General features: G+C 63.9%; 43 protein-coding genes and 1 tRNA gene (1 of these 44 running past the window's edge). 32 read left to right on the plus strand and 12 right to left on the minus strand.

The genetic code is table 11. From position 1 onward, the window contains the following. The 3 genes from H7007_RS05265 to H7007_RS05275 form a co-directional block, all read left to right on the plus strand. The coding region (locus H7007_RS05265; RefSeq protein WP_287153651.1) for a TrpB-like pyridoxal phosphate-dependent enzyme at window positions 1–893 on the plus strand (893 nt) is incomplete at its 5' end. A gap of 532 nt (window positions 894–1,425) precedes the next feature. After that, on the plus strand, window positions 1,426–1,938 hold the full coding sequence (locus tag H7007_RS05270; protein WP_287153653.1) for a hypothetical protein: 513 nt from the start codon (window positions 1,426–1,428) through the stop codon (window positions 1,936–1,938). Further along, window positions 1,935–2,390: a nuclear transport factor 2 family protein gene (locus tag H7007_RS05275; RefSeq protein ID WP_287153654.1), complete on the plus strand. Its 456-nt coding sequence runs from the start codon at window positions 1,935–1,937 to the stop codon at window positions 2,388–2,390. The genes H7007_RS05270 and H7007_RS05275 overlap by 4 nt, the downstream gene beginning before the upstream one ends. A gap of 302 nt (window positions 2,391–2,692) precedes the next feature. On the opposite strand, the gene H7007_RS05280 is transcribed toward H7007_RS05275, so the two are convergent. Together H7007_RS05280 and H7007_RS05285 are read right to left on the minus strand one after the other, a co-directional pair. Beyond that, on the minus strand, window positions 2,693–3,295 hold the full coding sequence (locus H7007_RS05280; protein WP_287153656.1) for a TetR/AcrR family transcriptional regulator: 603 nt from the start codon (window positions 3,293–3,295) through the stop codon (window positions 2,693–2,695). A gap of 387 nt (window positions 3,296–3,682) precedes the next feature. Further along, a complete protein-coding gene (locus H7007_RS05285) occupies window positions 3,683–6,598 on the minus strand; it encodes a helicase C-terminal domain-containing protein (protein WP_287153732.1) in 2,916 nt (971 codons plus the stop codon). A 281-nt stretch (window positions 6,599–6,879) separates the two neighbouring features. Between H7007_RS05285 and H7007_RS05290 the strand changes: the two genes are divergently transcribed. The 3 genes from H7007_RS05290 (at window position 6,880) to H7007_RS05300 (ending at window position 11,562) form a co-directional block, all read left to right on the plus strand. Then, a complete protein-coding gene (locus tag H7007_RS05290) occupies window positions 6,880–8,016 on the plus strand; it encodes a mandelate racemase/muconate lactonizing enzyme family protein (RefSeq protein WP_287153658.1) in 1,137 nt (378 codons plus the stop codon). A 63-nt stretch (window positions 8,017–8,079) separates the two neighbouring features. Then, window positions 8,080–9,024 (plus strand): TetR family transcriptional regulator, encoded by a 945-nt coding sequence (locus tag H7007_RS05295; RefSeq protein ID WP_287153660.1) that lies wholly within the window; start codon window positions 8,080–8,082, stop codon window positions 9,022–9,024. Between the two features lie 576 nt (window positions 9,025–9,600). Next, on the plus strand, window positions 9,601–11,562 hold the full coding sequence (locus tag H7007_RS05300; RefSeq protein ID WP_287153662.1) for an AMP-binding protein: 1,962 nt from the start codon (window positions 9,601–9,603) through the stop codon (window positions 11,560–11,562). Between the two features lie 455 nt (window positions 11,563–12,017). Here the strand turns inward: H7007_RS05300 and H7007_RS05305 are convergent, their stop codons facing one another. The 3 genes from H7007_RS05305 to H7007_RS05315 all read right to left on the minus strand — a co-directional run bounded on the left by H7007_RS05305 (window position 12,018) and on the right by H7007_RS05315 (window position 16,103). Continuing rightward, complete coding sequence (locus tag H7007_RS05305) at window positions 12,018–12,926, minus strand: PH domain-containing protein (protein WP_287153664.1); 909 nt, start codon at window positions 12,924–12,926, stop codon at window positions 12,018–12,020. A 174-nt stretch (window positions 12,927–13,100) separates the two neighbouring features. After that, a complete protein-coding gene (locus tag H7007_RS05310) occupies window positions 13,101–14,711 on the minus strand; it encodes a carboxylesterase/lipase family protein (protein ID WP_287153666.1) in 1,611 nt (536 codons plus the stop codon). Window positions 14,712–15,173: 462 nt separating this feature from the next. Further along, entirely contained in the window at window positions 15,174–16,103 is a 930-nt protein-coding gene (locus H7007_RS05315) for a hypothetical protein (protein ID WP_287153668.1), read from the minus strand. Between the two features lie 321 nt (window positions 16,104–16,424). Between H7007_RS05315 and H7007_RS05320 the strand changes: the two genes are divergently transcribed. The 5 genes from H7007_RS05320 (at window position 16,425) to H7007_RS05340 (ending at window position 22,705) form a co-directional block, all read left to right on the plus strand. Next, window positions 16,425–17,930 (plus strand): phytoene desaturase family protein, encoded by a 1,506-nt coding sequence (locus tag H7007_RS05320; RefSeq protein WP_287153670.1) that lies wholly within the window; start codon window positions 16,425–16,427, stop codon window positions 17,928–17,930. A gap of 348 nt (window positions 17,931–18,278) precedes the next feature. Continuing rightward, entirely contained in the window at window positions 18,279–18,425 is a 147-nt protein-coding gene (locus H7007_RS05325; protein ID WP_287153672.1) for a hypothetical protein, read from the plus strand. A gap of 14 nt (window positions 18,426–18,439) precedes the next feature. Next, the gene (locus H7007_RS05330) at window positions 18,440–19,936 is read left to right on the plus strand and encodes a phytoene desaturase family protein (protein WP_287153674.1); all 1,497 of its coding nucleotides are present in this window, start codon (window positions 18,440–18,442) and stop codon (window positions 19,934–19,936) included. Between the two features lie 388 nt (window positions 19,937–20,324). Beyond that, window positions 20,325–22,130: an ATP-binding protein gene (locus tag H7007_RS05335; protein ID WP_287153676.1), complete on the plus strand. Its 1,806-nt coding sequence runs from the start codon at window positions 20,325–20,327 to the stop codon at window positions 22,128–22,130. Between the two features lie 101 nt (window positions 22,131–22,231). Beyond that, complete coding sequence (locus H7007_RS05340; protein ID WP_287153678.1) at window positions 22,232–22,705, plus strand: flavodoxin family protein; 474 nt, start codon at window positions 22,232–22,234, stop codon at window positions 22,703–22,705. A gap of 205 nt (window positions 22,706–22,910) precedes the next feature. Here the strand turns inward: H7007_RS05340 and H7007_RS05345 are convergent, their stop codons facing one another. Further along, window positions 22,911–23,633, minus strand: a complete 723-nt coding sequence (locus H7007_RS05345) for a DUF72 domain-containing protein (protein WP_287153680.1) — start codon at window positions 23,631–23,633, stop codon at window positions 22,911–22,913. Between the two features lie 336 nt (window positions 23,634–23,969). Here H7007_RS05345 and H7007_RS05350 point away from each other — a divergent pair, with 336 nt between their 5' ends. The 3 genes from H7007_RS05350 to H7007_RS05360 all read left to right on the plus strand — a co-directional run bounded on the left by H7007_RS05350 (window position 23,970) and on the right by H7007_RS05360 (window position 29,345). Continuing rightward, entirely contained in the window at window positions 23,970–26,327 is a 2,358-nt protein-coding gene (locus tag H7007_RS05350; RefSeq protein ID WP_287153682.1) for an ATP-binding protein, read from the plus strand. A 237-nt stretch (window positions 26,328–26,564) separates the two neighbouring features. Further along, window positions 26,565–27,971 (plus strand): TldD/PmbA family protein, encoded by a 1,407-nt coding sequence (locus H7007_RS05355; RefSeq protein WP_287153683.1) that lies wholly within the window; start codon window positions 26,565–26,567, stop codon window positions 27,969–27,971. Continuing rightward, window positions 27,972–29,345, plus strand: a complete 1,374-nt coding sequence (locus H7007_RS05360; protein ID WP_287153685.1) for a TldD/PmbA family protein — start codon at window positions 27,972–27,974, stop codon at window positions 29,343–29,345. Between the two features lie 21 nt (window positions 29,346–29,366). On the opposite strand, the gene H7007_RS05365 is transcribed toward H7007_RS05360, so the two are convergent. After that, window positions 29,367–30,665 carry a hypothetical protein gene (locus tag H7007_RS05365; RefSeq protein WP_287153687.1) on the minus strand — a complete coding sequence of 433 codons (1,299 nt, stop codon included), beginning with the start codon at window positions 30,663–30,665 and terminating at the stop codon, window positions 29,367–29,369. Window positions 30,666–30,667: 2 nt separating this feature from the next. After that, window positions 30,668–31,276 carry a phosphatase PAP2 family protein gene (locus tag H7007_RS05370; protein ID WP_287153689.1) on the minus strand — a complete coding sequence of 203 codons (609 nt, stop codon included), beginning with the start codon at window positions 31,274–31,276 and terminating at the stop codon, window positions 30,668–30,670. A 492-nt stretch (window positions 31,277–31,768) separates the two neighbouring features. Between H7007_RS05370 and H7007_RS05375 the strand changes: the two genes are divergently transcribed. Beyond that, window positions 31,769–32,713: an LCP family protein gene (locus H7007_RS05375; protein ID WP_287153691.1), complete on the plus strand. Its 945-nt coding sequence runs from the start codon at window positions 31,769–31,771 to the stop codon at window positions 32,711–32,713. 140 nt (window positions 32,714–32,853) lie between these two features. Then, window positions 32,854–33,510: a PHP domain-containing protein gene (locus tag H7007_RS05380; protein WP_287153692.1), complete on the plus strand. Its 657-nt coding sequence runs from the start codon at window positions 32,854–32,856 to the stop codon at window positions 33,508–33,510. 10 nt (window positions 33,511–33,520) lie between these two features. Here the strand turns inward: H7007_RS05380 and H7007_RS05385 are convergent, their stop codons facing one another. Further along, window positions 33,521–34,387 (minus strand): B-box zinc finger protein, encoded by an 867-nt coding sequence (locus H7007_RS05385; protein WP_287153693.1) that lies wholly within the window; start codon window positions 34,385–34,387, stop codon window positions 33,521–33,523. A gap of 237 nt (window positions 34,388–34,624) precedes the next feature. Here H7007_RS05385 and H7007_RS05390 point away from each other — a divergent pair, with 237 nt between their 5' ends. The 11 genes from H7007_RS05390 (at window position 34,625) to H7007_RS05440 (ending at window position 48,667) form a co-directional block, all read left to right on the plus strand. Continuing rightward, window positions 34,625–35,089 carry a hypothetical protein gene (locus H7007_RS05390; RefSeq protein ID WP_287153695.1) on the plus strand — a complete coding sequence of 155 codons (465 nt, stop codon included), beginning with the start codon at window positions 34,625–34,627 and terminating at the stop codon, window positions 35,087–35,089. Then, window positions 35,089–35,811 carry an FHA domain-containing protein gene (locus tag H7007_RS05395; protein ID WP_287153697.1) on the plus strand — a complete coding sequence of 241 codons (723 nt, stop codon included), beginning with the start codon at window positions 35,089–35,091 and terminating at the stop codon, window positions 35,809–35,811. The genes H7007_RS05390 and H7007_RS05395 overlap by 1 nt, the downstream gene beginning before the upstream one ends. A 117-nt stretch (window positions 35,812–35,928) precedes the next feature. After that, window positions 35,929–36,375: an FHA domain-containing protein gene (locus H7007_RS05400; protein WP_287153699.1), complete on the plus strand. Its 447-nt coding sequence runs from the start codon at window positions 35,929–35,931 to the stop codon at window positions 36,373–36,375. 83 nt (window positions 36,376–36,458) lie between these two features. Beyond that, the gene (locus H7007_RS05405) at window positions 36,459–37,256 is read left to right on the plus strand and encodes a Stp1/IreP family PP2C-type Ser/Thr phosphatase (RefSeq protein WP_287153700.1); all 798 of its coding nucleotides are present in this window, start codon (window positions 36,459–36,461) and stop codon (window positions 37,254–37,256) included. Between the two features lie 89 nt (window positions 37,257–37,345). Continuing rightward, window positions 37,346–38,623: an FtsW/RodA/SpoVE family cell cycle protein gene (locus tag H7007_RS05410; RefSeq protein ID WP_287153702.1), complete on the plus strand. Its 1,278-nt coding sequence runs from the start codon at window positions 37,346–37,348 to the stop codon at window positions 38,621–38,623. Then, window positions 38,607–40,040 (plus strand): peptidoglycan D,D-transpeptidase FtsI family protein, encoded by a 1,434-nt coding sequence (locus H7007_RS05415; protein WP_287153703.1) that lies wholly within the window; start codon window positions 38,607–38,609, stop codon window positions 40,038–40,040. The genes H7007_RS05410 and H7007_RS05415 overlap by 17 nt, the downstream gene beginning before the upstream one ends. Before the next feature lie 181 nt (window positions 40,041–40,221). Continuing rightward, window positions 40,222–41,577 carry a PASTA domain-containing protein gene (locus H7007_RS05420; RefSeq protein ID WP_287153704.1) on the plus strand — a complete coding sequence of 452 codons (1,356 nt, stop codon included), beginning with the start codon at window positions 40,222–40,224 and terminating at the stop codon, window positions 41,575–41,577. 334 nt (window positions 41,578–41,911) lie between these two features. Beyond that, window positions 41,912–43,702: a Stk1 family PASTA domain-containing Ser/Thr kinase gene (gene pknB, locus H7007_RS05425; RefSeq protein ID WP_287153705.1), complete on the plus strand. Its 1,791-nt coding sequence runs from the start codon at window positions 41,912–41,914 to the stop codon at window positions 43,700–43,702. 151 nt (window positions 43,703–43,853) lie between these two features. Next, the gene (locus H7007_RS05430; RefSeq protein WP_287153707.1) at window positions 43,854–45,065 is read left to right on the plus strand and encodes a geranylgeranyl reductase family protein; all 1,212 of its coding nucleotides are present in this window, start codon (window positions 43,854–43,856) and stop codon (window positions 45,063–45,065) included. 807 nt (window positions 45,066–45,872) lie between these two features. Further along, window positions 45,873–47,342 carry a B12-binding domain-containing radical SAM protein gene (locus tag H7007_RS05435; protein WP_287153709.1) on the plus strand — a complete coding sequence of 490 codons (1,470 nt, stop codon included), beginning with the start codon at window positions 45,873–45,875 and terminating at the stop codon, window positions 47,340–47,342. A 257-nt stretch (window positions 47,343–47,599) separates the two neighbouring features. Then, window positions 47,600–48,667, plus strand: coding sequence for a hypothetical protein (locus H7007_RS05440; RefSeq protein WP_287153711.1), 1,068 nt, complete (start codon window positions 47,600–47,602; stop codon window positions 48,665–48,667). 16 nt (window positions 48,668–48,683) lie between these two features. Here the strand turns inward: H7007_RS05440 and H7007_RS05445 are convergent, their stop codons facing one another. After that, the gene (locus H7007_RS05445) at window positions 48,684–48,968 is read right to left on the minus strand and encodes a MazG nucleotide pyrophosphohydrolase domain-containing protein (protein WP_287153713.1); all 285 of its coding nucleotides are present in this window, start codon (window positions 48,966–48,968) and stop codon (window positions 48,684–48,686) included. 620 nt (window positions 48,969–49,588) lie between these two features. Between H7007_RS05445 and H7007_RS05450 the strand changes: the two genes are divergently transcribed. From H7007_RS05450 to H7007_RS05465, 4 genes are all read left to right on the plus strand, one after another. After that, a tRNA-Leu gene (locus H7007_RS05450) sits at window positions 49,589–49,675 on the plus strand. A 185-nt stretch (window positions 49,676–49,860) separates the two neighbouring features. Then, the gene (locus H7007_RS05455) at window positions 49,861–50,895 is read left to right on the plus strand and encodes a hypothetical protein (RefSeq protein ID WP_287153715.1); all 1,035 of its coding nucleotides are present in this window, start codon (window positions 49,861–49,863) and stop codon (window positions 50,893–50,895) included. Next, window positions 50,892–52,526: a sensor histidine kinase gene (locus tag H7007_RS05460; RefSeq protein ID WP_287153716.1), complete on the plus strand. Its 1,635-nt coding sequence runs from the start codon at window positions 50,892–50,894 to the stop codon at window positions 52,524–52,526. The genes H7007_RS05455 and H7007_RS05460 overlap by 4 nt, the downstream gene beginning before the upstream one ends. Continuing rightward, complete coding sequence (locus tag H7007_RS05465; protein WP_287153718.1) at window positions 52,519–53,229, plus strand: response regulator transcription factor; 711 nt, start codon at window positions 52,519–52,521, stop codon at window positions 53,227–53,229. The genes H7007_RS05460 and H7007_RS05465 overlap by 8 nt, the downstream gene beginning before the upstream one ends. A gap of 175 nt (window positions 53,230–53,404) precedes the next feature. Here H7007_RS05465 and H7007_RS05470 read toward each other — a convergent pair whose 3' ends face one another. Further along, the gene (locus tag H7007_RS05470; protein WP_287153720.1) at window positions 53,405–54,544 is read right to left on the minus strand and encodes a hypothetical protein; all 1,140 of its coding nucleotides are present in this window, start codon (window positions 54,542–54,544) and stop codon (window positions 53,405–53,407) included. 944 nt (window positions 54,545–55,488) lie between these two features. Here H7007_RS05470 and H7007_RS05475 point away from each other — a divergent pair. Continuing rightward, window positions 55,489–56,715, plus strand: a complete 1,227-nt coding sequence (locus tag H7007_RS05475; protein WP_287153722.1) for an Rv3626c family coenzyme F420 biosynthesis-associated protein — start codon at window positions 55,489–55,491, stop codon at window positions 56,713–56,715. A gap of 137 nt (window positions 56,716–56,852) precedes the next feature. On the opposite strand, the gene H7007_RS05480 is transcribed toward H7007_RS05475, so the two are convergent. Further along, window positions 56,853–57,671 carry the 3' portion of a M28 family metallopeptidase gene (locus tag H7007_RS05480; RefSeq protein ID WP_287153724.1) on the minus strand. 51 nt of this gene lie beyond the right edge of the window, so 819 of the gene's 870 nt are visible here — the last part of the coding sequence; its start codon lies off the right edge, out of view; its stop codon occupies window positions 56,853–56,855.

Consider the following 57,671-nt stretch of genomic DNA (forward strand, 5'->3'; position numbering starts at 1 on the left):
CCGGGCAGTGGGGGAGCGCCCTGGCCATGGGCTGCAGCTTCTTCGGCCTGGAGCTGCAGGTCTTCATGGTCCGCTCCAGCTACCAGCAGAAGCCCTACCGGCGGGTGCTCATGGAGACCTGGGGGGCCAAGGTGCAGCCCAGCCCCAGCGAGATGACGGAGACGGGCAGGAAAGTGCTGGAAAAGTCGCCCGACACCCCGGGAAGCCTGGGAATCGCCATTTCCGAGGCCATCGAGCTGGCCGTGCAGGGCGGCGACGTGAAGTACAGCCTGGGAAGCGTGCTCAACCACGTGCTGCTCCACCAGACGGTCATCGGCCTGGAGGCCAAGAAGGCCTTCGAGCTGGTGGGCGATTACCCGGACATGGTCATCGGCTGCGTGGGCGGCGGCTCCAACTTCGGGGGGACGGCCCTCCCCTTCGTGGTGGACCGCCTGCAGGGGAAGGACATCCGGCTCATTGCCGTGGAGCCAACCTCCTGCCCCACCCTCACCGGCGGCCGCTTCGAGTACGACTTCGGGGACACGGCGGAGATGACGCCCCTTCTGCTCATGTATACCCTGGGCCATGAGTTCGTCCCCCCGCCGTCCCATGCCGGAGGGCTGAGGTACCACGGTGACGCCCCGATCATCAGCCTGCTGGTGAAGGAAGGGGTCATGGAAGCCCGGGCCTACCACCAGGTGGAGGTCTTCGAGGCTGCGGTCACCTTCGCCCGCACCGAGGGGATCATCCCCGCCCCCGAGACGTCTCACGCCATCAAAGCGGTCATCGACGAGGCGGTAAGGTGCCGGGAGAGCGGCGAGTCCAAGTGCATCTTCTTCAACTTCTCCGGGCACGGACTGCTGGACCTGGCGGCTTACGACGAGTACCTGAGCGGGCGCCTGAGCGACGTGTGAGGCGGCGGCGCTCCACTTTGTGGAGGGACGGGCGCAGCGAAGCCGGCGAAGGGCGTTTCAGAGGTTGCCGGGGGAGCCCGGGAGGATCGGCGTCGCAGGAGGGGGGAGGCCAGTGCGGACCATCCCCCCTCCCTCTTCTTCGGGGCCGTAACGCGGTTGGGGCAAAACCGGTCCCGTTCATATTGAGGGGCTCCGATATCAGCTAATGCACAAGGGCGTCATCGTTTAGGTTTAAGGCCGTCCGCTCCCCCGCGGTTTTCCCGGTGAAGGCCCCCCGGAACCTGTTCCCGTTGCGGCATGACCATGCACGCCGCCACGAGACGCGGAAAAGAAACCCTCATCCCGAGCGATCCCGGGAATCGACGACCGTGCGCTCATCATCCCTCGAGGACACGAACGGGAGCTGCCGCAAGGGTGCGGAGGATGATCCATTCCTTCTGGTGGCCTACGGGATTGCGAGAAGGGCACAGGATGATTTTGCACCGCTGTCCCTGCGAGGGTTTATAATCAGCCTATGGTCAAGGTTCTTCGAATGACGCTCTGTTTATCGTTCGCTTTGCTGGCGGCAATCCTGCTGACCCCCGGCTGCGGGGGCGGGGGAGGCGTGGAGAAGGAAGAGGCCGAGCTGGCAGAATTTACCGTCCGGGAGATACTCGTGCCCCGTGAGGGGGAACGCAATTTCGTCGCCGTGTGGATGCGGAGATCGAGCGGCACGGGGGACATCTCCGTGGAGGCCTTGGCCCAGCGCATATGGAAATGGGAGGGAGGGGTGCTCTCCGAGATAGACCTGGAGGAATACCGCCGGCTGGTGGGCACTCACGAAGGAGAGCGCAACACCTGGACCTACGGGGAGCATTCGGTGACGGTCATGGAGTACGACCCGGAGAAGGGGGAGGCGGTGGTGGAGGTCGGTTCCCTCTACGGGCCCATGACCGGGGCGGGCATCAGGTATTTCCTGCGCCGCGAGGGAGGCAGGTGGAAAAAGGTCTCCGAGCAGACGGTGTGGATGAGCCGGGCGGGGATGGGGAGAGGATGCGCGGCTTGAAGGCTCCGGCGTGGACAGCCGTTCTGGCGGTAGTCCTTACCCTGGCGGCGGTGACGGCGGCCGGCTGCGGAAAGCCCGCCTCCCCGGCCCGGAGCGAGGAGGAGAGGGTGGCCGAGGAGGCGCTGCGGGCGGCCATGCGGGGAGATGGCGAGGCCTTCCTGCGCCTGGTGGCGCCATCTTTCCTGGAGGTGGCCAGGGCGGAGATGCCGGAAGCCGACGACGAGACCCTTGGAGCGGTCCTTCTCGCCGGTTTCACTGAGGACGTCCCCTACGGGGGAGTCGAGGAGCCGGTGTTCCAGGTCGATGTGGAGGGGGACCGCGCTGTGGTGCACGTGTGGGGCGTCTTCCTGGACCGGGAGGGGAACAGGATGGACCTCGGTGAGGGAGAGGCCCTGCGCGTGCCGCTGCGGCGGGAGGAAGGGAGCTGGTACGTCGACCTCCTGGACCTTTGAGGACCGCCCCGCCTTGCCTTCACCCACCGGGAAAAACCCAGGACCTGACGAAGACCGTCTCTTTACTCCGGGACAGAGGGCTGGCGCCGTCGGGGCGGACAAAGGGTTTTCTCCCCCAGCGGCAAAAGGGAGGCTGGTGGAAGGCCGGAGCATGATCGACACTCCTCGCCGGCGTAGAATTTTTATCCAGGGAAAAGGGTGGCTGACGGAGAGCGTGAAGGAGGGCGGTGAAGGCACCGGGCTCCCGGGCGGGGGCGGAATGCGGCCCTATGCCTTCGGGCGAGGCGGCCGGTTCAGGGGATTTAGAAGTTCAGGGCCCGGAAGATGAGGAGGGCGAGGTTCTCCACCACTTCCTCCGGAGAGCCGGATATGAACCCCGCCTGCCTGCCGTAGACGGTGAACCCGATGAGGGTCACCAGGAGCTGGGAGGCGATCCTCGCGTCGAGGTCCTTGCATTTCCCCGCGGCCTGCATTTCCAGTAATTTCCTTTCCAGTATCTCGGAGAAGCGGCGGTGGAAGTCGTTGAAGAGCCCACCGAAACGGGCGTTCTCTATAGCCGCCTCCATGTACACGTTGTGCAGGTCGCCGTGGCGGTCGAATATGTCGTGGATGCCGCGGAGGAGGATGCGCACCGCCTGGTAGTCGTCGAAGGCCATGCGCTCCAGGAGCACCCAGGCGGACTCGCTCAACCGCTCCAGCTCCAGGACGAGGTCGGACAGGAGGGCCATGAGCACGTCGTCCTTGCCTTTGAAGTAGTCGTAGAACGTTCCGTGCCCGCACCCCGCCCGCTCGATGATGTCCACCACCTTGGTGTCGTGATAACCCTTTTCGCGGAAGACGCGGTGAGCCGCGTCAAGGAGGTTCTGCCTGGTGACCTGCGATTTCCTGGTCTTTGCGGGTTTCATCTCCCCTCCCGATCCACTTGAGCGCCGCCGCTCCGCTCGCCCGCCGCATGCCTGGAAAGCCTGGAAAATCAGGGATTCGACTCGGTGTCGGTATGAGTATATCACGTCTTGCGAGTCCCTTAACCCCGGTCCGGCTTTCCGGGCCCGCCTTCCCCGCCGTCGGTGACCATTGCCGAAGGCAAATCCATTTCCAATGCCGGAAGACGGCCGTGCTCCGGCTCACTCCGCCGTTGCCGGGCTCGCGTCCGCGGTGCGGATTGCTCTGAGCGCCTTACGGCCTGGTCTCCCAGGTCCGGCGAGGCGCGAGAAGGCGGGTCGTTCCGCCTTTCCGGAGCCAGTCGTACACGGGAGGCGTACCCGGGTCGCTGGCCCGCTCTTCCCTGGGCGTCAATCGGGTGGCGGTGGTTCCATGCCGAAGAAGCGCCTCACCGCTTCCCCTGCTTCCTCTTTTCCCACCACTTCCACCCTCATCCCGGTGGGGAGGGCGGCGCGGAAGGCGTAGGAGTAGGAGCGTTTGAGAAAACGGGGGTCCAGGACCACCACCACCCCCCGGTCCGTGGAACGGCGCATGAGCCTTCCGATGCCCTGGCGGAAGAGGGTCAACGCCAGGGGAAGATAGTAGGAGCGCCATCCGTTCTCGCCCCGGCGTTCGAGGTCCTCCACCCTACCGGCCACCACGGGGTCACCCGGATGGCGGAAGGGCAACTTGGCCATGATCACCGCGGAGAGCGACTCGCCGGGGACGTCCACCCCCTCCCAGAAGGCCTCGGTGGCCAGGAGGACGGAGTCGCGGTCCTCCCGGAACCTCTCCAGCACCAGGGCGTTGGGCAGGTCCCGGCTCTGGGAGAGACAGGCGATCCCCTCGCTTTCCAGGAGCGGACCGAGCCGGCTGCGCAGGTAGGCGATCTGCTGGTGGGAAGTGAGCAGGACCAGGGTACGGCCCCCCACCGCCCGGATCACCTCGCCGCACACCCGGCATATCTCATCCAGGTAAGGGCTGGAGGCCGCGGGGCCCGCAGCGGGCTCGGGTAGGTCGCGGACCGCCAGGAGGAGGGAGCGGCGGGCGTAATCGAAGGGGGAATCCACGGCCAGGAGGCGAACTTCCCGCCCCTCCCCCTCCATCTTGTCCAGGCCGGTCCGGCGAAGGAAGAAAGAGAACCCCTTACGCTCTCCCGTGGTGCGCAGAGAGGCCGAGGTGAAGACCGCGGCATCCAACCGTCGGAAGAGCAGGCCGGCAAGGCTTTCCGCCACGCTTACCGGGGCGCATTTGAGGCGCGGCCCCGAGTCGCTGGCCGCGGCATGGGCGGTCCTTGGAACCTCCGCCCAGCGCAGGTGGCGGGAGAAGTCGTCCGAGCGGGGGGAAAGGAAGAATATGGTCAATGTTTCCAGGCCCTTCCCCGCCCTTTCGGCCAACATCTCGGCACGGCGCAGGGAGAGCACGAGCTCCTGTTCCTCCAAGACGGAGGTGGCGGAGATCCTGTCCCGCAGCCTCAGTGTCGAGGAGGCGAAAGAGCTCAGGAGTCCCGCGAGCTCCTCCGCGTCCCGCCGCGCTGCGTCCCACTGCGGGAGCGAGAGTTCGCCGGCGGTGAGCCTCCTGGCCTCATCGTCCTCCGGCCATCGCGAAGCCCCCGGTGTCCGCTCCAGCGCCTGGGGCACGGAGAGCAGGAAGAGCGACTCCGCCGCATGGCGGGTTCTCTCGGCGAGAGCCAGGTATTCACGCAGTTCCCGGAGACCGGCCTCGTCCTCCAGGCGCTGTTCCCAGAGCGGGGCGAGGCCTCTGGGGCCGGTCCCGTCCTCCAGCAGGCGCAGGCACTCCTCGAGGGAGAAGGAGAGGGTGAAGGCCTGCGTGGCCACCTCCTCCAAGTGGTGGGCCTCGTCGACCACCAGGTGGCGGTAGGGAGGGAGGACGAGGTCCGAGGTCTCTCCTCCGGAAGTGCATATCTGGGAGAGGAGAAGCGCGTGGTTGACCACCACCACCAGGCTGGTGGCGGCCAGGGCGCGAGCACGCTCCACAAAGCACCGAGACTGGAAGGGACAGCGGGAGCGGAGGCAGTCCTCGGGCTGTGAAGCCAGCCGTTCAGCGGCCCCCGCCAGGGCCAGCCGGAGGTCGATGGAAATCTCCTCCAGATCGCCGCTGGGGGAACGTGACATCCAAGAGGAAAGGAATGCGTACCCCTCGGCAGGGGTGAGGCCGTACAGGGGCAGCACGGGCTCGCCCCGGGACAGTTGGCCGCACCACTCCGACCACTTTCGCAGGCAGAGGTAGTTCCCCCTCCCTTTGAGGAGGGCGTATTCGAACGTGCCCAGCGCTCGGCTGAGAGTGGGAAGGTCGCGGTGGTAGAGCTGTTCCTGGAGGTTGCGCGTATAGGTGGAGATGATGAGGGGGGAACCGCTGGACCGGGCGTGAAGGACTCCCGGCACCAGGTAGGCAAGGGACTTTCCCACCCCCGTACCCGCCTCCACCACCAGGAAGGCGGAATCCTCGAGGGCCTCCGCCACCGCCCGGGCCATGGCCTCCTGCTGGGGGCGCGACTCGTATGCCGGATGCAGCGAGGACAGCGGTCCCCCGGCGGAGAGGAAATCGACCGCGCGCTCCGCGCCGCTCCCGCAAGCGTCCGTGTCTTCGCCGTTCTCGGGCTCCGGCAGGTCGACTTCCTGAATGGGAAAAGATTCCATACGCGGCAGGGTTTCCGTCAGGTCGGGGTAGGCATCGGGAACCCCTCTCCCCCCGGGAAGGTGGGAGTGCCAGGGATTGCCTGCCTCCGAGAAAGCGCCTTTCACGGCGGCCCGGAGGCGGGAGGGCGCCTCCCGCCAGGCATCCATGAGGTACTGAAGGAGGCGGCACAAAAGGCGGACTTCCTCCGCCGCCTTCCAGGTGAGGTCCTCGCCGAGGAGGGAGGAGGCCAGGGTCTTCAGGGAGTGGTCTCGGAGGTAGGGGAGGGCCAGCCAGGCTAGTTGCCGGAGCTCCAGCACCTTTTCCGGGGTGGGCGGCCCCCCTCCTTCGGAGAGCAGGGCGAGTTCCGCGCCGTCCGCGGCGTAAATCAGGATGGGCCTTTCTCCGGCGAAGCGGAGGAGCGCGGCGGCGGCCTCGCGTGGGGCATGACCTCTCCGGTATTCCCCTTCCTCCCTGCCGGAGCGGCGGCAGAGCCATTCGGGCGGCCTACATCCCGGGTCCACCAGGCAGGAGAAGGCATCGGCCTCCCTTCCATGCACCAGCAACAAGGCGGCCGCCTCGAAGGGGAGGAATTCGCCCGGCCCCCTCTCCACGGCGATTACCCGCAAGGCACAGAACTCTCCCGGCACGCCCTTCAAAACCCGTCGCCTCCGACGTCGTACGTTCCGCTGTCGCTCTTTCCGCATCGACCCCGCGGAGGAGGGTCGCCCATTCCGCCCGGCCCTCAATCCTTATCATAGAATCGGGCACGGGTACGGTGTGAAGTGTAACCGAAGGCGGCGACACCCGGGCGGCTGCGGGATGTCGGGCGCCGTTCCGGGAATCCGGCGTTTTGGTCTATTATTAGTAAAATGGAACGGTTTTCCATGCGTCACGGAAGGGGAGAATTCTGCTCCAGGGAGGGGTGATCATGAAGATAGTCGATGCCGAGGCCTACATCTGCCATTTTCCTCTACGCGAACCCTTTCACCCCAGCTGGATACCTGGCCTGCCCTCCCACGCCAACAGCGCGGTCATCCTCCGCCTGATGACCGACGAGGGCATAGACGGGGTTTGCAGCGGGGTGGCCTTCGCCGGCGAATGGAAGGGTTTTCCTGAGCTGATAAAGGTCTTCCTGGTGGGCAGGGACCCCTTCAGCGTGGAAGACTTCGTGCAGGTTCTCCGTTCGGCCAAGGTCATCGGCTTCCGCGCCTGGTTCGTGGAGATCGCCCTGTGGGATATCATAGGCAAGGCCACCGGTCAACCCGTCTACCGCCTGCTGGGCGGAGCGCGCGACCGGGTGAAGGCCTACGCTTCCACCGGCGAGCTGCGCGACCCGGAGACCCGGGCCCGAGACGCGGTGAGGCTGGTGGAGGAGGGGTTCAGGGCCATCAAGCTGCGCATACGATACGACGACATCCGCAGGGACCTGGCGGTTGTGGAGGCCGTGCGCGTGGCGGTGGGTGACGAGGTGGAGATAATGGTGGATGCCAACCAGGCCTGGCTCATCCACGGCTTCGGGCCCTATCCCAAATGGGATCTGAAGCGGGCCATGACCGTGGCCAGGGAGCTGGAGAAGCTGGGGGTGGCCTGGTTGGAGGAACCTCTGCGCATGCGGGATTACGAGGGACTTGCCACCCTGCGCCGTTTCACCACCGTCCCCATAAGCGGCGGCGAGCTCAACGACGACCTGGACGATTTCCGGGAGCTCATCAACCGGGGCTGCTACGACATCATCCAGCCGGACGTGACCTTCGCCGGAGGGATACTGGCCGGGCGCAAGCTGGCGGCCATGGCCGAGGCCGCCCACATCATCTACAATCCGCATACCTGGACCAACGGCCTGGGGCTGGCCGCCAACCTGCAGCTCATGGGGGCCATTCCCAACTGTACCCACTGCGAGTATCCCTACGACCCACCGGGGTGGACCCCGGAGGGACGGGACGCCATGCTCACCGAGCCCATCCGGATAGACGGGGAAGGCTATGTGAGCATCCCTTCCCGGCCCGGCCTGGGAGTGGAGGTGGACTGGGAGAAGGTGCGCGCCCACGGGGAGAGGGTGCTCTGAGGGGCGAAGGAGAAGGACGAACAATAGGGATGAAGTAGAGGTCTTACAGGGAGTCGATGGTAGATGGCGGGAAAAGGCAGGCATGGGCTCATGAAGATGAAGGAGCTGTCCCGGGCCTCGGGGCTCCCGGTGAGCACCATCAAGTTCTACCTGGCCAAGGGCCTGCTCCCGGTGCCCCGGAAGGAGAAGCCCAACGTGTCCTATTACGACCGGGCCTTCCTGGAGCGCCTGATGGTCATAAAGAGCATGCGCTCGGAGGGGTTGTCCATAAGGAGCATAAAGAGCATCCTGGACCGCTATCCTTTCCGGGATGTGGAAGACTGGAACCGCTTCCGGGAGAGGGTGCGCAAGAAGAGTGCCCGGGAACTTGCGGAGGTAGAGCGGCTGGCAGCCATGAGCGACGAGGAGAGGAGGAAGGAGGAGATCCTCGATGCCGCCTTCCGCGTCTTCTCCTCCCGGGGATACCGCACCGCCACCATGGACGACATAGCCGCCGAGGCGCGGGTGAGCAAGGGCACATGTTACCAGTATTTCCCAAGTAAGGAGGAGATATTCATCGCCACCATGGAGCGCAGCCTCCGGTCGCTGCTCTCCGAAGCGGGGCAAGCCGCGGGCGAGGCGCGAGATGCCCTAACCCGCCTCGGGCTGGAGGGCCTTTCCTTCATCTCCCGCTATCGCGACGTCCAGTTCATGTTCCTGAGCGTGGTCTCCGAGGCCCTGGCCGGGAACCGCCGCCTGAAGGAGAAGGCAGCGGAGGCCTACCGGAGGGTAGCGGAGTTCCTGGCCGAGGACATCCGCCGGGGCATCGAGGAGGGTTCCTTTCGACCCGTGGACCCCCTTAGCGTCTCCTACGCCCTCATCGGTATCGCCGAGGTGGCCGGGAACCTCCACCTCCTGGAGAAGGGGTTCGACGTGCCGGCCTTCTTCGTCAAGCTCATGGACTTCATCCGGCACGGCCTCTCCTCCACCCCGCAAGGGAGCAGAGGTGAAGGTGAAATCGCAAAATGAAATGATGTGAAGCCCCGCAATTGGCATCGTTCCCTCCTGACTTGCCCGCTGCCGTCTTTAGGTTTCCGTACACTTGAACTCTTGCTCCTCTCTCGGGATGAGTGCGGCTCCTGCCGCCACGACTTTAGACAAGGTCGACCTCCACGGCTGTGTTCGGATAAGCGTCGATCTTGACCGTAGTGCTGCCCATGAGGATCGCATCACCGTACACCAGTCCGGCCTTCGAACATTACTGGGGTATCCTCTTTGACGGTTCGTGAAGGAGTTCCATTGGAACCCTGCTCTGGTCGTAGGGACATGCGGTTGTTGGGTATCATCTCGTCCGGATCGAAGCCTAAGGATATGTTATGGGCGAGTTCAAGCGCATCTCCTCCGTCGGACGTCTTTCGGTTTAATTAGCATTACCGGACCGGAACAGGGCAAGATATTGTTGATGATGGGTTATAGCTTATAATTACTTCCGTTACCGGGCACAAAACATGCCAAGGCAAAATAAATCGGGGCACAATTTCAATTCCTGGCACTTGAAAGACTTATTCACATAAACCTTTTTAAAAATAGGGGAGGGAGGTTTAAATGAGTGTCAAAGTATTGGGGCATCGTGAAATTGAGCATGACCACTTCTCCAATTACCGGCAACATTATCGCGGACCCAGGAGAACAAACCACACATGGAAAGCCAGGTTGGAGGCCTTCGCCAGGCTCTTCGGGCAGAGGCCTGCCGTGATTCAAGGGGACCGCATTCTCACTTGGGACCGACTCAACCGTAATTGCAATCGTCTTGCCCATGGAATGGAAACGTTGGGAATCAAAAAGGAGGATCGGGTAGCCATTCTGGGCTTCAATTCCATTGAATGGATAGAGGTCTATTTCGCGGCCTCCAAAATAGGAGCGGTACCTACAAACGTCAACCCCAGGTTTGTGCTTGAGGAAGTTCATTACGTCCTTGAGGACTCGGATGCGGTCATCGCCTTCGTAGAGGAGCCTTATGCTGAGGTTGTCGCTGAGATTTGGCCCAGATTGCCCGGGCTCAAGAACGTTGTGGTTTACGGTGTCGGCAAGCAGCCGAGCATCGTGCCGAAAAGGATGCTTGCTTGCGAAGACGTGTTGTCGAACGATGAAACCAATCCTGAAACGAAGGTTTATAATGACGATTTCTGTTTTCTGATGTACACAGGAGGCACTACCGGTTATCCCAAAGGCACGGTTTGGGACGGCGAACAAAGAGTGCGTGGCCTTGATTATATGTTGATCAACAACCTTATTCCCATCATTGACCGGCTTGCCGAATATCCGGACGAGACCGTTCACGGAATCTCCACGCTCTTTTTCTCCAACCCCAAACTGGTAAAGATAATGGATGAACTTCTTGCGAGTAATTTGGCCCGCGAAGTTTTACGCACGTCAATCGCAAAGGACCTCCTGTTCTTGCTGTTCAAGATGATTGTGGGAAACCCATACATATTGAAGGTTGTCGAAATCATGCAAAGCGAGGGGATAAGATTCTTATGCGCTGCCCCTCTATTCCACGGGGCAGGATATGAAGGTGCCTTCACTTATTTGGGCGGCATCGCTTCCACTACCGTTTTCCTCCCAACCCCTCATCCCTTTGATGCGCGAGAGTTCTGGGAAACGATTGAGAGGTATAAAGTGCATACCGCGGTGATTGTCGGGGATGCTTTCGCGCTTCCCATGGTTGAGGAGCTGCGTAGGGCCAAGGCAGAAGGTCGTTATTACGATCTCAAGAGCCTATGGGCTATCGTCTCCTCTGGCGCACGGTGGTCTCCGCACCTTAAACGTGAGTTGCTCGATTACAAGCCCGGGCTTCTGCTGGTCGACGCCATGGGTGCCAGCGAATCTTCCGGTGCCTTCGCTTCCGTCACCTCGGGGGTCGATGAAACAATCCAGTCGGCCGGGGCTCGGGTATTGGTCGGAAAAGGCGACTTCTATTCCAGACAACTTTTTCCAGCCAAAGTGATAGATCCCGAAACCGGGAAGGAGGTAAAGCCGGGCTCTGGAGAAATCGGCGAGTTCGTATTCGGAGGCCATATGGCTCTTGGCTACTGGAAGTGCCCGAAAAAGACGGCCAATGATTTCAGGATAATCGACGGTAAACGCTGGTTCTTTGTCGGGGACGAGGGAACGGTGTCCGAAGACGGCAGGTTCAACCTTATCGGCAGAGGAGGGAATTACGTCATCAACACCGGCGGAGAAAAAGTCTACTCCGAGGAAGTGGAGGAAATTATCAAATCCCATCCCAAGATACGGGATGTTGCCGTGATAGGCGTTCCAGACCCACGGTGGGGTCAGGCGGTCGCTGCTCTGGTTGAACTGGAGCCGGGCAATATCGCTACAGAGGAAGAGATCGTCGAATGGTGTCGCAATCGGATGGCGGGTTACAAGCGGCCCCGCCGCGTGTATTTCGTCGACAAGATACCGCGGTCTGCGATAGGAAAAATAGAGCGCGCCCGGGTATATAATCTGATTGCCGAAAAGAATCCAACTTCTTTTTCCGCTCCCGAAGGCCGAATTCCTTGAAATCCCGAGGGCGAACAGGTAAACATAGCAGATGGCACCACCGCTCGTAGCCTATGGAAATGCCGATAAGAACTGCCGTTGTCAACGCTTTTGGGAATCTTGTCAGCCCGTTTCTATTCAGCCGGGAAAGGTAACCCCGGGCGTGAGGCGGCAGTAGTATTATTACCTGTCTCCGAAGCTGTGCATCAATATTTTGTATCCATTCGAGGAAAAGACCAGGCCGATCGAATAGCCTTTCTTCCAAGGGAAACAACAGAAAGGAGGGAGGAAGGCTCAGGCAAGAAAGAGCCGTGATGCTTGCGGGAACATGGTCACACCCCTAAAGGAAGACGCACATGAATCTATGCCCGGTGTCTTTTGGGGACAATCGGCGCATCCTCTTTTGGGGAGAACAGCCAGAAACGCGTGAGAAACGGAGCGAATCGAGATGGTGATGCCTTTAAGGTAGAGCAAAGCTACTGGTCTTCGAGCTTCTCCAGGAGTTCCTTCTTGGCCCGCTGGAATTCCTCCTCGGTGAGGGCGCCGCTGCGCCGTAGCTCGTCCAGCTTGCGCAGGCCCTCCACCAGCTTCAGGTCCATGGCGGCGGAGGCTTCCCTGACAGCTCCCTCTGTGGTAGGCGGAGGGCCCACGACGGTTGGGGGGGAGGCGGTGGGCGCTCCGGCCGCCCTGCGTTGCAGGAAGGCGTTCCTCCGCTCAAGTATCAGGGCTCGCACTTCACGCGGATTTCCTATATTGGTGAAAGGCTGCTGACCGAACTCCCCCGCCGACTCGATGACCAGGTCCCCGTAGTTGAAGATCCTCTCCCACACGTTCTGGCTTCCGCTGATGTCGTTCACCTGGTCCAGGGGTATGACCTTGAACTGCTTGTTGAGCACCCCGGAGCTGAGGATCAACTTGCGGTCGGTGAGGATGAAGTGGGTGAAATACCAGCGCAGGAGGGGGAGGAGCAGCCAACCCACCATGACCACCGCGAAGACCGCCCAGGCCACCAGGGTCCACAGCTCGGCGAAGCCTCGGCTGTTGCGGAACCACATGAGAGCCGACCATCCGCCGAGAGTGAGCAGGGCGCCCGTCGCGGGCAGGAAGTATTTCTTATCCGGCTGGCCACGTTGCCTCAGGAGGGGTCGCAGGGCGAAGAAGAAGACCGACAGCAGAGCCATCAGCCCGATGAGTGCGATGTAGCCCCAGTTGGTCTCCCCGGGGACGGAAGAGGGTCCCGGCTTGAACCTGGTGAGCAGGAGAACCAGGGCGACCACGGCGGCGATCCCGGCCAGGAAATTCCTCCATATCTCCCACAGGGAGTGTCGGCGGTCGAAGACCACCTCCTCCCCGCTCTCCAGCATCTCCGACGCCGTCTCACCCATCTTCTATCTCCTTCTCTCCCGGCCGCCGCGCGCGTCTCTTGCCCTCCGGCCCGCTTCGAGGCGCCGGCCTTGAGCGCCGCTCCCGGCGGCACCGCCGGGTGACGTTCCGCGTTCGCCCTGTAGGCTCCCCTGCGGTGCGCTTCGGGTCCTCCCGGTATCCGGGGCAAGCCTGCCTTAGAGGCCGTTGATCTCCAGCACCAGGCGGTAGGCCTCCGGATAGTAGCCGGTGCGGGAAACCACCTTCTCTCCCAGCTCCTGGTAGGCGGCACTTTGCGGCTCGAAGCGAGGCCATTCCGGCTCCGAACCGCCGTTGGGATCGCCGCCGGCGGCGAAACGGGTCCAGTAGTTCATCATGATCTCCGAGAGAGACTGGTCCTCCGGGCGCAGGAAGCGCACCAGGGTGCCGAAGACGAAGGGGAGCTCGTAACCGTGGTAGGCTCCCATGTGCTCGGTCCCCGGGACGGTTGACCTCATGGTGAAGATGTATACGTAGACGGGCATACCCGCCTCGGCCATCTTCTCGGCGGCGAAGCGCGAGGGAGCGGCGAAGCCCATAGCGGTGAACAGGCGGCTGTAGGCGGCCCTGGGGTCCTCTCCGGGCTGTAACGGGAAGAGGGAGAGGACCTCGTCGGCGTAGGTCCCGTAAGCCAGCCGGACGAGGTTCTCATACTGCTGGGCGGTGATGGATTGTCCAGCCAGGAATAGCATACCCTCGTCGGCGTTGTTCCCGATGAGCAGGGGTACCTTGTGCTGCCTCCCCTCGGCGAAGACGTCCTGCGGCTTATCGGGGAGGACGTATCCGTCCACCACCGGCCCGATGGAAGCGCGCCCCATGAGACCGGTTCCCACTTTCTGGAAGGCATCGATCAGCTCCTGCGGGGTCTTGGAACGCAGGGCGGCCAGCTCGTCCCCTTCGCGGTCGCAACCCAGCTCGTGAGAGATCCTCTTTCCCAGCTTCTCGCCCTCCTCCAGGGTCTCCGATCTCCCCGCCGAGGGCATCCCCATGGAGAGGAAGGCGCCGCTCTCGGCGATGGCGCGGTGGAAGAGCCCTTCCGCCAGGGGGCTTGCCAGAAGCGCGCAGACGCTGGCTCCCCCGGCGGATTCCCCGAAGATGGTCACGTTGCCCGGATCGCCTCCGAAGGCGGATATGTTCCTCTGCACCCATCGGAGAGCCTGGATCTGGTCGAGAAGCCCGTAGTTTCCGGAGACGCCGTGGGGAGATTCCTCGGACAGCAGTGGATGGGCCATGAAGCCCAGGGGGCCCAAACGGTAGTTTATGGTAACCACCACGACGCCCTTGCGGGCCAGGTATTTCCCCTCGTAGAGCACCTGGGAGCCGGAGCCGACGGTGAAGCCACCTCCGTGTATCCACACCATCACCGGGAGCCTGTCATCGGGGTTTTTGGCCGGGGTCCACACGTTGAGGTAGAGGCAATCCTCGTCTTGGTCGGTGATGCGGAAGATGTCCCTCTGCACCTGGTATGGCCATTCCGGCTGGGGGCAGGACGGTCCGTACTCCGTGCAGGGGCGCACTTCTTCCCAGGGCTCCACTGGCTGGGGTTCCTTCCAGCGGAGCTCCCCCACCGGCGGCGCGGCATAGGGGATCCCTTTATAGACCCAGACACCGTCCTCCTGCACGCCGCTTATGGGGCCGCTGTCCAGCCGTGGTACCTCCAGCGTCGAGGCGGGGGTTTCGGCTTCCTTCCCGGCGCACCCGAGAGGCGCCATCAGCAGCACGAGGAGGATCACGAAAATCGACATGAAAGCAGCGGTTCGACGCGTCATGGATGCCCTCCTTCGATCCGAAGCCGCGGCACGGGCTTTTCCCTCGCTATGCTGTAATTATCCATGAGAAGGGCCGCTTCATCAACGCGACCGCAGGTCGGATAGGGACGAACAACCATCCATCGGGAGCGCATCGTCGGCGTATTTCGAGAAGCGTTCACCTCATCGCCTCTGCCCTCCACTGCACGGCCGGAGCCGGACGGCGCCCCGAGTGGGGTTCCGGCTTGCCGGGAATGGCGAGGGGGAGGCGCCCGCCGGATTTTCACGACAGGAGCCCGTTTCCCGAATGGAGACCGGGAGGTCGGATCTTCCTTGCCTACCACTCCCCTTTCTGCCTCTTTACGGTTAATCCCGCGGAAAAGGGAGGTTATCCACGGGCCTTTGAAGCGCCTTCAATCATGCCGTCCGCCCCGCGAGGATGTGCGGAAGGCGTCCGGCTCCAGACCGAAGTGTCCACCCCGCTCAGATGGGGGGCTGTATGTCGAACTGGCTGCCGTAACTGTCGTAGATCATGAAGCTGCTGTAGAAAAAGCCCATTTCCTTGAAGGGCGAGTCCTCCGGCAGGTCCACGAATACGTCCGAGAAATGGCCTCCGTAGGCGAACTGCACCTCGGTGATGCGCTTGGCATCCTTGTCCACAACCACGAACAAGCCCATGGCGGGAAGGAGTTTCTCCACGACCTTCAGGTTGTGGATGGCTTTGCTCAGGTGGTCTCCCGACAGGCTCTTCTGGGCCTGTTCCTTCAAGCCCTTGAGGTACTTCTCGCCCAGCGTGACCTGGTAACCCACCGCGTTGTCCTTTTCCTCCACCGCTTCCGCGGATTCGGCATAGACCAGCCAGTTCATCACGTCCTCGGGCATCAGGCCGCGCAGGTTGAGGTTCGGTAGCGACCCCACCGGATCGTAGGGCTCGGCGTGCCAGCCGGAGGGATCCTCCCAGTAGTAGGTCCCGCTGATGAGGTAGAATACGTTTCCCATCTCCCCGGGCAAAAGTGCCGGAGGAACTCCCTCGTCGACGGCCATCTGATCCACCTTGAGGATCGCCTTGGAGCCGCTCTTCCCCGCTTTGGAGAGATGAAAGGCCTCATACGGAACGGCGGCAGGGGCGGCGATGTAGGGCTGCCCCGTCTTTCCGAGCGATGCCGACGGGATCTGGAACTGGAGGTCCAATTCCGCCGAGATGCGGTAGGATATCTCCCCCTGCATGGCATTTACCACTTCCTGGAAGAGCGCGTCGCCCACGAGGGCTTCGGCCCCCTGACTTTCCTCACCGGAGGCGCTCTCCCCTTCCCGGCCTGCCTTGCCGCAACCGCCGATGGCCAGGACGGCAATCAGGGATATGCCGGCTAAAAGCACGAAGAACGAGGTGAAACGCGCATGCCCTCTCATCATGGCCGACCTCCTGCGATCTGGGCGGTATCCGAAAAGGCTCATCATCAACCCGTCTGGATTTCAAAATTTTTATCGGCTTGCCGGGCATGCCGGTTGAGGTTTCTATCACCCTGGAATGGAAACCCCGGGAGCCAACTTTAACTCGCCGGCCCAATCCGCCTCTGTAAGGTGAGATTTTTGCGCCGAACACCGCCGGATTTTAACTATGTTTACTTCATTTATAATGGTAAGTATAATAATACTATATATTCAATAAAACTTACCGATAAGTGGATATCGGTGCCGGGAAGCGATTCTCCGGTCGAGCGGGGAGGAGGGGCGATGGCCGATTACGACGCCGTGGTCATCGGGGCCGGGCTGGGAGGGATCTCCACCGCGGCCCTCCTGGCCAAGAACGGCATGAAGACGCTTATCTTGGAGCAATCCGACATCGTCGGGGGGTGCTGCTCCACCTTCGAGTCCCGGGGCTACAAATTCGACGTGGGTGCCTCCATCGTGGAGATCCTCCATCCCATGGAAAAGTTCTTCCACCTCATGGGGAAAAGGAGGGAAGATTATATAGACCTCCTACCCTGTGACCCTATTTATTCCTTCATCACCGAGGACGGAAGACGTTTCTCCTATCCCACGGATATCGAGGAGACCACCCGGGTCATCGAGTCCATCGCCCCCGAGGACGTGGAGGGGTGGAAGAGGTTCAGCAGCCTGGGCCTGGAGATGATCGACGAGATGATGGACGCCATGATGACCTCTCCTCTGAACACGATTGGAGAGGCGCTTGCCATGGTGGTGAAGACGCCCAGGGTCCTTCGCTACCTGCCTCTCCTCGCCCGACGCCACCAGTCGGTGGTCCGCTCCTATTACCGCAACCCGGTCATCCTGGGATCGGTGGCCTTCCAGTCCTATTTCGCCGGGGCTCCGCCGGAGCTGGGATCGGGCATATTCGGCTTCATAGCCCTCTCCGAGCACTTGGGGATCTATTATCCTCGCGGGGGGATGATCTCCATACCCGAGGGGATGCTGCGGGCGGGGCAGGAACACGGGCTGGAGGTGCGCACCGGTTGCAAGGTGGAGAGGATAATCCTGGAAGGGAGGAACGCCCGCGGCGTGGTCCTGGAGGACGGGACGGAGATCACCTCCGACGTGGTCGTCTCCAACGTCAACGCCAAGGTGGCTTACCTCAAGATGGTGGGTCCGGAGAACCTGCCCTCTTGGGCGCTGAAAGCCATAGACAGCTACCGTCTCTCCATGCCATGCCCCATGATCTACGTGGGCCTGGACGAGAAGCCTGACCTGGAGGCTCACCACACGGTGGTCTCCGGCTCGATCGAGGACATGAACCGGGTATGGAACCTCTATTACACCAAAGGGATCATACCGCGCACGGCCATGAGCCTCATCTGCTGGCCAACGGAGGCCGACCCATCCCTGGCTCCGGACGGGCACCACATCCTGAACTTCCTGTGCAACGCCCCCGCTCCCTACGCCCCTTTGGGGGACAACTGGGATCGGCTCAAAGACTGGTACAAGGAGGAGGCCGTTCGCGAGCTGGAGCGCTTCGTCATGCCGGGAGTGAGGGACCACATCGACTACCTTGAGGTCTCCACGCCCCTTGACTTCGAAAGGCGCCTGCTCTCCCCCCAGGGGTCCATTTACGGCCTCTTCTCCGACCTCACCTCACTGGCCCTCTTCCGTCCCCATGCCCGGAGCCGAGTGATAAAGGGGCTTTACCTGACGGGGAGCTCCACGCACCTGGGAGGGGGCGTGCCCACCACCATCGCCTCGGGGATCATCACCTCCGGCTACATACTGAAGGATCGCGGGTGATGGGGGAGCGGCCGCTTTCCTCGGGCTGCGTTTGTGGTGCCGAGGTCCGGACCTCGACGTGAAGGCGGGAGGTTTGAGCCGCAAGGCGTTCACGGGAAAGGGGCCGTGCGGAAGCGGAAGGGCAGGAACGAACGGCATAATAAGGGCATGAGAAGGGGTGATGGATTCTGGTGCTCCGAGCGGAGGTGAGCAGGGAGGCCGTGAGGCTGCGGGCGAATGGCCCTTGTGCGGACCTTTGCGGGGCAGAGGACAAAAGCCGGTACGGATAAAAGTGCGTCTCCCCGGGCCGCTGGCGTAGGAATGCGGGCCGGAGGGACGGTAGGCGGGTAAAGGTGAGGAGGAATGAATATGGAAAAGAGGCTTGAGAGGCTGCTGAAAGTGGGCATCCTGGCCGGGCTTGTGGCTCTTTACTTCTCCCTGGACGAGAGCACGCGCCGCTACCTGGCACACATCGGCAAGCAGGTGCCCTATCTCCCTTACCGCTACTTCATCTGAACGGGGGTGGATAAATGGATTACGACGCCGTGGTCATAGGGGCCGGGCTGGGAGGGCTTTCCTGCGCCGCCAACCTGGCCCGCAACGGGTTCCGCACCCTGGTGCTGGAGAATACCGGTCAGGTGGGCGGCTGCTGTTCATCCTACGATTACCAGGGGTACCGTTTCGACATCGGGGCCTCCATCGTGGAACTGTCCTGGGTCATAGACGCCCTTTTTCGGAAGTTGGGCAAGAGGACAGAGGATTACATAGACTTCATCCCCATAGACCCCATTTACGGGTTCGTAACCGCCGACGGCAGAAGGTTCTCCTACCCCGTCTCCGTGGAGGAGACCGGGCAGGTCATCGCCCGCTTCTCCGAAGAGGACGCGCGTTCCTGGGAACGCTTCGCCGCCGTGGGTTCCGAGGCCATCAACTTCGCCTTCGGGAAGGTGATGACCGAGTCCATGGGTTCCCTCAGGGACATGCTCAGGGTGGCCTTGGCCAACCCCAAGCTGGCCAAGTACCTCAAGTACATGGTGCTCAACTTCGAGAGCGTGCTGTGCAGCTTTTTCAAGAGCGACACGGTGCGCGCCTCCATGAGCCTGCAATCCTACTTCATAGGTCTGCCTCCCGCCCTCTGCCCCGGTTATGTGGCCTTTCTGGCCTATTCCGAACACGAGGGCATCTACTACCCGCGGGGAGGCATGATCGCCATTCCCCAGGGAATCGCAGGCGCCTACAAGGAGTTCGGCGGGGAGATAAAATTCAACTCGCGCGTGGTTAAGGTGCTCACGGAGGGAAAGCGGGTGCTTGGGGTGGAGCTGTCCGACGGGACGCGCATCGAGTCCCGCATCGTGGTCTCCAACATCAACGCCAAGACCCTCTACCTGGAGCTCATCGGCGAGGAGAAGCTGCCCGCCTGGGCCAAGCGGGCGGTCAAGAGCTACCGGGTCTCGATTCCCGCTCCCATGGTGATGCTGGGCCTGGACGCGAAGCCGGACCTGGACGCGCACCACACTTTCTGTTACGCCACCCTGCAGGAGATGAACCGCATATGGTTCCAGGACTACATGAGCGGTCGCGTGCCCGACGGGGGTTTCATGCTCATCTCCTGGCCCACCCACGCCGATCCCTCGCTGGCGCCGGAGGGGCACCACTGCCTGAACCTGGTGTCCTTCGCCCCCTACCGCCTGGCCGAGGGGGACTGGGATACCTACAGGGAAAGGTACCTGGAGATGATGCTCGGGCTCCTGGAGCGCAACTTCGGCCTGCAGCTGCGTGACCACATCCAGGTGGCCAGGGTGAACACACCCAAGGACTTCGAGAGGATGCTCCTCCACCCCGAGGGCGCGGTTTACGGGCTGCAGAACGACATCACCTGCACCGCCGCTTTCCGGCCCGGGGTGCGATCCAGGGTGTTCAGGGGCCTTTACCTCACCGGGGCTTCCACTCATCTGGGGGGAGGAATCGCCCCTACTGTGGGTTCCGGGATGGTTGCCGCCGACCTCATACAGCGCGACTTCGGCTGAAGCGCGGGAGTATGCGGTTGCGGGCCCCGGCGGGAACCGCTTGGGCTTCTCCACCGTATGGCGGAGAAGCTCCCTCTTCGGATGCGCATCGCGACGGAGATGCGCCCCTTCTCCGCCCGGTGGGGAAATGGATGCGGAGGCCATGCGACACAGGTGTTGACGTCTTTCTTGCCTTAGGGGAAGAAAGCACCTCGGATCCCCCAAGAGTCATGGCCGTAGCCCCTGTTGAGCGGTGCGCAGCGGAGAAACCGGGAAGATCAAGGCCGCTCTGCGGGGTTGCCTGCCTCCTATCGTTCTAACGGTGTGTCGTTTAGAATAATATGGAAGTAACGGACCAGGGAGACGGGGCGAGAGCACCCGCCGGAACCTGAGACGGGGGCGTGGGCCGATGCAAGTGCAGATAAACCCGACCAACGTGACGGAGACCGTCGCCGTCTTGAGTTCCGCTCTGCTGGGCCTGATAGTCCTCGCCGCTTACTGGAGGGATCTGCGCGGCCGCCTGTTCGGGATACTCTGTCTCTCTCTCGCCGTCTGGAAGGGCTTCGACTTCGCCCATCCTTTGCTCACCCGGGAATCCTGGGTGGACGCGACCAGCTGGGCTCTGGGCTCGCTGTGCGTTGCCCTCGCCGTGCATTTCTTCACCACCTACTCCCTGGGGGAAAGACGTCTCACCAGCATACTCTACGCCGCCGCTTTCCCCGCCTCCGCCGTGTTCATGGTCGCCGCCGCCCTGGGAATCCTCAGTCCTTCCAATAAGTGGAAATTGGCTTTCGGGGCCTACCTCCTGATGGCCACCGCGCTCATCGTCGTCCTCATGGCACGTGAGTACCTCCTTCAGAGGGACCGCCAGCACCTCCTGGCCCTTCTGGGGGCGATCTCCATAACCTTGGGGGCTTGCCTACAGGTTATAGACATCATATGGGATTTGTGGGCCCTGCGCTTTCAGACCTACGGGGTGCTGGCCTTCGAGGCCTGCTTCGGCTACGACATCCTGGTGGCCGGCCTTCTGCGGGCCAAGGAGGAGCACATGCGCGCCCTGGAGGAGCTCGGGCTGCGGGAGAAAAGGCTTCAGGAGGCCGAGACCAAGTTCAGGAAGATGCTGGACAACAGCTACGACGTGATTTTCACCGTGGACCGGGAAGGAAACATCCTGGCCATAAACACGGACGCGGAAGAGGTCCTTGGTTTCCCGGTGGAACGCGTGCTCGGCAAGGGCTACCTTGACTTCCTGGACCCGCAGGAGATGGAGCGCGCTTTCTCCGCTCTGTCGCGAGGCCTCCGGGGAGAGAAGATAAGGTTCTATGAGGTGACCCTGCGGAGGCCGGACGGCAAATCGGTCATCCTCTCCATCACCGGGACCCGGCTCCACACGGAGAAGGAGGCCGCCCTGGTCATCGCCCGCGATGTCACCCAGTCCAGGGAGATGGAGCTCGAGTTGTTGCGCAGGAACGCACTCCTGGAGGAGGCCAACCGGAGGTTGAGCGAGCTGGACAGGCTGAAGACGGAGCTGGTGGGTATCGTGGGGCACGAGCTGCGCTCCCCGCTCACGGTCATCAACAGCTACGCCTCGGCCCTCAAGGACCACTGGGAGCGCATGGACGAGGACCGCAAGCTCTCCTGCATCGACCACGTTCTCCGGGAGTGCCGCAGGCTCAACCGCATGGTGGAGAACGTGCTGGACATGAGCCGTATAGAATCGGAGCAGATCTTTCTCAACCCGCAGCCGGGGGACCTGGTGTCCGTGCTCCAGGAGGTGGCGGGGTCCATGTCCCTGACGGCGGGAGCAAGAAACGTCCACCTGGTGACCTCGGTACGACGGCTGGAGATGGAGGCGGACTGGGACAAGGTACGCCAGGTACTCATCAACCTCCTGGACAATGCCTTCCGCTTCAGCCCGCCCGGCGAGTCCGTGGTGGTCACCGGCGACGTGCAGGACGGGGAAGCGGTGGTGAGGGTCAAGGACCGGGGTCCCGGCATCCCGCCCGAGGACCGGGAAAGGCTCTTCGACAAGTTCACCAGGAGCAAGGCGGAGGGGATGGAGGGAGGACTGGGCCTGGGCCTCTACATCGTGCGCACCTACGTGGAGGCCCATGGGGGGCGGGTCTGGGTGGAGGACGAGGAGGGTATGGGCGCGGTGGTGGCCTTCTCCCTTCCCCTCCACAGGGAAAGCAACCCGGATGCCGACCGGACCTGACCGTAGGACGCCTTCGACCACGACGGTTTGAACGGCGGACGCCGTGGGTATTATTTTCCACGTACCTGGGAGGGGCAGTCCGTGTAGGCAAGGAGGGTCTCATGTTCGGGAAAAGAAAAAAAGCCTTGGTCGTCTATCACACCAAGACCGGACACACCGCAGAGGCCGCGGAGGCGGTGGCCAGGGGCCTGGAGGCCGGCAAGGTCAGCGTGACCGTCAAGCCGGTAAAGGACCTGCAGCCCCAGGAATTGGAAGAATATACCATATTGGCCGTGGGCAGCCCCACGCGGGGAGCCAGGCCGGCTCGGGTGGTGAAGAGGTTCATAAAGGGGCTTGACCGGAAGGCCCTCAAAGGCAAGAAGGCCACGGTCTTCAGCGCATATGCCGGTTTCCGGGGCAAGGCCACGCTCCGCCGCCTGCGCCGGCTTCTCCGCCGTCGCGGGGCCAAAGTGGTGCTGAGGGGCGTGGCGGTGAAGGCGGGAGCCCCCCTCAGCCTCTGGAAGGGTCCGCAGGCTTCTCCGGAGGATGTCGCCCGCCTGGAAGAGCTGGGGCGCAGCCTGGCCCGCAAGGCCTGAGGTGGCGGGCGGAACCGCCGATATCCGGGATGGAAGCACCGCCGGGAGAAGGGGGACGACGGCGGGTTGGGGCCGGCCCTTTTCTCCGATCCCATGCCGCGCTACCTGGCCCGGTGGTCATATAACCGGTTGCCGGGCGGCTCGCTTGCGCCGCGCCTCGGGCAGCTTTCCGCTATGTGACGGTGAGACGGCGGGGCATGGGCTTTCAGCCGACCAGCTCGAGGAAGGTACGGGCGTCCTCCAGAGCGTAGCCGTAGGCGTCGTTGTTGAAGTAAGCGTAGACGTCCCTTCCCTCCTCGAGCAAGCGGCGGGCATACTCGGCCCATTCCGCGAGCTCCTCGACTGAATATTTGGAACCGTAGAGGACCTTGCCGCCGTGGAAGCGGAGGAAGGCGAAATCTGCCGTCTCCACCCTGGCTTCCGGGAACACCGGAGAGCTCGCGGCGCACAGGGCGCACCCCGCATCCTCGAGGACGCGGTAGACCTGAGGCACGAACCAGCTGGGATCCCGGAACTCGAAGACGTAGCGGTGGCCGGAGGGGAGCGCGCGCACGAATTCGCGCAGGCGTCCGGGATCCGCCTTCCAGCGGGGAGGGAGCTGGAAGAGGATGGGGCCCGTCTTTTCCCGGAGCCCGCTCATATTATGGAAGAAGTTGGCAAGCGCCTCTTTGGGGTCGCGCAGCCTCTTCACGTGGGTGATGAAGCGGTTGGCCTTGACGGCGAAGAGGAAACCCTCGGGTACCTTGTCCCTCCAGGCGGCGAAGGTCTCCGGCGCGGGGAGCCGGTAGAAGGAGTTGTTTATCTCCACGGTGTCGAAGTGCCGGGAGTAGAAATCCAGCCACTCGCGGGTCGGGAGCCGGGGAGGATAAAAGATGCCCTGCCAGTGCTGATAATGCCATCCCGACGTCCCCACGCGGAGCTCGGCCACCTTTCCCTCCGGCTGAGGTCGAGTCCCGGATGTTCCTCTTCGAACCCGGGGAAGCCTCTCGCCTACCGAACCCCGGTTGCCGTGGCGCCATGCGTTTGCCGCCCGACGGCGCGGCTTCCTCCTCATTAGATTATCCCACCGCGAGGCAGGCGTGGAAGGAGGGCGTTTCACTGATCTTCGGGATTTTCCCAAGCCAGGGGATATAATCGTAGGCCGAGCCAGGGGATATAATCGTAGGGGTATGCAAGGAACGCCGCGGGGACGCGCAAAGGTCTTGGCCGTGTATTCCCCGGCGGAGTGCCGCGGCGGGATACGGGGGTTCGTGAGAGGGACGGGATGCGCCTTCTGAGGAGTGTTTTCGCCAGTCTGAGGGGGAGGATATTCCTGGCCGTCATGCTCTCCGGCCTGGTGGCCGGGCTGTCCGTTGGGACGGCCTCCTACGTCGTCGCCCGCTCCATGATCAAGGAGCGGGTGGAGAAGGACGTCGCTGGAGTGGGCAATGACGTGCTAAGGATAATCGAGGGGGTGTGGGTCCCCACCCTGAAGATGCAGATGAAGGTGCTGGCCGAGGTTGCCGCCGCCCTCTACGCCATGGGTCCCGCTCCCGGGGTGTTGGGATCCGCACTGGGCGGAAAGCAGATAAAGGTCCCCGGGTTCAAGCGCCTCAACCTCTTCCATCCCGGCGGCCTCTTCCTGGGAAGCACCGACCCCGCTTACCGGGGCCGGGTAGAGGAGAGTATCCAGGGCCTGGGCGCGGACGAGGTCAGGATGATCCCCTTCCACAGGGAGGGTGAGGGCACACAGACCGAGCTCCTGATGTCCGTGGCCGCCCCTGTGGTTGTGGACGGGAAGGTGGTGGCCGTCCTGGTGGGGGACCTGACCCCCGAGGGAATAGGCGGAGAACTGGGTTCCCTGACGGTGGGTATCTCCGGCGAGGCATACCTGGTGGACGCCGAGGGGCGTTTGATAACCCGGCCGCCGCGGTCTCTTTCCGAGATGGGCCTGGAGATCCTTGGCGAGCCCCTGCATACCGAGGGGGTGCGCCGGGTCGTCGAAGGGCAGAGCGGCGTGGCAGAATACCGCAATTACGCCGGGCGCAAGGTGCTTGGGGGATATTTCCGGCTCCCGGAGACGGGCTGGGGCATCATGGTGGAGGAGGACTCCGCCAACGCCTTCGCCGACCTCACCCGCCTCCGGAATCTCATCATCTACGTCGTGGCGGGGCTGGCCCTGGCCTCCATGCTGGCCGCCGCCCTCCTGGCGCATATGATAGCCGACCCCCTGCGCCGCCTGCAGGATGCCGCAGAGAAACTCGGCCTGGGAGACCTTGGCTTTCGCGTGGAGGTCCGGGGGGGCCAGGAACTGGAGGGTCTGGCGACCAGCTTCAACCGCATGGCCGATGCCCTGCACAGCTCGCACCTGATGCTGGAGGATAAGGTGCGCAAGAGGACCGCCGAACTGCGCACCCTCTACGAGATGGTGTTCTCCCTGTGGGGATACCGGGACCCTGACGAGATCCTGCAGAGGGCCATGCAGGCGGTCATGGATTTCAGCTCCCACGAGATGGGATGGTGCTACCTGGCCGCGGGGGAGAGCTTCAACCTCCTCTACAGCCGCACGCCGGCGGGTGAGGTCGGGCTCCTCCCGGAGCGGTTCACCGCCGGGGAGGGCCCGCTGGGGGAGGCCATCGCCGCCGGGGAGGCCGTCTTCCTGGAACCCGGTGAAGAGCACGACCACGCCGAGCTGGCGCGGCTCTTTCCCGGGGGTTCCGTCATCCTCCTGCCCCTCCGCTCGGCCAAGAGGACGCTGGGCCTCCTCTGCACCGCTTCCGCGGAGGCCGGCCAACTGGGGGAGGAATCCCGCCGTACCCTCTCCGCCCTGGCCGGAGAGGTAGGGATCGCCCTGGAGAACGCCATGCTCCACAGGGAGCTTCAGAGGCATGTGGAGGAGCTTGAGCAAGCCAACCGGGAGCTGCGTTCCCTGGACGAGATGAAGTCCAATTTCATCTCCATGGTGACCCACGAGCTCAAGCAGCCGCTCTCCCTCATCAGCGGCTATGCCCAGACCATACGCGATTACTACGAGAGCCTCACCTACGAGGAGGAGCTGCAGTGTCTCCAGGTCATCCTGGAGAGGACCGAGTTCCTGTCCCGGCTGGTGGACGAGCTCTTGGACCTCTCCCTGCTGGAGATGGGGAGGGTGCGGCTGAACAAGGAGGTGTGCGACCTCGAGGGAGTGGCCCGAAAGGTGGCCTCCCAGTACGCGGAGAGGAGCCCGGACCAGCCGATAGTGGTGGACTTCTCTCCCGAGTTCCCCCTGGTCATGGCCGACGCCCGACGCATGGAACAGGTCCTCACCAACCTGGTCTCCAACGCCGTGAAGTTCTCGCAGGGAAAAGGCGAGATCCGCCTGGAGGGAAGGGTGAGGGGGGACCGGGTGCTGGTGAGGGTGATGGACCGCGGGATCGGCATCGAGCCCTCGAAGCTGAAGCGGGTGTTCGACCGATTCTACCAAGCGGACGGCTCCATGAAGCGGCCTTATTCCGGGGTGGGGTTGGGCCTCTTCATCTGCCGCGAGCTGGTGGAGGCTCACGGAGGAAGGATATGGGCGGAGAACCGCCACGGCGGAGGGACAATCGTGAGCTTCGAGATACCGCGGGGGATGGAAGGGCGGGAGGTCGGCGCGGAAAAATGAACCGGAAGGGCTTTCACGAGGACCGTCCGGCGGCTCAAAGGGATGCCGTGAGGGTATGGACGGCTGACCGCCACCGGGCCGGTTCGGCAGGTCTCGTTGGTTCCCTGAGTCTTATGGAAGGATATTCCATAAGGTTAAGGTGTTTTCCGCCGGTATGATTTGCGGCTGCGTTTTTCGGGTCCCGGCCACCGCATGCCGGCGGGCCGTCATTCCGGACCAGGAGATACGGAGGTGCACATGACGCTGCTCGACCAGGACCTGGCCGCCCGGGTGATAGGGCTCGCCCTCTCGCGTGGCGGTGATTTCGCGGAGCTCTTCGCGGAGCGCAGGAGCGGTTACAACCTGCGCCTGGAGGAGGGGAAGGTGGAGGAGAACATCTCCGGCCGGGAGGCGGGAGCCGGGATTCGCGTGATATGCGGGGAATCGGTGGCCTACGCCTATACCAACGACCTCTCTCCCGCTTCCCTGGAAGAGACCGCCCGCGCGGCCGCCGCGGCGGCCAGGGCGGGAAAGGCAGCTGTGGTGGACATGGAGAAACCGCTGCGGCACCTTCCGCGTCTCGAAGAACACCCGGTACGCCTGGGTCTGGGCGAGTTTCCCCGCGAGCGGAAGGTCGAGCTCTTGCACCGTGCCGACCAGGCGGCGAGGGAGACCGGCTCGCGCATCGTCCAGGTGGTGGTGGTGCTCGGAGACGCCCGCCAGGAGGTGTTCATCGCCAACTCCCTGGGCGAGGCGGTGACCGACCTCCGCGTGCGGGTGCGCATGGTGGTACAGGCTGTGGCGGCGCATGAGGGGGAGATCCAGACCGGCCACGAGAGCCCGGGCATTCTGGGAGGCTACGAGTTATTCCAGGAATTTCCTCCTGAGGCGATCGGCCGCGCCGCCGCCCTGCAGGCCCTGACCATGCTGGAGGCCAGGCCTGCCCCCTCCGGCCCCATGGCCGTGGTCATCGCCAACGGCACGGGAGGGGTCCTATTCCACGAGGCCTGCGGGCACAGCCTGGAGGCGGACGCGGTGTACAAGAGGGCTTCGGTATTCGCGGGACGGATGGGCCAGAAGGTGGCCTCGCCCCTGGTCAACGCCTACGACGACGCCACGCTGGCCAACCGGTGGGGATCCTTCGTTTACGACGACGAGGGGGTGAAAGCGGCCCGTACCCCGCTCATCGTGGAGGGGGTGCTGGTGGGCTATATAAACGACCGCAAACGCGCCATGCGGGACGGCGCCGAACCGACCGGCAACGGGCGCCGCCAGTCCTACCGCCACGTCCCCATTCCCCGCATGAGCAATACGTACATAGAGGCGGGCGGAGGCCGCGTCGAGGACATCATAGCCGACACCGAGCTGGGTCTTTATGCCCGCAAGCTGGGTGGAGGGGAAGTCAACCCGGTCACCGGAGACTTCATCTTCGCCGTAACCGAGGGCTACATGATCCGCAAGGGAAAAGTGGCCGAGCCGGTGAAGGGGGCTACCCTGATCGGGAACGGCCCCCGCGTGCTCCTGGACATCGACGCCGTGGGCGATGACATCGATTTCGATACCGGGATGTGCGGGAAGGAAGGACAGCTCGTCCCCGTGTGCACGGGGCAGCCCACCCTGCGTGTTCGGGAGCTGGTGGTGGGGGGAACCACGGAGGTGATCTGATTGGAGGCGCGCGCCGAGCTCCGTTCCCTGCTGGAGGAATGGGTGGAGAGAGCCCGAACCCTGGCCGGAGAGGGGGCCGAGCTCGAACTCTACGCCCAGGAGCACCGGGGGCTTACGGTCAAGGTGTACGGGGGGGAGGTGGAATCCCTGCGCTACGCGCATTCCCGGGGCTTGGGGGTGAGGGTGCTCAAGGGTGGGAGGCTGGGTTACGCCTACTGCACCGGGTTCGACTGGGAGGAATGCAGGAGGGCGGTGGAGGAGGCCGCGGCCATCGCCCTCTTCAGCGCACCGGACGAGCACAACCGCCTTCCATGGCCCGGAGGGGCCTACCCCGAGGATCTGGGGATCTATCACCCCGAGGTGGAGGGGACCTCTTCGGACGAGAAAGTGGAGATCGCGCTTCGCTTGGAAGAGTTTACCATATCACGTGATTCCCGCATAAAGCGCGTGGAGACGGCGGTCTACGCCGACGCCGTCTCCGAGGTGGCGGTGGCCAACAGCCTGGGGGTCTCCGGGTCATACCGTTCCACGGAATGCCAGTGTTACGTGTTCCCCATCGCCGAGGAGGGAGAGGAGTCGCAGACCGGCTTCTCCTTCGACGTGGCGGTCAAGCCCTCCGACCTGGACCTGGAGCGCGTGGCCGGGGAAGCGGCGGACAGGGCCACCTGTCTTTTAGGTTCCCGGAGCATGCCCTCGCGGCGGACCACGGTGGTGCTGGACAACATGGTAGCCGCCGAGTTCATGGGCATGCTGGCCGCGGCGCTGTCCGCCGAGGCGGTCCTCAAGGCTCGCTCCTTTCTGGCCGGAAGACAGGGTGACAGGGTGGCCTCCTCGCTGGTGACGGTGGTGGACGACGGCCTGCTGCCGGGAGCTCCCTCCACCGCTCCCTTCGACGACGAGGGGGTTCCCACCCGCCGTAAGGAACTCATCAGCGAGGGCGTCCTCGTCGGTTACCTGCACAACATGTACACCGCCTCCCGCTCCGGAACGGAGAGCACGGGAAACGCCACACGTTCCTCCTTCCGGGAGCGGCCCGGAGTGGGGGCCACCAACCTTTTCCTCCTCACCGGAAAGGGTACCCGGGAGGAGCTGGTGAGGGGCGTGGAGGACGGCGTCCTCATCCTCCAGGTGGTGGGAGCCCATGCCGGAGCAAACCCGGTGAGCGGAGAGATCTCCCTAGGGGCCCTGGGACTGCGCATAAGGAACGGGGAGCTGGAACAGCCGCTCAGGGAGATCACCCTGGCGGGGAAGGCCACGGACTTCCTCCGCCACACGGTGGCCGTGGGTGAGGACCTCCGCTTCCTCCCCTTCGAGGGCAGCCTGGGGGCGCCCACCGTGGTGGTGGAGGGGGTCATGGTATCCGGGCGGGGTTGAGGGGGGTCCTTTCCCTGCCGACTAGGTCCCGATGTCCTCGGGGAAGAGAAGGGAGAGCAGGCGCTCCGCGTTTTGGGGGTCCAGGAGGAACTTCCCGCGCAACGCCCTCCTCCATATCCATGGGCCTCCTTCCGCAGGCGAAACGCGCGTACCGGGGCGTTTCTCGTGCTCCTCGACCTGGTCCCCGGTGAGGATCACGACGGGGCGTAGCTCCCCGCCGTGGAGCTCCAGGGCGGAAAGCCTGCCGGCCATCCTCCGCTCCCAGTCCTCCCGCGGCGGTACGGCCCTCTTCCTGCGCAGCGAGCGATCCAGGTAATAGGTGACCCAAAGTGAGGCTATGATCCCTCCCAATGGGCCGGATAGGAACCACCACCGCAGATGCAGGGAAGCGGTGAGCGCGGTGGCGGTGACGATGCTGAGGGTTCCGGGCGGGATCCACAACCGTAAAAGGGAGCGGAACCCCTCTTCCCGCCACGGCCTTGTCCCCAGCAGGACCTTCAGGGCGTCCCAGGGCGTGTTGGAGCGCAGGGAATCCCCCAGGGTCATGCTCTCCGGCTCGGGGAGGACGGGGGACAGGGCCACCAGGGCGGCGGGGCGAAAGTCCCGCTCCACGGACCGGCTTGCCGCCAGCAGCTGGTCGGCTCCCCATCCCAGGCCGAGGAAGGAACTCCCCTCCGGCTCGAAGAGCCGCTGCCCCTGCAGCTCACGGAGCATCCGGGAGAGGTAGGAATCCAGGGCCTCGCCTTCCGCCTCTTCCCCCGGGGACGGGAAGTCCCGAGCCCACAGGGACACCGCCGCCGTGCCCTCGGGGAGGCGGTGGATGAGGAGGCGCTCCAGGTGGCGGCTCAGGCCTCCGGGCTCGCCCACGATGACCAGGCGCCTTTTCGCCGCCGTCCAGTCCGGGTCCCCGTGCAGGACAGCCGTCCCGCCGGGGAGGGAAACCCGGCGTTCCGTGAACTCCTCCACTCCATGACCGAGATTCCACCTCCTCAGGCGCCTCCGCCGCAGGGATTCGGAGAGGGAAGCGGCGATGCAGGAGAAGGCGGCGGCGGACAGGATGCCCAGGATCAGGCAGACCATGCTCATGAGGGCCTCGATGTTGCGCACATTCCGGTGCAGCGGGTCGCTGAAATACCATGCGTAGGCGAAGATTATGAGCGCCGCCCCCAGGGCATTGTTGACGTTCTCCCGGACGCGGCCCCCGTAAAAGGAAAGACCGTGCCAGCCTCTCCTGGCCGCCATCACCTGTATGATGCCCAGGGAAGCCAGGAAGCAGAAGATGAAGGTCTCCAGGATATCCTCGTAAAATACCTCGTTCACCGTCACTCCCTTAGGCTGAGGGCGGACCGCAGGCGGCTTTCCACCTGCAGGGCCGCGGCGACGAACGGCCGGCTCAGGAAGCGCAGGCGGTGCACCATCCAGGCACTGAAGAGGGCGAGGAACATCCCGGCCAGGACGTCGCCCGGGTAGTGCACCCCGCAGAAGACCCGCGCGAAGGACATGAGGATGGCGGGTGGGAGAAAATACCAGGAGAACTTCCGGTCCGACAAGAAAGCGGAGAAGAAGAAGGAGAAGGTGGCCGTGGCCGGGTTGCTGGGGAAGGACCAGTCCACCGGTCTGTAGAAAAGGAGGTTGACCTCGTGGTCCACGAAAGGGCGCGGCCGGTGCACCAGGGTGATCACCAGTTGCATCAGGGCGGCGGAGAGGGCCACGGTGAGGAAGACGCGGATCACCGCCGCCAGGTTCTCCCGGTCCTCCGCGCGGCGGCGGCCCTTCAGGGCCATGACCAGGACAAGGAAACCCAGAGTGAAGGGGACCAGGTGGTCGTTACAGAAGGCCTTCATGGAGGAGTCGAGCAGGGCGTTCCTGCCCGCCAGCCCGTTCAGGCAGCGGAAGAGCGCGTAATCCAAATTGAGCAGCCAGTCGAGCATCCGTCAACCCGCCTTTCCGCGAGCTCGGACCAGGACGTGCCTATTATACAGCCGGGGAAGGAGGATGCTCACGCGGGGTGCTCTCGCCGCCTCCATATCCCGGGCGCGTTTCGGGTGGCGACCCCTCGCCGCATGCCTCCCGGCGGGAGGGAAGGGATGAACGGGCGGGTTGTCTAATGGATATACGTATACTGTGCTCGGGCCGCCGGTGGGAGGAAAAAGGCGGAGCACGCGGGAAGCTGGTAAGCACCGCCTCGGCGGGTGTATTGCGGGCGCGCGGAGCGTTCACGAGGCCCGATAGGGCTCCCGTGGGAATTGGTTTCGCTGTACACTGGCGGAGGAGGACAGCGGATGGGCAACGCCCTTGACGTCTTAAGGGAAGGACTCTTTTGCGGGGCGAGGCGACTTGAGCAGGGAGGGAGGCGGGAAACCAACGCGGGTTCAAAGTGAGCCTTCCTTCCCACTGCAAGGAGGTCGAGGAAGCTGGCCGGTTTGAGAAAGAGAAAGCGGTTAAGGGCCGCCCTGCTCTCTTTGAGCCTGCTGGCGGCGGCCTTCTGTGCCTTCCTTCTCGTGGACCCCTGGGGCTGGTTTTTGGGAGAAGGCCGCGGAACCGCGCTCATGGAGCCCTTCCCCGGCGTCGCCGACCCACCGCTGTTCCCTGAAACTGGAGCCCTGCCCTACCGCACGCTCAACGTGCTCATCCTGGGCCTGGATCACGGCCTGGGAAGGCCGGAGCAGGGCAACCGCAGGAGCGACGTGATGCTCGTCGCCCACCTGGACCTCGACCGGCAGAAGGTCTGCCTGCTCTCCATCCCCCGCGATTCCTACGTGGAGATCCCGGGTCACGGGAAGAGCAAGATAAACGATGCCTATGCCCTGGGGGGTGCCGAGCTCGCCCGCCGCACGGCGGAATCGGTCACCGGGATGGAGATGGACCGGCATGTGGCTCTGGACTTCGACGAGTTCCGCTGGCTCGTGGACCTATTCGGCGGGATTCCCATAACCTTGGAGAAACCCATATCCGACCCCAAGCTGGGCAACATCGGCGCGGGAAGCCAGGTGCTCGACGGGGATCAGGCGCTCATCATGGCCCGTTCCCGCAACTACGCCCGGGGGGACCTGGAGAGGGTGCGCCAGCAACAGCGCCTCTTAATCCAGGCCCTCAACCAAGGGAAGAAAATGGCCGCATACCCGGGCGCGGCCTGGTTCCTCTACGTGGCACTGGATTCTTTGGATACCGACTTCACTCGCGATGAGCTCATACGCCTGGCGCGGGAGTTCGCCTCCTTTCCGGTAGTGGATGTGCAGGGAGGGGTGGCGCCTGGCAGGACGGGAGCGGTGGGTAGCGCCAGCGTGTATTTCATAGACCCCGTGGGGATGCGGGAGCTGGTGGAGTCCATCGAGAGGTACTGCGCCGTTCCCGAAAAATACCGCTGAACGCCGCTCCGATCTCCACGCCCTGGGGAGGACGGGGGGCTGGGACCGGAGAACTCGGACGAGAAGCTCGTCATCGCAGGTCAAGTCGCCGATTCGCCGCGGATGTCCGCGAGCGGTCGGGGTAATGGCCCGGAGGGGGAATGAGGATAAAGCTGGACCTTCATGTGCATACGATGTATTCCTTCGACAGTTCCATAGACCCCCGCGGGCTTCTGGAGGCCTGCCGGCGGCGCGGCCTCAGGGGCGTGGCGGTGACCGACCACGATTCCGTCCGCGGGGGGATCTCCTTCGCCACCGAGCTTCCGGAGCTCCTGATCATACCCGGCTCGGAGATAAGGTCGGCGGAGGGAGAGATCATCGGCCTCTTCCTGGAGGAGGACGTGCCTCCCGGTCTCTCCGCCCCGGAGACCATCGCCCGCATCCGCGAACAGGGAGGGGTGGTCATCATTCCCCACCCCTTCGATTACGTGAAGCTGAGGCGCATGACCGCGCGGCGCCTGCGTGAGTTGGCGGGGGGGATCGACGCACTTGAGGTCCTGAACGGCAAACCCCGCTACCCGGGCGCCAATAAGAGGGCGGCGCGTTTCGCGGAGAGTGTGGGACTTCCAGCCACCGCGGGGAGCGACGCCCATAAGGCGGAACACGTGGGGCTGGTGTTCGTGGAAATGGAAGAATTTACCGATAGGAACGGATTCCTCGCCTCCCTGCGCACGGCCGCCGTCGGGGGGAACAGGTACTCTCCCTGGGCATCCCAGCTGGACAGGTGGAGAGCGCGGCTGCGCAGGGAACGCCCCTGAAACCGTAGGATCAGTCGAAGAAGCCCTCGGGGGGCTCCAGCCCGGGGGGCATTTCCTCCTCCTTCTCCTCCAGGGGCGGGAGGAACTCCAGGCGGTCCTCGAGCCTTGGGAGTCTTATGCCCTCCTTTTCCGGCTCCAGAGGGAGCTCAAAGGTGATGTCCGGCAAGGGGGCGGGAGCGGGTTGGGGTTCCCTCTCCGGAGCAGGAGCCGCAAGCTCCTCAGGGGGCTGGAGGAAAGGGGCAGGCTCCGGAGGCGGGGCGGCGGCGACCTCCGCCGCTTCCGCCTCCCCCTTGGCCCGCTTGGCCAGCTTCTTCTCCATCTTCAGCCGCTTGGCCTCCTCCTTGCGCAGGCGGGCCAGCTCCTTCCTGCTCAGGGGGGCCTCCTCCGGGGCCGCGGCGACCTCCGCCGCTTCCGCCTCCCCCTTGGCCCGCTTGGCCAGCTTCTTCTCCATCTTCAGCCGCTTGGCCTCCTCCTTGCGCAGGCGGGCCAGCTCCTTCCTGCTCAGGGGGGCCTCCTCCGGGGCCGCGGCGACCTCCGCCGGGGCGGTCACGGCGGCCAAGGGTTCGAGCTCCTCACGCTCCCAGAGAGGCCGCGTCGCCTCCGTAGGATAGGCCGCCCGTGCCTCTACCGGCGGCGCACCCACGGCACCGGACTTGGCGCGCTTGGAGAACAGTTTGGCTTCCGCTTTCTTCCTCTCCTTGACCAGGCGGGCCGGAGCGCTGCTCAGGGCGGCACCAAGTTCCTCCACCCGGGAGCGATAGCAGTTCATGCAGAGGAGCACCTGATTGGTCTCCGATGCGCAGAGGGGGCATATGGGGGTGTCGCACTGGGCGCAAGCGGTTATCGCCTCGTTTCCGGCGTGGAAAGGACATTCCATGGCCGCCACCTCCAGGGTTAACGTCACACCTTATGAAAAATTCTATCACCCGTCGGGATGACCTTTACACTGCAGCCCGAGCGCACGCTCCGCCGCGACGATTACCGGAAAGTCGCCGCTAAGCCTTATCCGACGCATAACATATCGGCAGCGCCCCACGTGTTTTTAAGCCTCCGTGGGCGGCTGGTATAATGCACTTGGCCGCGTGGAAACTTGTCGAAGTTCGGGGTTTCATCCATGGAAAACGGGAAGAGACGGGTCTTCGCGAGGATGTGTCTCATCGCCTGGGGCATCCCGGTGGCGCTCCTGGCCTTCATGGCCGTCATGGAATTCACCCCTTGGAAGGCGGAGAGAGCGCACGTGAGCCGAATCGCCCTAGACCTGGCGACGGCGGGGCTGGCCGGCGCGGGGTTGGCTGTGTGGGCCTTTTTCACCTTCTACCTCTACCGCAGGCTTTGGAAGGTTTTTCCACATGTGGGCCGCAGCGAGAAGGCCTGGACCTACGCCGAGGGGGTCTTCGGGCTTCAAGGGGTGGGAGCGAGCATGTCCTCGGTGCTCGGCATCTTTCTCTACCTTTTTGGAGGCGGGTTCGGGCGCGCCGTCCTGCTGGCCTCCCTGTCGCTCGTCCTGGCCGGGGTGGAGACGGTCAGATTCCCGGTGCGCGTCGAGGCGGTGGAGGACCTCCTGAAGGACGTGGGGTGATGGGTCTTCTGAGGCGTTTCGAGAGAAGCCTGGAAAGGGCCTTCCAGGAGCCGTTTACCAGAATATTCAAGGGGCGGGTCCACCCGCTGGAGATAGCTCGTCGCGTACTCCGGGAGATGGACGAGGAGAGGGTGCTGGGGGTCAACGAGATACTGGCCCCCAACCGCTTCCTGGTCCGCCTCGGCACCGCCGATTACGATCACCTGGAGGGCGTGCTGGAGGCCCTGGGAAAGGAGATGGAAAGCCTGGTCATCGACTACGCCAACCGCCGGGATTACCATCTCGCCACCAGGCCACGCTTGAGCTTTGCGCGGGATGAGGCCTTGGGAATCGGAGAATTCCGGGTGGAAGCCTCCTTCGAGGAGATGGCCGTCTCGGGGGGCGGGGCGGCGGAGCCGGAGCTAAGGGCCTCTGACCTTCCCGGTGAGGGGATGGGCGTGCTGAGGGTCCTTTCCGGCGAGCGAGCCGGATTGGCCTTCCGCTTGCAAGGGGCGCGCCTGCGTATCGGCAGGGCGGAGGAGAACGACCTCGTCCTACCGGATCCGAGGGTCTCGAGGTTCCACGCGGAGATCGAGAGGGGCCCGCGGGGATACGTGTTGCGGGACATGGGAAGCACCAACGGCACGCTGGTCGGCGAGCGGCGGATAAGGGAGAGGCTGCTCGAGGACGGGGACTTGATTTCCATGGGCGATACGAGGATGGAGTTCCGCCTGGAGAGGTAACGCCAAGGGGAGGGCCCGAGGGAAGCGTGGGCCCGGTCGAGGGAGTGATGCGTTTTCCGGAGGCGGGCGGAAGAATGCCGTGCCGGAAGGAAGGGTTATTTCGGGAAGGGGTCTGACTTGCCGGAGATAGTCTACGTCTCGCTTAGATACCTTTTCCTCGCTCTGCTTTACCTCTTCCTCGCCTTTGTGGTCAGGGCCGTCTACCGGGAGCTCAGACCCGCTCCGCCGAGGCTCCCGGCACGGGAAACCTCCAGGACACGAAGGAAAGGTCGCCGCGCCGCCCTGGTCCTTTTAAGCGGGGAAGGACGGCGCACGCGCAAGGAATGGGAGATCGTGGAAGAACTGGTCATCGGCCGGGCACCGGAGTGCTCCATATGCCTGGAGGACGAGTTCGTTTCCAACCTTCATGCCAGGATCTACACCTTGCAGGACCACTACTATGTGGAGGACCTGGGAAGCACCAATGGAACCTACGTCAACGGAAGACGCATCAATTATCCTATCGAGTTGCGTGTGGGCGACCGCATAAAGGTAGGACGCACCCTGATGGAGTTCAAAGCTTGATTCCCGGTCACGGGCCGCCCTCTAGGGCCATCGAGCGAGGTGGGCCGGCGTTTTTTAGGACAGGGTGAGGACTGGAGGATGCCGTGCGTTATGCCGTCCTGAGCGATATAGGGAGGGTGCGAGAGAGGAACGAGGATTTCTCGCATGCCGATGGGCGCCTCTTCATCGTGGCCGACGGCATGGGGGGACATCGGGCGGGGCAGGTGGCCAGCTCGGCGGCGGTGGAGGAGTTCCTGCGCTGCGAGAGGGAGAACCGGGGCCTGGATCCCCTGCGGCGGCTGCGCGGCTGCCTGCAGGCCGCCAACCGTGCCGTCATGAAGATGGCCGATGAGGATCCGGGTCTCCGAGGCATGGGCACCACTTTCACCGTCCTGCTCCTGGAAGAAGGGGCTTACCTGGGGCATGTCGGCGACAGCCGAGCCTACCTTTTAAGAGGAGGAGCCTTGAACCCCCTCACCCGTGACCATTCCCTGGTGGAGAAGATGGTGAGGGAGGGATTTCTCACTCCCCGTGAGGCCAGGCAACATCCGAGGCGCAACGTAATCCTGCGGGCCCTGGGATTGACGGCCAATCTCGCCGCGGACCTGGTGAGGGTGGAAGTGAGGCCGGGTGACCGCATCCTCCTCTGCACCGATGGTTTGACCACGCATCTGGAGGACGAGGAGCTCGCGGCCCTCCTGCAGGCGGAGGACGATCCGGAGGCGTGCGCCCGGATGCTCGTCGAGGAGGCCAACGCCAAGGGCGGGGAGGACAACGTGACCGTGATCCTCGTGGACCTCGAGGAGGGCGACGTGTCCCTCTTCTCCGTGGAGGACGCAGGGCGGCGGACGAGGGAAGGCCCAGTGGCGCGGTTGCGCAGGCGCTTTCTCGGTGCCGGGTGACGGGCTTCACGGTGGGGACCGGCGGGGCGCGGACCCGAGGGGCAGGTCTCGAGTGTAGCCACGAGGAAAGCGAGGAAAGGGCGGTGGCCATGAGCCCGAGGTGGAAGGAAGCGCTTCTCCTGGCCGTCATCCTCCCCCTCTCCTTCCTGGGGTGGGTGTCGCTGGACTTAAGCACCGGCGGTACCCTGGTCGCCGGCCACGTGGTCTATCCCCTCCTCTGGACGGGCTTCTTCCTCCTCGCTCACCTGGTGTTGCGCATCCTGCGTCCTCAGGCGGACCCGTTGCTCCTACCCCTGGCCGCCGCCCTGACCTGCGTGGGCCTGATAGTACTCCTCCGCCTCAACGCCCATATGGCCCGCCTGCAACTCGTCTGGCTGGGAGTGGGGATTGCCGCCATGCTCCTCCTGGTGGCCCTTTTACGGGATTACCGGTCCCTGGACAACTATCGCTACACGCTGGCCGTCCTGGGGCTGGTACTTCTTCTCTCCACGGTGTTCTTCGGCCGCGAGGTCAACGGCGCCAGGTTGTGGCTGATCCTGGGACCGTTACGCTTCCAGCCCTCGGAACTGGCCAAGATCCTCCTGGCCGTCTTTTTCGCCGCTTACCTCGCGGAGAGGAAGGAGCTCATAGCCGCCGCGGGGAAGGTGGTGGCCGGGGTGCACCTGCCCCGTCCACGGGACCTGGGCCCTCTGCTGACCATGTGGGCCCTCTCCCTCCTGTTGCTCATCTTCCAGCGGGACCTGGGCTCCTCTCTCCTCTTCTTCGGCATCTTCCTGGCGGTCATCTACGTGGCCACCGGGAGGGCCACCTTCGTGGTCGCCGGGCTGCTGCTCTTCCTGGCCGGAGCCACCCTCACCTTCTTCCTCTTCGGACACGTAAGGGTCCGGGTGGAGACCTGGCTTGATCCCTTGAACCCGGAGACCGTCAACGACGAGAGCTACCAGATAGCCCAGTCACTCTTCGCCTTCGCCGAGGGCGGCCTTTCCGGGACCGGGCTGGCCCGGGGGAGCCCGGGCCTCATCCCCTTCGTGGAGACCGATTTCATCTACGCCGCGGTGGGGGAGGAACTGGGACTCCTGGGGGCCACGGCCCTGGCCCTTCTCTATCTTGCTCTATGCGGCCGGGGCCTCCGCCTGGCCATGCGCTGCCCGGACGATTTCGGCAAGCTCCTGGCCGTGGGATTGACCGCCGTGCTGGGGTTACAGTCCTTCATCATCATGGCCGGGGTCACCAGGCTCATGCCCCTTACCGGCATCACCTTGCCCTTCGTCAGCTACGGCGGGAGCTCGCTGGTGAGCAACTTCCTGCTTCTCGGGTTGCTGTTGTGTGTTTCCGAGGGAGGTGGGGAGCTTGCAGAAGGGGATTAGGCGCCTGGGGGTCTTCTTCATCGCCCTCACACTGGTCCTGGTGGTGAACTTGAGCTACCTGCAGGTATGGGGGCAGAAGGGATTGTTGGAAAATCCTGCTAACACGAGGCGGCTGGTGGAGGAATACGGGATAGCCCGGGGCAGGATAATCACCTCCGACGGGCTGGTCCTGGCGGAGAGCGTTCCCGCTCCGGGGCCCTTCGCCTATCTCCGCCGCTACCACCAGGGTGCCCTCTTTTCGCACGTGCTGGGTTACGACAGTCCCCAGTTCGGAAGGACGGGCCTGGAGGAGTCCTACAACGACCAACTTCTGGGGAGGAAACCTCCTCGCTCCTGGGTAGAGGAGATGACCTCGGACGTGCGTGAAGGTAACGACATCTACCTCACCCTGGATGCGGAGGTACAGTCCGCGGCGGCCAAGTACCTCGGTTCCCGCAAGGGGGCGGTGGTGGCCATGAACCCGAAAACGGGCGCCGTCCTCGCCATGTACTCATGGCCCACCTTCGACCCCCAGGCCCTGGTCACCCAGGATAAGGACGCCGACGGTACGCCTCTCGCGGATAAGGCCATGCGCTCCTATAGCCAGGACACCGGAAGCCCGCTGCTCAACCGAGCGGCGGCCGGCCTTTACACGCCGGGGTCGGTCTTCAAGGTGGTCACCGGATCGGCGGGCTTGGAGGCGGGGTTGCCCGCCTCCACGGTCTTCGACTGCCCGGGAGTGTGGGAGGTGGGAGGCTCACGGGTGACCAACTACGGGAGTCCGCCTCGCAGTTTCGGTAGGATAGATATGGAAACGGCGCTCACTCATTCGGTGAACACCTATTTCGCGCAGCTGGCGGTGAAGATGGGGGCTCCCGCCCTGGTGAAATGCGCGGAGGCCTTCGGGTTGAACTCCGTGCCTCCGCTGGACCTCCCCGGCGTCTCGGCGTCGCGCATCCCGCCCGCGGGGAAGATGGACGCCGTGCTGTTGGCCTGGTCCGGGGTCGGCCAGGGGGAGGTTCTCCTGACGCCGCTCCAGCTCTGCCTGATGGGCTGTGCGGTGGCCAACGGCGGGAGGATAATGGTTCCCCATCTCCTCAAGGAGGTGCGCAAGGGGGAGGCCATCCTCGACCGTTACGACGCCTCGGTGTGGAGGACCCCCATATCCGCCGAGACGGCGGCGGAGATGCTGAAGATGATGGTCTCGGTGGTGGAGGAGGGGACGGGTACACAGGCGGCCATCTCCAGGGTGACCGTGGCCGGGAAGACGGGCACCGCTGAGGTGGAGGGCAAGCCGCCGCACGCCTGGTTCCTGGGGGTGGCGCCGGCCGAGAACCCCACCGTGGTCGTGGCGGTGGTGGTGGAGAACAGCGGCGGCGGAGGCGGTTCGGTGGCCGCCCCCATCGCCCGCGAGGTCATCCGGGCCGCCTTGAGATAGGGGAAAGACCTGACTCCCTGCCGCGGTGCTGCGGGAAGGGCAGCGGTAGCCGGGAATATGCCGGGAATCGTTTCTGGATTACAATACCCTGAGACCGTGCCTCGAGGCATGAGATGACGGAGTGCCTCGGCGCCGCCGGGAAGCGCGAAAGGCATCCCCGGCCTACGGAGGGTTAGGGCTTATGACCGAGAAGTACCCCGACTGGCGGGGCAGAGTGCTTCGGAAGCGCTACCGCCTGGACGAGAGGATCGCTCTGGGAAGGACCGTGGAGGTCTTCCGGGGTTACGACCTTCTCGAGGAAAAGGAGGTGGCGGTCAAGCTTCCCCTCCCCCACCTGCTTTCCGACCGCGAGTTCTGCGATCAGTTCCGCGCCGCGGCTTATCGGGCCACCAGGCTGCGGCATCCCGGCCTGGTGGAGGTCCTGGACTACGGGCTTGAGGAGGACCGCCCTTTCGTGGTCGAGGAGCTGATGGACGTAAGGTCCCTCCACGAGGTCCTGGAGACGGGCAAGAGGATGAAGCCTCTGGGGGCACTTTATTTCGCGCTGGAGATCTCCAGGACCCTTGCCTATCTGGAGAAGCAGGGTGTGGCGCACGGTTCGCTGGACGAGAGGCACATCTTCATCTTCCCCAACCGCAAGGCCAAGGTCTCCGATCCCGGTTTTCCGGTGGTCATGGGAGCCATAGAGAGCCCCTTCCCCGTCTTCCTGAACATCCAGCGGGATATCCGGGATCTCGGCTATCTCATCTACCGCTCCGTGACCAGCAGGAGCAAACAGGAGGCGATGGACGACGTTCGCCGGGGGAAGTTGAAGTGGGACCGGGAGATACCGCCGCGCCTCCAGAGGTTCGTGGAGCTGTGCCTCCAGAGCACGGAGGGCCGCGGTTTCGCCACCGCCAGAGACGCCCTCTGGGACGTCGTCTCCTCGCTGCGGGAGGAACTCCCCATGGCCCCATTGCCCCCGGAGGAGCCGGAGGAGGAGAAAGAAGAGACGCCGGCCGCACAGGTCGCTCCCCTTCCTCACCCGCTTCCCAGGCTGAGCCGCTGGCAGGTCTGGGCGGGGGGAGGCCTCCTGGCGGTGGCGGTGGTACTCCTGGTCCTCTGGGTCCTCTCCATCTTCATAGGGGGGACCAAGGTGGAGGTTCCCAACCTGGTCAATGTGAGCGTCGAGGAGGCCGCCAGGATGGCCGCGGACAGGGACCTCGGCCTCCTGGTGGTGGGGAAGGAATACGATGCCGCGGTGAAAGCGGACTACGTCATCTCCCAGGACCCCAAACCGGGCGAGATGGTTAGGAAGAAGACGGTGATCAAGGTGCTCCAGAGCCTGGGGCCCTTGACTGTACCCAACCTGGTGGGCCTCTCCCTGGAGGATGCGCGCGCGGTACTGGAGAGTCGCGGCTTCCGGGTAGGGGAGATAATCTACAAGGAGGTCGCCGGGTACAGCGAGAACCGTGTCGTGGAGACCGATCCTCCCTACGGGGCCAAGCTGTCCAGCGGGGCCGCGGTGAACCTGGTGGTCAACCGTAAGGGAAAGTGACGGGGAAGGGAACCGCCTGCGTGCTCCGCCGTCATATATATCTGGTCTAACAGGAGCGGGCCCGCTCCCTGCGCCAGTGAGGAGCGGCGCAATGCGGAAGAGGCGCAGAAAGGGAAGCGCGTTACGCGCCGGTTTCTCTGTCCCTTCGATGCATGGAAGCTGACGCAGGATGAGGCGGGGGGAAGGGAAGCCGGCTTCCCTAAGTTGGAGGGATTACGAAGCGAAGCATGGAAATAATGCGATGGAGATATATGGGACCGGTTTTGAGGAAGGAGCGCCGCCGTTCGGGCGCACGTGATTCCGAAAACTCCCGATTGGACAGCCGGGAGGTCTTATGCTGGGAAGGGTCTTCAGTCAGCGCTACCGCTTGAAGGAGAAGCTGGGTAGCGGCGGGATGGCCGACGTCTACCTCGCCGACGACTTGCTCCTGGGGAGGGAGGTGGCGGTCAAGGTCCTGCATCCCCAGTACGCCGCGGACCCGGCCTACATACAGAGGTTCCGGCACGAGGCTCAGGCTGCGGCCAACCTCAACCATCCCAACATCGTGAACATCTACGACTGGGGGAACGAGGGCGACCTCTACTACATCGTCATGGAATACGTGGAGGGCAGGGACCTTAAGGAGGTGTTGCGCCACGAAGGGCGCCTTCTTCCGGAACGCGCGGCGGAGATAACCGCCGAGGTCTGCGCCGCCCTCCAATTCGCCCACCGGCACAACCTCGTGCACCGGGACATAAAACCCCACAACATATTCCTCACCAGCATCGGCCAGGTGAAGGTGATGGATTTCGGCATCGCCCGGGAGGGGAACGGGAGCGGCTTCACCCAGACGGGGATGGTCATGGGCACGCCCCAGTACATCTCCCCGGAACAGGCGCAGGGGCTCCCGGTCGACGGGCGCTCGGACATCTACTCCCTGGGGGTGGTCCTTTACGAGATGCTCACCGGGAAGGTCCCCTTCGACGATCCAAACCCGGTGACCGTGGCCTACCGGCAGGTACGGGAGGACCCCATACCGCCCTCGGTCATCGACCCCGAGATTCCGCCCGCCCTGGAGGCGGTGGTCATGAAGGCCATGGCCAAGAACCCGGCCAACCGCTACCAGACGGCACAGGAGATGAAGGCCGACCTGCTGCGCTTCCTGGAGGGCATGCCGGTGACCGCCACTCCGGTGCTTCCCGGCGCCGCGGCGCCCGCCGCCGTTCCGACCGTTGAGCCGCGGAAGGGCAGACCCTGGGGCTGGATAGCGGCCGGCGCGGCGGTTTTCCTGGTCGTCCTGGGCGTTATACTGGCCCTGGTGTTCACCGGAAGGGGGGCCAAGGTGGAGGTCCCCAACCTTCAGGGCATGACCGAGGAACAGGCCCGACAGACGCTGGAGAGCCTGGGGCTCAAGCTGGGAGAGGTGGAAGATTATTACATCGAGGATCCCTCGGAGAAGGTGGGGGTGGTGGTTTCCCAGGACCCGGAGTGGGGCACCCTCCTGCGCAAGGGAGAGAAGGTGAACGTCACCATCTCGCGGGAGATGAAGATGCCTAAGGTTACGGGCATGACCAGGGAGGCCGCGGAGGAGAAGCTGCACGAGACGGGTGTCACCGTCATAGAGATAGTCAACAAGCCCGTGGAGGATGAGGATGACGTGGGCAAGGTCCTCTCCCAGGACCCACCGGCCGGAAAGCTCATCAACCCCCGTACCAACGTGCGGCTGGAGGTGGGGGTGGAGCTGAAGAAGGTGGCCGTACCCAACGTAGTGGGCATGCTCAGGGAGGACGCCGAGAGGACATTGAAGAACGCCGGCTTCCAGGTCACGGTGAGCGAGGAAGCCAGTTCCGAAGTGGAAGCGGGAAGGGTCATAAGGCAGAGCCCGCTGGCCAACCAGCGGGTGGCCGAGGGGAGCACGGTGACCATAGTGGTGAGCACCGGTCCGGCCAAGGTCACAGTCCCTTACCTGGTGGGGAAGACCCAGGAGGAAGCCGAGAACATCCTCAACGGCCTACACCTCGTGCCCCACGTCTCCTATGTCATTGACCCGGTGCACGTGGGCAAGGTGGTGAGCCAGGACCCGGCCTCCGGTACCGAGGTGGAGCAGGGAAGCACGGTGGAGATCGTGGTCGGGAAGCTCCCCTGAGCCCTTCCTGTCCTTCTCGGCCGTGACCGCGGGGAGGGGGAAGGTCTCCCGAACGGCAACGGGGTTTTGCGATGTTGGCCGGAGCAAGTTTCGGCATGGGTTTCCGCTCGTAAGTATCCATAAATTACCATAAAAGGTGTTTTCGCGGCCGGTGGGTGACGATACTGATATAATCCTCCCCATGGACGAGGTTTACGACGTGCTGGTCGTCGGCGCCGGCCCGGCGGGCTCCACGGCCGCCATGCTCCTGGCCGAGCGGGGATTCGGCGTCCTGGTCGTGGATAAAGACCGCTTTCCCCGCGATAAGGTCTGCGGTGACGGCATCGCTCCCCGTGCCGTGCATTCCCTCCAGGTCCTGGGTGTGGAGGGGGAACTGAAGGGCAGGTTCCGGCGCACCCGCGGCATCCGTTTTTACGCCACGCGGGATGGGGTGACCGAGGTCCGCTATCCCATGGGCAGCCGCTACCCGGACCACGGTTACGTGGTGCCCCGCCGCGAGCTGGACGACATCCTCCTGCGCCGGGCGAGGGATAAGGGCGCCCAGGTGCTCGAGGGGTGCCGGGTGGTGGGGCTCCTCGAGCCCGAGGGCGGGCGCATACCCGGGGTGCGGGCGGAGAAGGAGGGGGAGCGGCTGGAGATCAGGGCCCGCTATATCCTGGGAGCCGACGGACCTTCTTCGGTGGTGGGGAGGGAGGCGGGCCTTCTCCGCAGAGATCCCCTCTACCTGGGGGTCTCCCTGCGCTGTTACATGCGCGGAGTGCGGGACCTGGCCGACTTCCTGGAGATCTATCCCGAGGACGCCATATCTCCGGGATGCGGCTGGATATTCCCGGTCTCCGGGGATACGGCCAACGTGGGAGTGGGCTTCATGCTTTACGCGCGGCGGGAGAAGGACCTCAACCTCAACCGGCTCTGGGAGGCCTTCCTGCGGGACACCAGGCACGCGGCGCAGAAGCTGGCCTCCGCCGAGCCCCTGGAGAGGCCGCGGGGGGCGATCCTCCGGGTGGGCCTGAGAGGCGCCTTCCCTCGCCGGGCCAACGTCCTCCTGGCGGGGGACGCGGCCTCCATGACCAATCCCATCAGCGGGGAGGGCATCACCTACGCCCTGGAGAGCGGACGCTGGGCGGCGGAGACCCTGGCCGCGGCGCTGCACTGTGGTGACTCGGAGATACTCGCCCTCTATCCCAGGATTTTAAACTGGTATTATGGCAGATATTTCCATTATGGGACCATGGCCATTCGCTACGGGAACCGGCCGGCCTTCGTCAACCCGCTTCTGGCCGTGACATCCCGCCTCACCCGCCTGGGGGACAAGATGGGGCGCTTCCTGATGAACTGCCGGCGTTCCGACTACCCCCTCTGAGGCTCGAGGCCCGGCACCCTTCCCCTCTGTCTCGTCTCCCTATCGCCACGCCATGGAGGCGGTGAGTTCGTTCGTCTGCACATGAAACGCATGCCCCCCGGCTTCCTCCCGAGGTCGGCGCGCGCCCGCCGGCCGGCGCTTCTGCTTCCGTCTGCGGATACCCACTTCTCCGGTCCCGGCCGCTTCTCCGCGCTGGGATGCCGGCGTTCCGTTCCGGTATACCGGGCGCGTTCCGGCTTCCCCCGAGGGGCTTCGATGTCCTTCCCGGGTGGGGTCTCTTTCCGCGGTGCGCCTCGTGCTCCTTATGGGGCGGGATTGAGCCGGCTTCGTTGACGCGCTTTTCCCGGAACCGCAGGCATTCCCACCATGCCTGAGATTATGGATCTGACGAGTCGCTCCAAACCGCTGGCCTTTCGAGCTTCCTGCCTATGCTTTTCGGGAGCTTGCGTCGGATCTCCGGCACGGGTCGCACGGCATGTCCGGAAAGGGGAAGGCGGCTCGCGGCCAGCGAGATATCATAGGGGTACCCCGGTGATGATAATATGTTCGGAGGAAAGCCGGGGAGGAGCGGGAGCGGAGGCGGCGGAAGACGGGCCAAGGAGCCGCGACGACCCTAATTCCTTCGGGGAAGTGCCTCTCGTCCGCGAATGACAGGAGCCGTACCATCGTGGCCTTCTGCCGGAGCGCGGTGTCTCGGGTGGATGAGAACCTCCCACGCGGCAGGAGCGGATTCGAGAAAAAGGGCTCCTGGGGCGGACGGCGGATGCAGGTTCCGGGAGTGGCCGAGAACGGAAGGTGGGATCGGACTTGGGACTCAAGGTGACCTTCGTATATCCCGACTTCTTCCAGTATGACGAGGAGCGGTATCTGCCGGAGGGGCGGATCTATCTGGGCATAGGTTACCTTTCCGCCTACCTCAAGCGCGAGGGGCACCGCACCTCCCTCATCCACCTGGTGCGCCCGGTGGGCAGGGAGGAGCTCCTGGAGATGGTGCGGGCCGAGGCGCCGGACATCCTTGCCTTTTCCAGCACCACCCACATGTTCCCCCACGTCCGCCGGTGGGCGGGGTGGATAAAGGATGAAATGGATATATTTACCATATGCGGAGGCGCCCATCCCACGCTGGACCCGGAGGGGGCCCTGCGCGAGGCCCCCCTGGACGCCGTGTGTCTGGGGGAGGGGGAGGAAGCGCTTGCCGAGCTGTGCGCGACCCTGGAGGAAGGGAGGGATCCCACCGGCGTGCGCTCCGTCTGGTTCCGCGTGGACGGAGAGGTGCGCAGGAACCCGGTGAGGCCCCTGGTGGAGGACCTGGATTCCTTGCCCTTCCCTGATCGTGAGATATTCGATCCCTCCAACTTCTGCCCCCAGCAGCACGAGCGGGGTACGCTCATGGCCTCGCGGGGATGCCCGTATTCCTGCACCTATTGTTCCAACCACGCACAGAGGAGCATATATCCCAACAAGCGCAGATATGTGCGCTTCCGGAGCGTGGACAACGTGATGCGGGAGATAGGGCAGATCTTAAAGGCGGACACCGAGGGGAACCTGCGCTATATCCGCTTCGACGACGACATCCTCACCCTCGACCGAGAGTGGTTCCGGGAGCTCACCTCTCGTTACAGGCGGGAGGTGAACCTCCCCTTCATCTGCAATTCCCGGGTCAACGTGCTGGACGAGGAAACGGTGAAAGCCTTCGCCGAGGCGGGATGTTCGGTCATCTGCATGGGCATCGAGAGCGGGAACGAGGAGCTGCGGCGCAAGGTCTTGGGGAGGCACATGTCCGACCGCGACATCATAAGGGCTTTCCGTTTATGCCGAAAATACGGCATCAAGACCGTGTCCACCAACATGACCGGCCTGCCCGACGAGGACCTTCCGGCCCTCCTGGACACGGTGAAGATCAATGCCCGGGCGCGTCCCAACTGTATGCAGGTCTCCACCTACCACCCTTACCCCAACACCCGCCTCTATGCCTACTGTCGTGAGCGTGGATATCTCACCGGAAGGCACGTGGACACCATCTTCGACGGGCGGAGCGCTCTGGACGTCCCCGCTTTCCGCGACCCGGCATATGCCTACGCCAAGGAGAAGTTCTACCCCCTCGCGGAGCTCTACTCCCGCCTCTTCGAGGCCGGGCTGCCCGGAGAGGTCGCCGCGCGCTGGGTGGACCTGGCTTTCACCTCCGGGAAGATCCCCTGGAGATGGCGCCACCTCCTGATTTCAAGGCTTGTGGACTGGGCGGACCGCCGCTCCCGGTTCGAGTGGATATATTATTGAATGATTGAGGCTGCAGCGGGCGAGATGCCGGCCAGCTTCGGGGCCCGGTTCCGGTCTCATTGGGGTGAACGCCGTATCGAAGACCGGCGGTGAGAGCGCAGGTAAATACTGGCAAGTAACATCCGGCTTCCGCTTTTTATCCGGTTTTCAAGTAGGTTTGCTCTGGAAACGATATAAATTAACAAGTAAACTATTTTTATAGGACACGAGATTTGCGGGCGGGAAAGAGCTTAGGGTAGACGGATAAGGGGGTTTCCATGCCTAAAGTGAGATTGTGCTCGGAGTGCGGGGCCTCCCGGCGTATAGTGCGCGAGCACAGGTGGCTGAGCGACGGGACCATTGTGCAGACCAAGAACCCGGACCACCGCATGATCTTCATCGAGAACGAAAACATCAACGGCATCTTCCGCAACATCGAGGATATCATCTGCATGCCTATAGAGCGCATCATCGTGGAGGCCAAGCGCAGGGCCACCTTCGACTTCGTGGACCACATCCTCCCCGATGTGGTCAAGGCCGTAGTGCAGAGGGTGGGCGTCAGGCCGGTGATCCGGAACATAACCGCCCTGGGAAAGGTGATGGGTTACGGGAACATAGAGCTGGCCAACCTGCGCCGGGTGAGGGACGAGGGCGATTACGTGACCATTCGCACCGAGGGCATCTACTCTCTCCCCCTTTTCTGCGGCGACCTGGCGGGTTCCTTCAACGCCATCGACCGCCGGGAGGTGGCGGTAAGCCACCGCGAGGTGGCCCCGGATGTGCACGAGATAACCGGCCACATATCCGTACATCCCATGGAGCTCATGGACCGCCTGAAGCCCATCCCCTACACCCAAAAGCCGGGGGACATAGAGCTGGAGAAGTGTCCCAAGTGCGGCGGGCCGAAAGCGCTTTCCGATTACCGGTGGGACACCGAACGGGGGATGATACTCCACCGCGAGACCGGGAGGCGCATGGTTATGCTGGGGCCCTCCACCGTGGACACCATCATCGAGGAGCTTCAGGGCGAGCTGGGGGAGAGCATCCCCGAGGTGGTCATCGAGGCCCAGAGGCGCTTCGTGAGAAGCGATTTCTATTCCCTGGACGAGGCCTGCACCGTGGAGGACTTCCGCCGCGCCCTGGCCCTGCGCGGGCTGGGGAACCTGCGGGAGATGGAGTGGGGCACCGACCGGCTGCGCCTCCGCCTGGAAAACCCGTGTCTCTTCCTCCCCATGGTGGGCCTGGTGCTCGGGATCTTCGAGCTGGCCACCGGGAAAGAGGGCCGCCCGGAATGGGAGATCCGGGAGGACGGCGACCTGGTGGTGGAGGTGACCCCTAAGCCCTGAGCGCTATGGCCCGCGCTCACTGCGGGCAGGCGCAGGGTATGGAACCGCAGCGCGGACACCCGGAAAGGTACTTGCACGCGGCTTCCTCCAGGTCCACGCCGCACAGGTTGGCCAGGCTGGCCAGCCAGGCCAGGACGTCCGCGAACTCCTCGTCGAGGTCCTCGCGTCTCCCCATGCGCAGGGCCCGGGAGAGCTCCCCCACCTCCTCCACCAGCCAGGCGAAGGTGCCCGGCAGGCCCCGGAGCCGGTCGCGCTCCAGGAAGGTCTTCCCGATGAGTTCCTGAAAACCCCTTATCTCCACCCGTCCTCCTTCCGTTCCAAGGCCTTGCGAGGCGACCTCGGGTTATCCGCGGAGGTGGCCGCCCTTTTCTCCTTCCCTTACCTTAGACCGAGATTCTCTCTGAGTCCCCGCTTTTCCGATACCCGCCGTCACGCGGGGATGTAGACCCGATTGTCTTTCACTTCCGGCACGTTTGAAAGTGTAAGGCAAGGGCGCACCTTTTTGCAGGCGGCACGGATGAGGAGAACCCCTCCGACTGGGATTTGACCGGCATCCGTCATATGGGGTTGCGAGGCAGAGGCGACATGCTGGGCTTGAGTGCGGCCGGCTCTTTCGGATTCCTAAAGGCCGGAAGGATGGGATGAGAGGTAAGATCCCCGGATGGAAAAGGCGTGCCGCAGAGAGGCGCTCCTCATCCGTGAATCGGGGGGAGGAAGGCGTTTCCATCCGGCTGGATCGTGGGATGCAGACCTTGAAGCACAGAGAGTACGGGAGCGGGAAACGGATGCCCATGCCCAGTTACATGAGGGAGACCCCTGCGTTTCCTTTATGGTACAAGGGGCGGAGCAAGGGATATATGTAATGTAAACGGGTTTAGCATCTGCTATAATATCACCTGCGCCCGGGAGGAGCGGGCATGCGGGCGAGTGGCGGAATTGGTAGACGCGCTGGGTTCAGGGTCCAGTGCTCGTAGGGGCATGCGGGTTCGAGTCCCGCCTCGCCCACCAGACAGACGAGGGCGGCGGTGAGCCGCCCTCAAATCGTTGGTGCTTTGCGGTGTTGGGGTCGGTCGGGTTCCTCGCGCCCGGGCGAGAAGCCCGCATGGCAACCTTCGACCTGAGCTTGATACTTTCGGGTGCCCTTTGTATAGTGGCAATGGCCACTGGGATTTCATGGAGCGGGAAGCAGGTCCTTGTACGCGCAGACCAGGACACCGAGGTTCAGCAGGCGGCGCAGGAGGAGCCCGGCGCCGGCCATCGTCGTCGCCGTGGTGGTCGTCCTTTTGGGCTGCTGGATCTTCAACCTCACCTGCGGCCGGGGGAGGAAGGAGGACGCCTCCTCCCTCAGCGAATACGCCAACCGCGTGAAGGCCCTGGTGGAGGCATCCAACGGCATCGGCGAATCCTTCGCCACCCTCCGCGCCACCCTGGCGGACCTGATAGCCGATACCGGGAATCTGGGCGCGAAAATCGAGGAGCTGGAGAGCCAGGCCCTGGACCTCCTCGGCCAGGTCAAGGCCGTGGTGCCTCCCCGGAGCATGGAAAGCGCCCACCAGGCACTGGTCATCTGCTTCGAGCAGCGATACCGGGCCCTCAAGAATTACCGCCCCGACATCATAAACGCCGTCTCCGCGCTGGAGGTGGACGTATACGCGGAGAGCATAAGCCGGGACCTGATGGAGCTCGTCTATTCCGACGGGAACTACCTCTTCTTCAGGCGCAACCTGGATGACCTCCTGGCGGCCAATAACCTCCAGGATCTGGAAATCCCCGATTCCGCGTGGCTCGCGGACTGGGAGAGCGCTTCCGTTGACCGGGTACGCTCTTTCCTGCAGGCCCTGAAAGGGAGCGAGGTACACGGCGTGGCCCTGGGAAAGATAACCTTCGACCCCTCGGGCACGGTGGTCCGGGAGGGAAAGGACGACGTGCACCGTCTTCCGGCGGTGGACGAGATCAGCGTGACCGTGGTGGTGGAGAACCAGGGCAACCGGCCGGAGAGCGGGGTCGCCGTGACCCTGAGCCTCTATTCCAAGACCAACACCACCCCCATCCGCCAGGAGAAGGTCATCGAGGAGCTCGCGCCGGGAGAGAAGGCGCAGTTGGTGTTCAGCGGCCTGCGTCCCGAGACGAAAGGCGTACGCAACTTCTTGGAGATCAAGGTCAGCCCGGTCCCCAAGGAGACCTTTCTCGACAACAATCAGAAGTTGATATACTTCACCTTAGGATGAAAGAACCTAAGGTCCTCCGCGACGAAAAACCAGCGGCCGCCAGCCGTTCTCCGGCCGTGGGCCTCCTCCGCGAGCACTTGGATTCCATAAGCGAGGAGATAGTGAACCGGGTCAGGAAGGAGGTTCCCGCCTTCCGGGCCCTGCCGGAGACTTTCCTCCCCGTGCTCCAGGAGGTGGGGCGCAAGGCCTGCCTCACCCTCTTCAGGGGCATGGAGGGTTCCCTACCTCCGGAATGGAGCATGGAGGTGGGAGAGCTCCGCGGTTTCGAGCTTGTGGACGTGCTGCGTGCCTTCCAGGTGGGAAGCGAGGTGGTCTGGAGCTGGGCGAAGCGCCTCTGGGAAGCGGAGGGGTTTCCGGATCGCGAGCTCGTCGGCGTGGCGGAGACCATCTGGAACGCCTACTTCCGGGCCGCCAACACCGTGGCCGCCGAGTACCTGCGCCACCGCCAGGCCGTTGTGAGGGAGTTCAACCGTTTCCTCAACCGCCTGCGGGCGGAGCAGGACGTCGATTGTTTAATGGACCATATCGTGAAGGGAGCGTGCGAGGCACTCGGCTTCCGCCGCGCCGTATTCTTCCGCTACGAACACGACATGCTCATACCGGCGGCGGCTTGCGACCGCCGGGACGAGAGCTGGGGCGAAACGCTGCTTCGGGAGAAGAAGGCCTACCCCATAAACCCTCTCTCGGACAGCCCCGAGGCGCAGGCCTTCTTCGGCGGGGCGGTTAGGGAAGGCCGGGAGGGAGACCAGGCGCGGACGGCTTTCCTGGACCCCCTTCCCGGCTCGCGTTATTTCCTGGTCCCCCTGAATCCCCACGGCACCATAAAGGGGCTCCTCTACGTGGAAGCGGAGGCCGCGCTGCCGCTGTCGGACAGGGATGTGGAGATGTTGAACTCCTTTGCCGACACCGTGGGGTTGTCCCTGGAGAACGCCCGCCTCTACCAGGAGCTCACCGCCCGGCGGAAGATGATGGATCACCTCCTCTCCAGGGTGAACACCGCCCACGAGGAGGAGAGGGCACGCATCGCCAGGGAACTGCACGACTCGGTGGCCCAGTCCCTGCTCAAGATAATCTACACCGCGGGATTCGCCCTGGATTTCCTCAAGGAGGACCCGCGGCTGGCGGTGGAAGAGATAGAGGAGGTGCAGCAGAGGGCCAAGGACTGCCTGCGGGAGCTGCGGGCCATAATGTCCAACCTTAGGCCCACCTCCCTGGACATCCTGGGACTCCGGGAGACCATCCAGCGCTATGCCGAGCAGTTCGAGGAGGAGTACGCCATCACCACCACCGTGGACCTGCAGGGCCTGGAATCCCTGTCCCCTTCCGTGGAGCTGGCCGTCTTCCGCATCCTGCAGGAAGAGCTGACCAACGTCCGCAAACACTCCAATGCCGACTCGGTGAGGATCAAGACGGAGCGTAGGGGGGACGACCTCTACCTGGTGGTGGAGGACGACGGCATCGGGTTCGACCCCCAGGCCTTGGCCGCGGAGCAGGAGAGCGGAAAGCATCTGGGCCTGGTGGCCATCCGGGAACGGGCCGAGCTCCTGGGCGGGGAGATGAGCATCGATTCCGAGCCGGGACGGGGAACGCGCATCGTGGTGCGCATCCCCATGATGGTGGCGGGTGAGTGAGGTGGCGGGCAAGGGCGAGTCGGTGAACGTCATGCTCGTGGACGATCACGAGGTGGTCCTGGAGGGCCTCATCCGCATCCTGGAGAAACAGGGAGGGATAAAGATAGTCAGCGTGGCCCGCAGCGCCGAGGAGGCCCTGGAGAAGATCGGCAGGTTCCCTCCGGACGTGGTCATCGTGGACATCCAGCTCCCGGGCATGAACGGCATAGAGCTCATCAGGCGCATCAAGTCCCAGTATCCGGAGATCGAGGCCATCACCCTCACCGTCTTCGACGACGAGCAGTTCGCCAAGCAGGCCATAAAGGCCGGGGCCATAGGCTACGTGATAAAGGACGCCGCCAAGGAGGAACTGGTCAAGGCGGTACGTGCGGCGGCCAGGGGGGAGTCGCTGATCTCCACGTCGGTGGCCCGCAAGCTCATCGAGGAGATAAGCGAGCCCGCCGGAAAGAAGCGGAGGGAGGAGGAATACGAGGGTCTTTCCCAGCGGGAGCTGGACGTCATCAAGCTCATGGCACGCGGCTACAACAACCGGCAGATCGCCGACATCCTCTTCATCAGCGAGCACACGGTAAAGGTGCACATCCGCAACATCTTCCGCAAGATCGGGGTCACCGACCGCACCAACGCCGTCCTCTGGGCCATAGAGAGGGGGTTGGTCCTCAAGGACCGGGAGAGCGTCAAGCCGGACAAGCCTCCGATTTGAGGAAAAATCCCCCGCCCCGCTCACTCCCTTCGACCCCGGGTCTTCGGTTGCCGTGGAGGCCTCTCCGTATCCCCCTGCATGCGGCGTGGATCCGTGCGTCATGGGAGGCGAGCCGGCCTCTTTTCTCGAAGATCGGCGCGGGCCTCCCCCGCCCTTGGGGGCATGAGCAAGGTCGTCAGAAAGGAAGGATGACCCGCCGGGAGACGGGGAGGTCCTCCGGGAGGGCCAGGCTGGGAACGGGGAGAAAGGCCCCCTCCAGTCGCGGCCCTACCAGATAGTTCCAGGTGGAGTTCCCCTGCTCCCGGTATTCCACCTCCGGGGCCTCCCTTTCCAGGGCCTGGAAGACGCCCCCCAGCTTCCAGGAGAGTAACTGCGGGAAGGGCACTCCCTCGATGAGGGCGTCGATGAGGAAGGGCTTGCGGATGACCCTCCTGGGCTTTCCCCATCCGAGCACGGGAAGTCCCATGAAGAAGTTGCGGTAGGCGGTCTTGTAGTTGCTACCGGGCGGCGGGGCGTGAACGGCGGCCGCCCTGGCGGTCACGGCCTCCGCCAGGGAGGAAGGGAGCTCCTCGCGGCGCGACCCGTTTATCTCCTGCATGACCTCCCGCCATCCACGCACCGTGGTTAACACCAGGCGCCGGTGGCCGTCGGGATGGTATATGGTTCCCAGGTCGGGGTCCCACCTCATCTCCAGGTGGAAGGCGGGCAGCCGGCACCTTTCACAGACCTCCAGCTCGTAATCCCGCTTTGGCCGCCTGGGAGGCGGCTCCCCCTCCAGGGCCCAACGGCGCCTGTCCACGGTCTTCACCGTGACCTCGTATTCCACCTCCGAAACCGCGGATACGGAGGCCAGGGCCTCCACTCCGAAGAGGCCCTCCCAGAACCCCCAGAGGTCCCCGGCCATGAGGTGAGGGTGATAGGGGTGGCGCACCTTCACCTTCATCTCCCGTCCCGGCTTGAGCTCGGAGATGGAGAGATTCCCGCTCCCGTAAAAGGCCGCCTCCCGGAAGGCCTCGCGTATCACCCTCCCGGCCAGCGGGCGGCGCCCAAGCAGCCTGCGGCGCATCCCGCCCAATTGAAGGATGACCTCCCGCCGTGAAAAGGCGCGGCGCCTCTCGCGGAGGGTCTTCAGCAGCTCCTCGCCGCGGAGCCTCACCCCTTCCGCGACGATGAGGGAGATTTCGTCGTGCTCCAGGAAGACGAGCCGTTCCGAGCGCTTGTCCCGGAAATATATCCCGCCGTCCTCGGTCCAGACCAGCTTCCGGCTCAGGGAGAGCGGAAGCCCGCATGAAGGACAGCGATCGGAAACGCCCATCTCCCACCTCCTTGCCACAAGGTTACTCGAGGAGGGAAACGGGCGCAACCGTAAGCGAGCCGCGGGAACGGGAAAGTTCCCAAAAACGGAAAAGGCCCCGCAGGGGGAACGGGGCCTTCCGCTGATGCGGACTCCATTGGGGATTCAGGGGATACCTCAGGGATGATCGGCTGAGCTGCGACTGTGCTGCGTTCGTTGCTGCGTGCTCTGCTGCGACCGGGCTGCTTCTGTGCTCCAAATCTTGCGTCATGGGCGAGGGTTTGAGTAGTCCGTCTGGGCTGCATCGATGTAATGGGGTAGATGGCTGTCTCGGCTAGTCGGCTTCGGATGGTGCTAGGGGAATGCTACTGCGTCTGCTTAAGGGGGCTGCGACTGTAGCGTAACCGGCTCGCCCACGACGTTCAAGCTTCTTCTCTGGCACTATATCCCCTGGGTCCGCTTGGGGCCTTTTTCAAGGTTCCTTTACCGATAACAAACATACGAAAGAACGTAAGGGAAGAACATTCCACGAAGGTATTAATTTGTTGGAGGAAAATAATACTCCAGTATTAGCAAATGGCCCCGGCATCGGCGCGTTCCCGTGCCCTTTAACCGCCCCAAGCGCCAGGGGAGAGGACGGAATGAGGCCCGATGGTCGAAGCGCGGTCCCCGGCGATTTTCCCGCAAGCCGATTCCTGGGGGAGAAGGTGGTCGTCATGCCCGATGGCGGAGGTGCCGGTACGCGGTGCCGAAGGGGTTATCGCATGCGGGTGGGGAACGACGGCCGGGTTCCGCCTTCTGGTACCATTAAAGAAGCGGGGTCCCGAAGGCGGGCGATCGGCTCGCATGATCCCGGAAAGGGCCTGTTGTGCCGGGATCTGTTCCGCGAGGCGTAAGCCGCAATCGGTGATGCCGCGTGGAAAAGGGCGGCACAGCGTGAGAGGCCATGGAGCGAGGTGGATAGATTGTCCTACGAGACCGACAACCCTTGGGACCGCAGCCTCCGAGAGGTCAACCGCTTTATGGAGGCTGTGGCCCGCAAGATACCCATCCTCCGTTCCCTGCGGGAGGCCTTCTCCGGGGAGGGCGACGGGTTCATCGACTGGGACCAGGCCAGGGAGATAGCCGCCCTGGTGGCGCAGTCGGAGGGCCCGGGACCTTTTCCCGACCCCCAGGTCAGGGTGCAGTTCGAGGCCATGCGGGAGCGTAGCGAGGGGCTGGTGAGGGCCTACACCGGGCTCCGGCCTCTAGAGGAGGTGGGGCCCCTCTTCGTCTTCGACCGCCCGCAGTGGATCGAGGCCAACCTCTCCAGTTTCAAGCTCATCTTCGAACCCCTGGCGGAGAGCTACGGCAAGACCCTCAGGACCCTCGAGGAGCAGAGGAGTCGCGAGTATAACCTCGGCCGAAGGTTCACCAGAGGCCTGCTCACCGCTCAGCTGGGGATGGTCATGGGGTACCTGGCGCGCAGCGTGCTGGGCCAGTTCGACCTCGGGCTTCCCCGCTTGGAGGACAGCGGGAAGCTGTACATCGTCTACCCCAACCTACTCAAGGCGGAGGAGAAGATGCGCCTCGAGCCCTCCGATTTCCGGTTGTGGATAACCCTCCACGAGGTCACTCACGGCTTCGAGTTCGCCGCTCATCCTTGGCTGCGTGACTATCTGAGGTCGCTTATGGAGCGCTACTTCCAGAGCGTTTCCCTTCGCCTGGAGGACATGAGCCTCCGGCTGAGGCCGGAGGAGCTGCGGGACGCGCGGCGCCTCAACGAGATCATCAGCCGTGGCGGCCTGATGTCCATAATCCATACCCCGGAGCAGCGAGAGATCCTGGAGCGCATCCAGGCCTTCATGTCCCTGGTCGAGGGCTACAGCAACCTGGTCATGGACATGGTGGGAAAGGAGATCATCCCCACCTACAGGCAGATGAGCATAGCCTTCCGGCACCGTCGCGATTCCAAATCCGGGGCGGAACGCCTGGTGGAGAGGATGTTGGGGTTCGACCTCAAGCTGCAGCAGTACCAGGTGGGTGAGCTCTTCTGCAGGGAAGTGGTGGAAAAGAAGGGGCTGGAGTTCCTGAACCTGGCCTGGAAGAGGGAGGACAACCTCCCCGGAGCGGATGAGATCCGCCATCCCTACCTGTGGATAGAGCGCATCGAGGGTCAGGAAGGCAGCAGGGTCATCTACCGCAACATCTGAGGTTTCTCCCCCGCCCAGCATATGGGGTGTTTGCCGTTCGAAAATCTTGGGGGTCATCTTTCGGAAAAACGAGGCCTTCCAAGGCTCGCGGCTTTATTCCCCGCTCCTGGCTTCAGGCCCCGATGCCGGTGCTTTTGCTATGACCGGGCCAGGTTCCAGGCGGCGAGGGTTACCACCCGGGTGGCCTTGAGAAGGCCGTCGCGGTTCATCCTCTCCGGGGTGTCGGTCAGGCGGTGGAAATCCGGGTGTTCGGAGCGTTCGAACCACGACCAGTCGCAGGTCACGGCGGGGATGTGGTACATGAAGAAGGTTCCCGCCGAGGTCCCCGGGTCCGCCCCTCCCAGCTCCAGGGTGACCCCCATGGCCTCCGCGGCATCGTCCAGCGCCCGGACCGTCTCCCGGTTGGGACGATAGTTCAGGTCCCAGACGTCCATGTAATCGCCGTCCCCGGCCCCCAGCCCCTCCAGGTTTATTATCCTGGCGCGTCCCCGGAAACCCCGTTCCTCCAGCGCCTCGGAGAGGGCGGAGGCCCCGAAGCCGCCGCACTCCTCCCCTCCCAGCAGGGCGAAGACCAGTGTCTTTTTAGGATTTTCTTCCAGGGAGGAGAGCACGGCGGCGGCCTCCAGGACGGCGCTCACCCCGGAGGCGTTGTAGTCGGCCCCCGGATAGACCTGCCCGCTCTCGGGGTCGCGGCCCAGGCCGTCGTAGTTGGCGGTGAGGATGACCATGTCCTCCGTCTCCCCCCGCATCATGCCCAGGATGTTGCACGCCTCCACCAGCTCGTCGGGGCGCGTTTCCCGGTCCAGGTAGCAGCGGTCGGCGGGTACCTGGAAAGGTTGGCGGAAGTCGGAGAGTCCCAGCATGTCCACCGGCACCAGCCCCAGTTCCTCCAGGCGCTCGCTCAGGAAGTCCTCGAGAGCGGCACTCTGCGGTGAACCGGTGGCCCTTCCGGCCAT

It is taken from the genome of Candidatus Solincola tengchongensis (assembly GCF_015711935.1).
GTDB lineage: Bacteria > Actinomycetota > Geothermincolia > Geothermincolales > RBG-13-55-18 > Solincola_A > Solincola_A tengchongensis.

What these genes read in the sequence shown, in the direction of transcription:
- H7007_RS05270 (WP_287153653.1), top strand. Translation starts at nt 1,426, where the DNA reads ATGACGCTCTGTTTATCGTTCGCTTTGCTGGCGGCAATCCTGCTGACC.
- H7007_RS05280 (WP_287153656.1), bottom strand. Translation starts at nt 3,295, where the DNA reads ATGAAACCCGCAAAGACCAGGAAATCGCAGGTCACCAGGCAGAACCTC.
- H7007_RS05290 (WP_287153658.1), top strand. Translation starts at nt 6,880, where the DNA reads ATGAAGATAGTCGATGCCGAGGCCTACATCTGCCATTTTCCTCTACGC.
- H7007_RS05295 (WP_287153660.1), top strand. Translation starts at nt 8,080, where the DNA reads ATGGCGGGAAAAGGCAGGCATGGGCTCATGAAGATGAAGGAGCTGTCC.
- H7007_RS05300 (WP_287153662.1), top strand. Translation starts at nt 9,601, where the DNA reads ATGAGTGTCAAAGTATTGGGGCATCGTGAAATTGAGCATGACCACTTC.
- H7007_RS05305 (WP_287153664.1), bottom strand. Translation starts at nt 12,926, where the DNA reads ATGGGTGAGACGGCGTCGGAGATGCTGGAGAGCGGGGAGGAGGTGGTC.
- H7007_RS05310 (WP_287153666.1), bottom strand. Translation starts at nt 14,711, where the DNA reads ATGACGCGTCGAACCGCTGCTTTCATGTCGATTTTCGTGATCCTCCTC.
- H7007_RS05315 (WP_287153668.1), bottom strand. Translation starts at nt 16,103, where the DNA reads ATGATGAGAGGGCATGCGCGTTTCACCTCGTTCTTCGTGCTTTTAGCC.
- H7007_RS05320 (WP_287153670.1), top strand. Translation starts at nt 16,425, where the DNA reads ATGGCCGATTACGACGCCGTGGTCATCGGGGCCGGGCTGGGAGGGATC.
- H7007_RS05325 (WP_287153672.1), top strand. Translation starts at nt 18,279, where the DNA reads ATGGAAAAGAGGCTTGAGAGGCTGCTGAAAGTGGGCATCCTGGCCGGG.
- H7007_RS05330 (WP_287153674.1), top strand. Translation starts at nt 18,440, where the DNA reads ATGGATTACGACGCCGTGGTCATAGGGGCCGGGCTGGGAGGGCTTTCC.
- H7007_RS05335 (WP_287153676.1), top strand. Translation starts at nt 20,325, where the DNA reads ATGCAAGTGCAGATAAACCCGACCAACGTGACGGAGACCGTCGCCGTC.
- H7007_RS05340 (WP_287153678.1), top strand. Translation starts at nt 22,232, where the DNA reads ATGTTCGGGAAAAGAAAAAAAGCCTTGGTCGTCTATCACACCAAGACC.
- H7007_RS05350 (WP_287153682.1), top strand. Translation starts at nt 23,970, where the DNA reads ATGCGCCTTCTGAGGAGTGTTTTCGCCAGTCTGAGGGGGAGGATATTC.
- H7007_RS05355 (WP_287153683.1), top strand. Translation starts at nt 26,565, where the DNA reads ATGACGCTGCTCGACCAGGACCTGGCCGCCCGGGTGATAGGGCTCGCC.
- H7007_RS05370 (WP_287153689.1), bottom strand. Translation starts at nt 31,276, where the DNA reads ATGCTCGACTGGCTGCTCAATTTGGATTACGCGCTCTTCCGCTGCCTG.
- H7007_RS05380 (WP_287153692.1), top strand. Translation starts at nt 32,854, where the DNA reads ATGAGGATAAAGCTGGACCTTCATGTGCATACGATGTATTCCTTCGAC.
- H7007_RS05385 (WP_287153693.1), bottom strand. Translation starts at nt 34,387, where the DNA reads ATGGAATGTCCTTTCCACGCCGGAAACGAGGCGATAACCGCTTGCGCC.
- H7007_RS05390 (WP_287153695.1), top strand. Translation starts at nt 34,625, where the DNA reads ATGGAAAACGGGAAGAGACGGGTCTTCGCGAGGATGTGTCTCATCGCC.
- H7007_RS05395 (WP_287153697.1), top strand. Translation starts at nt 35,089, where the DNA reads ATGGGTCTTCTGAGGCGTTTCGAGAGAAGCCTGGAAAGGGCCTTCCAG.
- H7007_RS05410 (WP_287153702.1), top strand. Translation starts at nt 37,346, where the DNA reads ATGAGCCCGAGGTGGAAGGAAGCGCTTCTCCTGGCCGTCATCCTCCCC.
- H7007_RS05420 (WP_287153704.1), top strand. Translation starts at nt 40,222, where the DNA reads ATGACCGAGAAGTACCCCGACTGGCGGGGCAGAGTGCTTCGGAAGCGC.
- pknB (WP_287153705.1), top strand. Translation starts at nt 41,912, where the DNA reads ATGCTGGGAAGGGTCTTCAGTCAGCGCTACCGCTTGAAGGAGAAGCTG.
- H7007_RS05440 (WP_287153711.1), top strand. Translation starts at nt 47,600, where the DNA reads ATGCCTAAAGTGAGATTGTGCTCGGAGTGCGGGGCCTCCCGGCGTATA.
- H7007_RS05460 (WP_287153716.1), top strand. Translation starts at nt 50,892, where the DNA reads ATGAAAGAACCTAAGGTCCTCCGCGACGAAAAACCAGCGGCCGCCAGC.
- H7007_RS05470 (WP_287153720.1), bottom strand. Translation starts at nt 54,544, where the DNA reads ATGGGCGTTTCCGATCGCTGTCCTTCATGCGGGCTTCCGCTCTCCCTG.